The organism is Streptomyces sp. NPDC052043 (assembly GCF_044548235.1).
Taxonomy (GTDB): domain Bacteria; phylum Actinomycetota; class Actinomycetes; order Streptomycetales; family Streptomycetaceae; genus Streptomyces.
Genome location: NZ_JBIUBT010000017.1, coordinates 18,175 through 73,661 on the forward strand (window position 1 = coordinate 18,175; position 55,487 = coordinate 73,661).

Genomic DNA, 55,487 nt, shown 5'->3' on the forward strand with positions numbered 1-55,487 from the left:
GGTGGGGGGGGGGGGGGGGGCGGCCCCGGGGGCGGGGGGCCCCCCCGGGGGCCGGCGGGCGGGGGGGGGGGGGGGGGGCGGGGCGGGGGGGGGCGGGCCCCGCCCCGCCGCAGGATCGCCGCGCTGTGGGTGCTTCAGCGCAGCCAGGTGTGGTCGCGGACGACCGGCAGCCGCGCCCAGAGACGGCCCAGGCCCCAGGTGGCGCCCGCGCCCGCTGCCGCCACGGCGACCAGGGCCACGGCGTAGATCACGTGGTAGTCGGCGAACGGATTCGTCGACATGCTCGGGGATCCGTTCGACAGGTGCTTGGCCGGTGGCCACTCGGCGATCCACATCAGCGCCATCATCGCCGTGCCCGCCACGGCGGCCGGCCGCAGCGCCACACCGGTCATGACGGCGACGCCGATGGCGAGCATGCCCAGCATGAACAGCCAGTCCACCCACGCCTGGCCGGCCCACGAGTGGAACGTCGACTGCATGGGCCCGGCGGCGACCGAGCCGAGGAAGCCCTTCGTCGGCGATCCGCCGTCGATCCATCCCTTGCCGGAAGCGGTCGCGTAACCGAAGCCGAAGACCTTGTCCAGGAACGCCCACAGGAAGACGAAACCGGTCAGGACGCGCAGGGACGCGAGGGCGTACGCCTGTGGGGCGGTGTGCGTGTCGATGCCGGCCGACGCCGCGGAGGCGGTCCGGTTCCGGCGGAAGACCGGTGGATGGAAGCCGGGGCTCCGATGAGGGTGCTCGTCCACGGCCATGGCAGTGATCCCTTCGCGAGTGTCCGGTCCTTGTCCTTGCACTCCTCACTCTCGTCGCGGGCACCGCGCACCGCCGGATGCCGAGAGGCCACCACCGTTGGGCTGAACGTCCCTTTCTACTGGGCCCAGTTGGCAGGTTGCGACGCGTGCGCGGTCGCCCGTCCGGCGTCGGTCAAGAGCGGCCGCCCCGACCACGCCGCTGCGGCACTGCGCACAGGCGTCACTTCTGTTGAATTTTGCACCATCACGGCAAATGATTTAGCGTTCAACTATGCGCGCCGGCGCACATCCCGTCCCCCGTCGGGATGACACCGCCCGATCGAAAGCCAGTCAGCACCATGGGCTTCTTCCGTCGCACCATCGACAGCACCACTGAATTGGAGACCACCTCCGTGACTTCCCCCGTCAAGCTCGCGGTCATCTACTACTCCTCGACCGGCTTCAGTGCCGAGATCGCCAAGGAGATCAGCAGCGCCGCGGAGAAGGCCGGCGCAGAGGTGCGCCTGCTCAAGGCGGCGGAGCTGGCCCCCGAGGCCGCCATCGCCTCCAACGAGGCCTGGGCGGCACACGCCGCGGCCAGCGCCGGCATCCCGGTGGCCACCCCCGCCGACGTCGAGTGGGCCGACGCCGTGATCTTCGGCTCCCCGACCCGCTTCGGCAACATCGCCTCGCAGCTCAAGCAGTTCATCGACACCCTCGGCGGCCTGTGGGCGCAGGGCAAGCTCGCCAACAAGGTCTACAGCGGCTTCGCCACCAGCGCCACCGCTCACGGAGGCCAGGAGTCCACGATCCTCGCGCTCTACAACTCCATCCACCACTTCGGCGGCATCATCGTCTCCCCCGGCTACACCGACCCGGTGAAGTTCGTCGACGGCAACCCGTACGGCACCTCCCATGTCGACGCCCAGGGCAACAACCCCGTCGGTGACGACACCCGCAACGCCGCCCGCCACCAGGCCGAGCGGGTCGTCCAGCTCGCCGCGGCCCTCAAGGCCGGGCTCGCAGCCTGACCCCCACGCCACCACCGCACGGGCCACGGGAACACCCTTCCCGTGGCCCGTGCGTCCGCCGGAGATGCCAAGTCCTGGCCGGGCCTACGGCCCCGGCTGTCGCCCCCTTCGTGGGACCGGACGCCCGTGTGGTCGACACGCTCAATCGACGCATCGTTCCAGGGCTCAACGACTCCCATCTGCAGGTGATCCGCGGCGGTCTCAACTACCTCCTGGAGCTGCGCTGGGACGGTGTGCCGGGAAGTGCGCCCGGGCGTCGTCCGCGAACAGGTCCAGGATGCTACCTCCGTTGGAGGTCACGCCACCATGGTCGAAGGCCTCGAGGTACTCCGGAGCCACCGCGGTCGAGCCCGACGGCGGTCACTGATGATCTGACCCGGTTCGGCCGCTCATCGGTCGGGGACGCTCACCCGCGGCCGCTCGTGTGTACCCCTGTGGACAAGTACTTGACGAACTCATTGCAGAAAGCCCTCAACTTGTTCGGTCCGCGCGCCTCTGGCTACAGTCGGCCGCCATGACTGCAGACCTCACACTGATCCGGGGCAGCTTCGCTGCTGTCCAGCCCCATGGCACCCAGGTGACCGCGTACTTCTACGACCACCTGTTCGCCCACCATCCCGAGGTGCGCCCCCTGTTCGCGGCTCATCTCGACGAGCAGCGCGACCGCCTGTGGGCGGCGCTGGGTGCGCTGGTCGCCAACCTGGAGAACACCGACACGCTCATAGGCATGCTGGAGAACCTGGGGCGCCGCCACGGGGGATACGGCGTGCTGCCCGAGCACTACCCGGCCGTGGGAGCCAGCCTGATCGCCACCTTGCGCCACTACGCGGGCGATGCGTGGACACCGGCCGTCGAGGAGTCCTGGACGGCGATCTACGGGGTGATCAGCAACACCATGCTCGAGGCCGGCGCGGCCGCCTCGAGCTGAACCGCCGCCGGCAGCGGCTCCTCGCAACGAGCCGTCGGCCGGCCCCCATTGCCCGGAAGTCAAACCCTGATGTCAGCCACCGGAGGGCGGACGTGAGCGATGCGCAGGCGCTGAGAGATTCCTTCGCCCTGGTCGGCAAGTCGGGAGACGAAGTACCCCGGTACTTCTACTCCTACCTCTTCATCATCGCGCCGGAGGTCCGGCCGATGTTCCCCGTGGCCATGGGGGCGCAGCGCGATCGCCTCGTCGCCGCCCTCGGCCGGATCGTCGCGGAGGCCGACGATCCCGACCGGCTCGTCCCGTACCTGCGGCAACTGGGCCGGGACCACCGCAAGTTCCAGGTGGTGGCGCAGCACTACGAGGCGGTGGGGCAGGCGCTGCTGGCCACGCTGGCGTACTTCCTGGGCGAGGCGTGGACCCCGCAGTTGCAGCACGGCTGGACCGAGGCCTACGCCCTGGTGGCGCGCACCATGGTGCAGGCCGCCGAGGCCGACGGCGCGGTGAATCCGGCGTGGTGGAACGCCGAATTGGTGCGGCACGAACAGCGCGGCTTCGACCTCGCGGTCCTCACCCTGCGTCTGGACCACCCGATGGCGTACCGGGCCGGACAGTCGGTGATGGTGGAGGTTCCGTCGCTGCCGAGCACCTGGCGTTCGTTCACTCCGGCCAACCCGCCGCGTGCCGACGGGACCGTGGAGTTGCACGTGCGGGCCATCGACGGCGGCCTGGTCAGCCCGGCCCTGGTGTACGGGCTGCGGCAGGGCGACGTGCTGCGCCTCGGCGCCCCGGTCGGCGACCGGCTCACGCTCCAGCCGTCCGGCGGCCGGGACCTGGTGCTGATCGGCGGCGGCACCGGTCTGGCCCCGCTGCGCGGCCTGGTCGAGGAGATCGCCCAGCACGGTCCGCCGCGCCGGGTGAACCTGTTCGTCGGGGCACGCGACCCCCACGGCCTCTACGACATGCCCGCGTTGAGGCACCTGGCGCAGGCCCACCCGTGGCTTCGCGTCACGCCGCTGGTCGGCGCGGACGCCGGCACCGTCGACAACCGCAGCCTCGCCGGCCCGGTGCTGCGCGCCGCCGCGTGGAGTGGATGCTCCTTCTACGTCTGCGGCTCGCCGGCCATGGTCTCGGCGACAGTGCGCGATCTGGCGGACGCGGGCATTCCGCACGACCTGCTGCACTTTGAAGAAGCTCGGTGATCGGAGAAACGTGAACGAGACAGGAGCACCGCACCCGGAGGAGCACCTGGTGACGCCGGAGACGTTGCGGTCGATGACCTTCCCCCGGGCTCCTCTGACCCGTCGCGGCTACAGCGAGGAGGCGGTGCACGACGCCCTGCGCCGCGTCGCGTCGACTCTGATAGCGCTGACGGAGGAGAACGACCGGCTGCGCACGGACATGCAGCGCCACCGGGACTGGATCCGGGCCAACAACATCGGCGACGGCAGCGCGCCCACCGGGGTGCCGACCGTGGACGCCGTCCTTCAGCAGGCCCGCGCCCAGCAGGCGGCCGAGCAGACCGTCTTCGCGGCCCGCGAGCAGGCGCGCACCATGGTGCGGGCCGCCAGATCACAGGCCGAGGCGATCCTCCAGCGGATGTGGGAGCAGGAGACGCAGGCGACCGGCGGGGACCAGGAGGAGACCGAGCGGCTGATCGCCTATCTGCGGCAGATCGCGCAGTCGCTGAGCGTCACCGCGGACCAGTACGCCAACAAGCATCCCCAGTCCCCCTCCCCCGGGGCCCCGGCCGCCACTTCGCACGGCGCCTGACCGGTACAGCGGGGTCGTGGGAACCGCGTCACGCACGGCCCCCGCCGGCTTGTGCGGACCAGGCGCGCGGTGACCGTCCTGGGGCGCTGCTACGCGTGCGGGCCGGGGTGGGCGCGGTGCCGAACTCAGCGGCCCGCGGCCGCCGCACCGGCCCGACGCTCCGTCAGCTGCCGCAGGATCACCCAGCGCGTCATGGCGTATCCGAACAGGCCGGTGTACACGGCCATGAACGCCACGAATCCCGCCAGCGGAAGACCGGACCACCCCAGCGCACCGAGCAGCGACAGCACCCCGACGGCCACGACGGCCACTCCCACCCCTGTCAGCAGGCCGAAGGCCCACCATCGCGCGGGCAGCCGGGACAGCACACGTCCCGCTCCGGGCGGTTCATCGGTCGCGCCGAGCCGCCCGGCGTCGAGGTCGCGCCGCACTCCTTTGGAGACGCACCGCGACACCAGAAACGGCAGCACGATCGAGGTCACGAAGACGTCGATGGCCATGCTGCCGTTCCCGGTGAGCGGCACGAAGCCCGTCGGGCGATGACTCAGCCAGGTGACCAGCGAGTTGACCACGACGTTGATGATCGCGGCGATCGTCCCCTGCGTGCGGATGTACGAGGTCGTCGACATGCGGACGCTCCGTTGCCCGCCGGGGCGCGGTCCCGGCCGCGGCTCGACCACGACTACGGCTTGACCACGATGCGGAGCGGGTTGCCTTCCTTGGTGCGCAGCCGCTCCACGCCCCGCACCACCTCTTCCAGGGGCAGCACGTCGGAGACCGAGCGGGACAGGTCGAGGCGGCCGGAGGCCAACAGGCGCATGAGCTGGGTGAGGTGACGCCGGGTGTAGCCGTCGTGGCCGAGGACGGAGTGGTTGAAGTAGCCGAAGAGGAGCGTGTTCTCGGTGAGACGGATCGGATCGGGCGACATTCCGATCATGACAGCCCGTCCGTACCGGCCGAGACAGGAGACCGCCTGGTCGAGGGCGCTGTTGACGCCGGAGAGTTCGGCCGCCAGGTCGAGCCCCTCACCACCGGTGAGCCGTCCCACCTCGACGCGGACGTCGGCCTTCTCCGGGTTCACCGCGTGGTCGGCTCCGGCCTCCAGGGCCCGCCCGAGGGCGGCGTCCAGGGTGTCGACGGCGACGATCAGGCTCGCTCCGGCCAGACGGGCGATCTGCACGGCGTGCACGCCGAGGCCGCCGACGCCCCACACGCCGACGGTCTCGCCGGGGCGCAGCCCACCGCGCTCGACGAGACCCGAGAACGGGGTGGCCACCGCGTCGGCGCAGATCGCCGCCTGCTCGATCGGCACGCCGTCGGGCACCTCCACCAGCGTCTGGAACGGCGTGACGACGTACTCCGCCCAGGCCCCGTCCCAGTTCTGCCCCATCGTCTGGGGGGCGAGGCAGCCCTGGGCGTCCCCGCAGTGAGCGCAGGCGCCGCAGGCCCTCCCCGGGGCGATGACCACCCGCCGGCCCGACTGCCAGTACGGCACGTCGGAGCCCACCTCGGCAATGGTGCCCGCCGGCTCGTGGCCAGGGGTGACCTCCTCCAGCGGGCAGTCGATGCTGCCGTCGATCATGTGCACGTCCGACAGGCAGATCCCGCAGGCTTCGACGCGGACCAGCACTTCTCCCGGCCCCGGCCGCGGCACCGGCACGTCCTCCACGCCGAGTCGGCGGCCGGCCCGGGAGAAGCGCGCCGCACGCATGGTCGCCGTCGTCATCAGGCTCACCTCCACGACTCCTCGAAGCCCACGGAGCGGACCGACCGCCCGGGCACACACTTCGGGACGAACGCCCGATACATAACCTTTCGCACCCCCTGTAACGGCCACCGAAACGGGTCCCCTGATCGGAGGAGCCGCCGTTGTTACGGAAGCCGTTGGACCATACGCGGGAGTCGACACGGAGAGGCCGTCGGAAGCGCTGTGCGTCGTCAGCCGCCTTCCTCCTGATCGCGGGGCGTTTCGGAGCGGGAACCGGGCTGGCGGTTCCCGCTCTTCCCGGATCGATGGCCCATACAAGGGAGCGTTACGGATATATCCGCGTTTCGTAACACGAATCCCTTTGGTCATCTGCTGTCGTCGTCAAGGGCCACAGTGTGGCGCCTCGGCATCAAGCCGGGAATCGGATCGCACGCCCCGCCCCGCCAGGGCGGGGGTGCACGACCGTGAGGGGATTCATGTCTGTTTCTCGTACGGCGCTCCGTCTGATCGCCACCTGTGTGGCATCGGGCGCCCTCGTCGGCGCGGCCGCCCTGCCGGCTCTGGCGGTCGGGGGTCATGACCGCGACCACGGAAGGGACTTCTCGCACAGCAGGTACGACCACCGCTACGACCACCGCTACGACGGTCGCTACGACGGTCGCTACGACGGTCGTTACGACGGTCGTTACTACGGTAACCATCACCGGCACCACGGCTGGCACCACGGCTGGTACAGCAACCGGCACCACGGCTGGTACAACCCCGGCCACCACTTCCTGGGCCTCCGCTAGGCCGCCCCGGTAGTCGTGCTGTGACGCGGAGGACGATCGCCACCCTCTGACTCCGCCGTCGCAGCCGGTATGGCCGCTGCACCGAAGGGCCGAGGACCGCGCCGCGGTCCTCGGCCCTTCGGCCGTTCGGCCATCAGCCGCCGGCGCACGTCCGGTTCCGTGACCGCCGTCGGCCACGCCACGCCCGCCGTCCTCGCTCACGCGCGGTGCCCCGCTGAAATCGCCTGGTCGCCGCTGGTGATCGGCGTGTGAGGTGGGCCACCTCACCATTGCTGAGAGGGGAAGTTTCGGCTTAACGTCCCCGCAATCCGTTGGAACGGACGGGCGTCATCGGCCGGTTTCCGTTCGGCGGTGGCCTTCGGGCGCGGGCTCGGAACGGAGCCTTCTCCGTGCGGCGCGGCGTGTTCCGCCGCGTGCTTCCGGCGGCGCGCGCCCCTGGCGGCGTGAGGAGTCGTCCCATGATTGTTTCCGGCTGGAATCCTTCCGGGTACCGCGGCTCGGGTGTGACGCCTCCTGACCGGGTCGAGCCGCCGGGTTCCCGAGGAGGCCTGCCCCCGGTCCGCGCGCTGACCGGAGCCGTGTTCGGCGCCGCCGTGGAGGTGGCCGCGATCGTCGCGGCGCTGGCCCTGTACCCGTCCGGCTTGGGCGAGGGCGGGCAACGCCACGGAGCCGGACCCCGTCCGGCGGCGCCGCCGGACGGCACCGTGGCCCTTCCGGGCGTCTCCGCCGACAGCCCGGTCCTGCTGGTCCACGGGCTGTTCAGCAACCGGGCGATCTTCCACGTCATGAGACGCGGCCTGCGGCAGGCGGGTTTTCGCCGGGTCGCCGTGCTGAACTACAACTGGCTGCGCGACGACGTCCGCGGCGCCGCAAGGTCGCTGGCGGACGAGGTGGAGCGGGTCTGCGAGAGCAGCGGGCACGAGCGCGTCCACGTGATCGGCCACAGCCTCGGCGGTGTGGTCGCCCGCTACTACGTGCAGCGCATGGGCGGCGACGCCCGTGTGCACACGCTGGTGACCCTGGGCGCCCCGCACCACGGCACGCTGGCGGCGTCGGTGCCGCTGCCGCTCCAGGCGATCCGGCAGCTCCGCCCGGGCAGCGACGTGCTCGCGGAACTCGCCGGGCCCGCTCCCGGCTGCAAGACCCGCTTCGTGGCGTTCCACAGCGACCTCGACGAGCTGATCGTGCCCACCGCCAACGCCCGGCTGGTCCACCCCGACCTGCGGATACGCAACGTCCCCGTGCGCGCCGTCGGCCATGTCTCGCTGCCCCTGCACGGCAGGGTCGTCGGCGAGGTCTGCCGCGTGCTCCACGACGCGCGCGTCGCCGAGCCCCGGGCCGCGGCCTGAGCCACGACACCCCGGGGAGGCGGCCGAGTCCCCTGCGCGCCGCGACCCCGGGCAGCCGCGCGGCCGAGTCCATCGGGTCCAGTGCCCATTCCGTCGCCTCTCTGGGGTTCCCGCCCGCCCGCACATGGGTGTCGGACCCGATGGCGGCAGCCCCCGGCGACGGGTGAGGGTGGAGGCAAACCCTCTTTCGACGGTCGTACCGGCGTACGGCCCGCCGTTGGCGCCTGCCCGGGTGCGGGTGCGGGCCGCGGCGGACCCGAGTGGGGGGACAGGCCTCGAGTCCGTCGCGTCACGAGAGGAGCCCGGCACCGATGGCGGCAGTGCCACGGTGGCCTGCCCGGCCGCACCGCGCGGGCCCGGGACCACATCGGCCGTACCGCGAGGCCCTGGTGCCCGCCCGCCACCGCGTGCCGAGAGGAGCGCGTCATGCCCGGAACCGATGACAAGGTGCTCGGCGAGATCGCGGCTCGTGTGTACCGGGACGATCCCCGGTTCGCCCGCGCCCTCCGGGCCGGCCGCCCCTGCCCGCCACGCGAGTTCCGGCGCACCCGGGCCTGGTTGCTGTTGGCCCTCGCCCTGGTGGTGCTGGGCACCGGTGTCGCTCTGGCCCACGGGCTGCTCATCGTCACCGGCATGGTCCTGGCCGGTATGGCCGGGGAACTGTGCGACCCCCGGCGCACCGCGCGCAGACGGCGGGTTCCCCCGCCCCGTTCCTGACCTCGGCGCCCCGCTGGGCGGGCGCACCGCGGTGGACGGCCGCGGTGGCGGGCCGACCCCCTCGGGACCGGCCGGCCATTCCACGCACGGCCGGCCGGTCCTCACTCACGATCGGCCGACCGTGTCCTGGTCGGCCATCGTCTCCTGCGGCCCGGAGCTCGGCGTCCAGCCCTCGGCCGGTACGCCACCGGCCGGGGCGGCCTTGCCGAACAGGCCCGTCAGGCGCCGGGCCACCGGTTCCGTGTAGCGGGCGGACAGCGGGCCCAGGATGACGAGGATCAGCACGTAGGCCGTGGCCAGCGGGCCCAGGTCGGGTTCGATCCCGGCGGTGACGGCGAGCCCGGCGATCACGATGGAGAACTCGCCCCGGGCGACCAGCGTGCCACCCGCACGCCAGCGTCCCTTGACGGAGACACCGGCCTTCTTGGCGGCCCAGTACCCGGTGGCGATCTTGGTCAGCGCGGTGACGGCGGCCAGGGCGAGCGCGGGCAGCAGCACCGGCGGAATGCTCTGCGGGTCGGTGTGCAGTCCGAAGAACACGAAGAACACCGCGGCGAACAGGTCACGCAGCGGGGCCAGGAGGTTGTGCGCGCCCTCCGCCACCTCACCGGACAGGGCGATGCCGACCAGGAACGCGCCAACGGCCGCCGAGACCTGCAGTTGCTGGGCGATCCCCGCGACCAGCAGGGTCAGGCCCAGCACGACCAGCAGGAGCTTCTCGGGGTCGTCGCTGGAGACGAAGCGCGATATGTGCCGGCCGAACCGCACCGCCACGAGCAGCACCACAGCGGCGACTCCGAGGGCGATGGCCAGCGTGACGCTGCCCGACGCGAACCCGGCGCCCGCCAGCAGGGCGGTGATGATCGGCAGGTACACGGCCATGGACAGGTCCTCGAGGACCAGGATGCTGAGGATCACCGGAGTTTCCCGGTTGCCCAGCCGTCCCAGATCGCCCAGGACCTTGGCGATCACACCGGACGAGGAGACCCAGGTCACCCCCGCCAGGACGACCGCCGCCACCGGCCCCCAGCCCAGCAGCAGCGCCATCGCGGCGCCGGGCAGGGCGTTGAGCGTCGCGTCGACCAGCCCGGCCGGGTACTGGGTCTTGAGGTTGGAGACCAGGTCGCTGGCGGTGTACTCCAGCCCCAGCATGAGCAGCAGCAGGATGACGCCGATCTCGGCGCCGATGGCGACGAACTCCTCGCTGGTGTCCAGCGGGAGCAGTCCGCCCTGGCCGAAGGCGAGTCCGGCCAGCAGATACAGGGGGATGGGCGAGAACTGGAAGCGCCCGGCGAACCGGCCCAGCAGCCCCAGGCCAAGGATGATCGCGCCGAACTCGATCAGGAAGACCGCAGACGAATGCACGCGATCACTCCCGACCGAGTATCGCCGCGGCGGCATCGGCGCCCTCGCGCGTGCCGATCACGATCAGGGTGTCCCCGCCGGCCAGCCGGAGATCGGGCCCCGGGGACGGGATCGCCTCGGCCCGCCGCAGCACCGCCACGATCGACACACCGGTCTCGGTGCGCATCCGGGTCTCACCCAGCAGCCGCCCGTTCCAGTACGAGGTCGCCGACAGTTCGACGCGCTCCGCCACCAGTCCCAACTCGGTCGTCGACAGCAGGTTGGGGCTGTGGTGCGACGGCATGAGCGCGTCGATGACGGCCGCCGACTCCCCGGCGGTCATCCGCACGGACAGCGCGCAGGCGTCCGGGTCGTCCTCGCGGTAGGCGCTCAGGGTCCGCGATCCGTCCCGGTGCGCGACCACGGACAGCCGGCGCTGCTCTCGCGTGGTGAGGTCGTAGCGGACCCCGATTCCCGGCAACGGCGTACCACTCATGCGCGCAGCGCCCACAGCTGTTCTCCATGTCGTCCGACTTGATGGATTCTTTACGAATCCTTAACGGCACCCTATCGAGCCGGACCGGGCGGAGGGAGTGCGGACAGTGTCGGCTCCGTCTCATTCCGGAGAACCGGGGAGGAATCGCGGCGGGAGCGAGGTCCGGTCATTCGGGCCAGTCGGAGTTCTTGACCACCTCGACGAAGTCGATGCGCCGGAAGCCGGGGACGTAGTGGGCCAGGACGTCGGCCTTGATGTTCCCGAAGGTCGTGTCGGGGCGGTCCTCGATGCCCTCGGTGAACGCGGCGAGGATCCGGTTCTTGAAGTCCGGGCGTGGGTGCGCCGCGACGACCGCCGCGCGCTCCTCGTCGGAGACCGCGTGATAGCCGATTCCCAGGACGTCCAGTTCGACGCCGCGGGTCACCAGGGCGACCTCGGGGGCCATGTGCAGCGGGATCTCCGGGGTGGTGTGCAGGGCGATGCTCGTCCAGACACGGTCGGCCGGCTCGCCGGTGACGCCGTGGGCGTGCAGAAAGCGGCGGGCCTCGTCGGCACCGTCGATCTCGAAGCGCTGGTCGGTACGACGCACCCGCTTCGTGAGCCCGAGGTCGTGGAACATCGCCCCCACGTAGAGCAGTTCGGGGTCGAAGGCGAGCCGCTGCTCCCGGCCGCGCAGCGACCCCCACAGGAAGACCCGCCGGGAGTGGTCGTAGAGCAGCGGCGGGGCGACGTCGCGGACCAGTTCGGTCGCCTCCCGTACCAGGGTGGTGTCAGGGATCTCCACTCCTGCGATCACGTCGTTCATCGTTCGTCCGCCTTCCTCGTCTGTTCGGTGATCTGTCTTCGGCTGTCTTCAGGGTTCACCCGACGACGTAGGCTGAGCCATGTCATCACTGCCAGGAAAACCACGGATTCGGACATGACGCATCGGGTCGGCTTCGTCGTCTTCGAGGGGGTGACCATGCTCGATGTCAGCGGTCCGTCGGAGGTGCTCCATCAGGCGGGTCGGCTCGCTCCCGGCTATGAGCTGGTTCTGGTCTCCCCGCGCGGCGGGACGGTCACCACCTCCGCCGGGCCGGCGCTGAGCGGCACGGTCCGGGCGGCCGACGCGGGCCCGGTCGACACGGTCGTGGTCGCGGGAGGCGATCGGCTGGCCCAGGAGCCGGTCGAGGAGGAGCTGCTGGCCGCGGTCCGCGCCCTCACCGCGGGGGCGCCCCGGGTCGCCTCGGTGTGCACCGGCGCCTTCGTCCTGGCCGAACTGGGCCTGCTGGACGGCCGCCGGGCCACCACGCACTGGCGGCACGCGGCCGTGCTGGCCCGCCGCTACCCCCGTGTGCGCGTCGAGCCGGACGCCATGCACATCCGCGACGGGCGGTACGTCACCTCGGCGGGCATCAGCGCGGGCATCGACCTGACGCTGGCCCTGGTGGAGGACGACCACGGCGCCGACGTGGCGAGGAACGTCGCGCGCGAGCTGGTGGTCTTCATGCAGCGTCCGGGCGGGCAGTCGCAGTTCTCCACGGCCATCGCGACCCCGCCTGCGCGCGGTGACCTGCTCCGTCCGCTGATCGCGTCCGTGCTCGCAGATCCGGCCGCCGACCACAGCCTGCCCGCCATGGCCGCGTCCGCCGCCGTCAGCCCTCGGCACCTGGCCCGGCTGTTCCGCGCCGAACTGGGCACCACGCCCGCACGCTGGGTCGAACGGGTCCGCCTCGACCGCGCCCAGCAGCTGCTGCTCGAGGGGCACAGTGTCACCTCGGCGGCGCGGCGCAGCGGGCTCGGCTCCGACGAGACCCTCCGCCGTGCCTTCGCCCGCCATCTGGGCACCACGCCGACGCACTACCGCAGGCGCTTCGCCACCACCCGCGCCCGCGAAGAGCAGCCGTAGTCCTCGCCGAGCCTCGCCGGGCCTCGTCAGGCCTCCTCAGGCGAGGACGCGGGCGAGGAAGTCGCGGATGTGGTCGGTGATGGTGCCGAGGTGGCTTTCCAGGGCGAAGTGTCCTGATTCGATCAGATGGATCTCGGCGTCGGGCAGGTCCTGGGCGAACGCCGTGGCGCCGTCGGGGCCGAAGATCTCGTCGTTGGCTCCCCAGACCGCCAGCAGCGGGACCCGGGAGTCGCGGAAGTACCGCTGGACCTCAGGGTAGAGGTCCACGTTGGACGGGTAGTCGCGGAAGAGCCTGAGCTGGATCTCGTCGTTGCCGGGCCGGTCCAGCAGGGCTTGGTCGTGGACCCAGTTGTCGGGGCTGACCAGGCTGGGGTCGGCGACCCCGTTGAGGTACTGCCAGCGTGTGATCTCGGGGGTCAGTGCGGCCCGCAGGGGCGCTTCGGTGTCGGGCCCTGGCGCCTTGGCGTAGGCGAAGACGCCGTCCCAGAAGGGCTTGACGAAGCCCTCCTCGTAGGCGTTGCCGTTCTGGGTGATGATCGCGGTGACACGGTCCGGGGCCTGGAGGGCCAGACGCCATCCGATGGGAGCGCCGTAGTCCTGCACGTACATCGCGAACCGGTCGACGCCCAGCTGCCGGAGCAGCCCGGAGGTGATCTCGGTGAGGGCGTCGAAGGTGTACGGGAAGTCCCGCGGGGAGGGCATCGCCGACTGGCCGAACCCGATGTGGTCGGGGGCGATCACGCGGTACCGGTCCGCGAGCGCCGGGATCAGGTGGCGGAACATGTGCGAGCTGGTCGGGAAGCCGTGCAGGAGTACGACCGCAGGTGCCTGGGAATCGCCTGCCTCCCGGTAGAAGACCTCGAGGCCGTCGACGGTGGCCGTGCGGTGGTGGACTGCGTGGATCATGCCTCTGACCCATCTCTCGAGCTTCGGTACAGGTGCGGGGCGCTCTCGGGGCGTGGTGCGCGGCACCCGGCCCGACACGTGTCTGGCCCCACTCCTGAAGGGTGTCACCTCCCGCCCGCACGTGTCGCCCGCAGAGGTGTCGTGGCACGAGGCGAACTAGGATCGGTCCCAGCGCACAGATCACAGCGTCCTGAGGAGCTGCCCCGGCCGGCCACCCCGTAGGAGGTCCGCGATGGCGACGCTGCTGTCCGTCAACGTGGGGATGCCCACGGACGTCCCATGGCAGGGAAGGACCGTCCACACCGGAGCCTGGAAGACGCCCGTCCAGGGCCCCCGCATGGTCCGGCGGCTCAACGTCGACGGAGACGGTCAAGGGGATCTGGCCGGGCACGGCGGCGAGATCCGCGCGGTCCTCGTCTACCAGTCGCAGTCCTACCAGTACTGGCGCAGGCAACTCGGGCGCGGCGACCTGGCCTTCGGGATGTTCGGGGAGAACTTCACCGTCGACGGACTGCCCGACGACGAGGTGTGCATCGGCGACCGGTACCGCATCGGCGAAGCCGAGTTCGAGGTCACCCAACCCCGCGTCACCTGCTACCGCGTCGGTATGCGCCTCGGCGAACCCACCATGGCGTCCCTGCTGGTCGCCCACCACCGCCCCGGCTTCTACCTGCGCGTACTCACCGAGGGGCGCGTCCAGGCCGGCGACGGGATCACCCTCACCCGCAGGGGTCCTGAGGAACTCAGCGTCGCCGACGCCGACGCGCTGCTCTACCTTCCCGACCGCGATCCCGCGAAGCTGCGCAAAGCGCTGAACATCCCCGCCCTCAGCCCCGGATGGCAGCAGTCCTTCCGCGAACTCGCCGCCGCCCGGCAGCCGCGGCAGGAACCCGGCTGGCCGGGTGAACGGGCGAGCGCCCGGCAGTCCGGGCACGAGCCGGGGTGGCCGGGCTTCAGGACCATGCGCGTCGCCCGCATCGTCCCCGAGACCCCCGACGTCTCGTCGGTCTACCTCGACAGCGCCGACGGCACGCCCCTGCCCGAGGCCCGCCCCGGCCAGTACCTCTCCCTCCGGCTCGCCGTCGACGACACCGTCCCCACGGTGCGCAGTTACTCCCTGTCCGCCGTACCCACCGCCCACACCTACCGCATCAGCGTCAAGCGCGAGTCCCACGGGAAGGTCAGCGGCTACATCCACGCCGCGCTCCATCCCGGGGACCTCGTGGACATCGCAAGCCCGCGAGGCACGTTCGTACTCGAAGCGGGCACCCGCCCGGTCGCCCTCGTCTCCGCGGGGATCGGCGCCACGCCCGTGCTCGCCATGCTCCACCGGCTCGCCGCCGCACGAGACCCGCGCCCCGTCTGGTGGATCCACACCGCACACGACCGCGCCCACCATGCCTTCGCGGACGAGGCCCACGCCCTCCTGACACAACTCCCCGACGCCCACGAGCACATCTACTACACCTCCGAAGCCCCGCCCCCGGGCGCGCGCCACATCAGCCGGGGCCGTCCGACCGCCCCGGCGCTCACCGCCCTGGGCATCCCCACCGACGCCGACGCCTACCTCTGCGGACCGACCGCCTTCATGAACGACGTCGGCGCATACCTGCGCGCTCACGGTCTGCGGGCCGAGCGGATCCACACGGAACAGTTCAGTGCCCTTCCCGCCGTCAACCCCGGCGTCACGCCCACCGCCGCCGTCCGGCCGCACCAGCCGCCCGGTCCCAAGGGCGACGGTCCCCTCGTCACCTTCGCCCGCAGCGGCATCAGCACCCCATGGTCACCGGCCCACGCCTCACTGCTCGACCTCGCCGAGGCCTGTGACATCCCCACCCGCTGGTCCTGCCGCACCGGGGTCTGCCACACCTGCGTCACCCACCTCGTGGCGGGCGACATCGCCTACACCACCCCGCCTCTCGAACTCCCCGAAGCCGGAACCGTCCTGGTCTGCTGCAGCGAACCGACCGCCGAAGTCGTCCTCGACCTCTAGGGCCTCTCGTTCGGATCATGCCGGGCTCGCGGGCTGATCCCAACGAAGAACCCTGGCCACACCTGGAGGAACCGTGGCCTATGATGCTCGGGTGATGAACCTCTCCTCGTACGGATTGGGGGAATCGTCCGCGCAAGGTGAGTGCTGATGGCACATCACCCCGCGAACGACATTCCGACCCGCCTGTTGATGTGGCAGCGCGTGCGTGAGTACGCCGTGCCACCGTCCATGATCGAGACCGCGACCGCTCGACGTACGGTCGGTGACTGGGCGGGGGCCTGCGCCGCCGCCCGAGTCGACGTCGATCTCGATCTGCGCGCCGTGCGCGACCGCCACGGCACCGATCTCGTCACCCGTCTCCGCGCGGATCTGCGTCGGCTGGCGCCTGACCTGCTGCGCTGGCACATGCCCCGGATCGCCCCCGGCGGGCGCCTGCGGCCCGGTGTCACCGTCTCCCTGGCCCATTACCGGAGTTCGGGCCCCGCGCCGCTGCGACTGGTGGTGCGGACACCACCGGCCCGGGCAGACGCCGGACAGTGGATGTCCCTGGCCCTGTGGGAAGGGCCCAAAAACGAAGCCTCCGGGCAGCACCTTGCGCACCCGCACCCGCATCCCGACCGGCGTTTCCGGCTCGACCTGCACCGGCATCTCTGGGACTCCGGGCGGAGCGGGGAACTGGCACGGCGGTGCGGTGCGGACGGCACATCCTCCACGGCGCCGCCCGACCTGCCCACCCCCCACGATTCCCCGTGGGCGGCGGCTGGTTGGGCTGCCGAGGCGGAGTTGCTGTTGCGGGCCGAAGGGCGCCCTCGTGGGGCCTTCACCGTGCGGCTCGGTGCGCGGAACCGGGCCGTGCTCGAACTCGTCGCCCCCGACGACAGCCATGCCCCGACGTTCCGACCGCTGCGGGAGGTGCTGCCGCCGCAGGAGGTCGCGGCGCTTCCGATGCTGCCGGAGGCGGCGGCCCGGGTCCTTCCGGATCTCGAGTTGCTGCGCGCCGGGCTGGTCTCGGCCGAAGGGCTGCACCCGCTGGTCGCCGCGGCACTCGCGGCGTCCGGTTCGGCACCCGTGGCCGGCCCCGTCCACGAGCCCGGCGATCCGCACCGGGTGGAATGCCGCGGCGAGGTCCACCGGATCGCGCTGCGGGACGGGGTGCTGACGGCGGTCGATCACGACCCGGCCCAACTGCGCCGTGAGGAGCTACTGGTGGCGCTCGGCGGGCCGGCGCTGCCGTGCCTGCGGGCAATCGACGCGGTGCACCGCAGCCCGGAGGCACTGCCGGCGGTCCGGGAACGGCTCGGCCACGGTGACGTCGCCGGAGCACTGGCCGTGGTCGAGGGACTGCTCGGTCCCGCCGCGGTCCTGCGCGACGGGCCACTCCGGGCGGAACTGGAGTCGGCCGCGGCCCGCCGCGTTGACCACGGGCTCTTCCGCTCGGGGCTCCTCGCCCCGCACCCCGGTGCCGGCGCATGGGGGGACGGGAACGGCTCGGCCGCGGCACACGCGGAGGCAGGCCATCGTCCCCGGCTCGACCATCACTCACCTCCCGCCATGTGCCGCAAGCGGAGCAGCCGGGCCCGGCCCCGCACCGGCCTGACCCGCTGACGGGCCGCACCGGCCCACATGTACCGGCAAAGTCCCCTCCCGCACTGCGCGTTGCTCGCGCACGCCCCACGACACCAAGACATCTCCGGGTTCGGGCCGTCCCGTTCCCTCATTCCGCCCCAGGTGATGCCCATGACGTCCAGCACGATCCCGCCCACAACCGCGCCCGCGCCCGCCCTCGCCGACACCGGCGCTTGCGGAACCGTCGCCCAACTCACCGTCGCCGACGACTTTTTGGCCCTCCTGCGGTCGACGACCACCGAGCCGCGCCCCGACGAGCAGCTCGAAGCGCTCACCCTGGCCGTCGCGGCCGACCTGCCCGTGCTGCTCTGGGGCGAGCCGGGCATTGGCAAGACCGCAGCCCTGACGCAGCTCGCCGCCTCTCTCGACCTGCCGCTGACAACCGTGATCGCCAGCGTCCACGAGCCGTCCGACTTCTCCGGGCTGCCCATCGTGGGCGACGATCCGGCGGTGCTAGGGGTGCCGATGGCGCCGCCGCAGTGGGCCGTCGAACTCGTACGGGCCGGACGGGGGTTGCTCTTCCTCGACGAACTCTCCACCGCCACCCCGGCCGTCCAGGCAGCGCTGCTCCGGGTCGTCCTGGAGCGGAGGGTCGGTACGCTGCAACTCCCGCCCGGCGTACGGATCGTGGCCGCCGCGAATCCGCGCGCGTCGGCCGCGGACGGATGGGAGCTGAGTCCGCCGCTGGCCAACCGGTTCGTGCATCTGCACTGGGTGCACGACCGGGAGGTGGTGGTGCGCGGGCTGGGCGGGGTCTGGCCCCGGGCGGAGCTGCCCCGGCTGGTGCCGGAGCGGCTGCCGGAGGCGGTAACCTTCGCCCGGCGTGCGGTCTGCGGCTTCCTGGAAGCCCGGCCGACGCTGATCCACCGGCTGCCGAGCACCGAGACACGGCGCGGTGGTGCCTGGCCCTCGCCCCGGAGCTGGGAGGCCGCCTTGACCCTGCTCGCCTTCGGCACGGCGGCCTGCGTCTCCCGGGAGGTGCTGGCACTGCTGGTGCGGGGCGCGGTGGGCGACGGACCAGGGCTCGAACTCCTCGCCCATCTAGACCGGATGGAGCTGCCGGACCCGGAGTCGCTGCTGGCCGATCCGCCCTCCGCCGAGCTGCCGGTGCGGGGCGATCTGCGCCAGGCGGCGCTGGAGGCGGTGGTGGCCGCCGTCGGGGCACGGCCGGAGCGGGAGCGGTGGGAGGCGGGCTGGGCGGTGCTGGTGCGGGCGCTGGAGACCGGCGCCCCGGACCTGCTGGTCGCCCCAGCGACGACGCTCGCCGCGCTGCGGCGCGACGACTGGGAGGTACCGGAGGCGGTGGAGCGGCTGGCCGGGGTGGTCGGTGTCGCCCGCCGGGCGGACCGGTCGGTGGAACGGGTCGCGGCGTCGGCCGACGCCCGGCGTGCGCCGGGGGCGGGCCGATGACGGGGGCCGCGAACCGCCCGGGACCGCGCCCACTGCCGCGCCCGGTGACCCGGCCCGCGCCGCCGCGACCCGTACGGACCACCGTGCCGGGGCCGCCGGCCGGCACCGGCGGACGGGCCGGCCGGCCCGGACTCCCGCTGGACATGGAGAAGTTGCTCGCCGCACGGCTGCACGCGGTGAAGGTCCGTCCCTACCTGGCCGACGCGCTCTTCGCGTTGCACGTGGTGGAGGACCGGTCGGTGCCGACGATGGCGGTTGACGCGCACTGGCGCTGCTACGTCTCCCCCGGCTTCGTGGCGCGCACCCCGGTGGAGGAACTGGCGGGCGTCTGGGTGCACGAGGTCTCCCATCTGCTGCGAGACCACCACGGGCGGGGCGAGCGGTATGCGCGGGAGCACGAGGAGCACCGGCCCGGCGAGCGGAACGAGACGGGGGTGTCCCCGGCCGCGGACTGGAGCAGGCTGCGGCGGAACATCGCCGCCGACTTCGAGATCAACGACGACATCTACGGTGACGGGCTGCCCCTGCCGGCCGGGGCGGTGCTGCCGTCGCTGCTGGGGTTGCCCGACGGGCTGCTCATGGAGGAGTACCTGCGGACGGCGTCGATGTCCGGACTCACCGCGGACCTCGCCTGGCTGGACTGCGGCGGTGGCGCCGACGGGCAGGATCGGCCGTGGGAGCTGGGCCCCGACGGGGCACATGGGCTGAGCAGGCAGCAGCGGGACGCCGTCCGCTTCCGGGTCGCGGAGGGGATCAGGGGCCGGCCGGGGAACGCACCGGACGGGTGGCGCCGGTGGGCGCAGGACGCGTTCCAACCGCCGCAGCCGTGGCGGCAGTTGCTGGGGGCGGCGGTCCGCTCGGCGGCGGGTGCGCCAGGGGTGGGCGAGGACCACAGCTACCGGCGTCCGTCCCGGCGCTCGGCCGGTGTCCCCGGGGTGCTGCTGCCGAGCCTGCACCGTGCGCCGCCCCGGGTCTGCGTCGTGATCGACACCTCCCGGTCGGTGAGCGACACCGAGTTGGGCAGCGCGCTGCTGGAGGTGGCGGCGATCTCGCGGGCGGTGGGCGGACGGCGCGACCTGGTGTCGGTGATCTCCTGCGACGCGGCGGCAGGGATCGCCGTCCCCCTCTGCCATGCCGAAAACCTGGAACTGGTCGGCGGCGGAGGGACGGATCTGCGCTCCGGTTTCGCCCGGGCGCTGCGCTCCCGGCCCCGCCCGGACGTGATCGTCGCCCTGACGGATGGCCAGACGCCGTGGCCCTCCGCGCAGCCACCCTGCCGCACCGTCGTCGGGCTCTTCCCACGTCCCGCCCGGGCCGTGGACGAGGAGAGTCCCGCCTACGTCCCGGACGCCCCGCCGCGTTGGGCGCGTGTCGTCACCATCGGCTGAGCGAGCGGGACAAGTCAGGCCGGGGGCACCCGCATAGGTGCCCCCGCCCCGGTCAGCTCCAGGTCATGTTGATCTCGCGTTCGAAATTGACGTAGCCGGCGCGCTGGAACGCGTGCGCCATGGGGGTGTTGCCGAGGTCCGTGGACGCTCGGATACGGGGGACGTCCTGCTCGGCGAGCACGCGAGTGCCCTCGGTGAGGATGTCGTCGATGTAGCCGTTGCCGCGGTGCCCGGGCAGCACCGCGATGTAGGCGATGACGGGGTTGTAGCCGTTGTGGGCGGGGAGGACGAATCCCACCGGCTCTCCGTGGGGCAGGGTCGCGACGCGCCACCAGTCGCGCGGGCTGGTGTAGCGGGCGAGTTCCTCCTCGTAGTGCTTGACGGCCGCTTCGTGGGCGGACATCCGGGTCAGGTCGTCCCGCCCGTGTGCGTCCAGTGTCCCGTCCAGCACCGAGGTCATCAGGGCGAGGAGTTCCCCGGTGTCGTGGACGGGGCGGAACGCGAGGCGTCCACCGGGCTCGGGAACGGGCGATGCGGGACGCCATTCCAGGCGCAGCCGTTCGACGAAGAGCCGCGCACCGGTGCGCTCCAGTACCGTCATGCGCTCCTCGACGACCTGCCTGGTCACCGTGGTCTCACGCCAGTCCGGCGGGATGAAGCGGCTGTACTCGGGGGGACGCGACCCGTTCGGGAGGGTGGAAGCGGTCGCGGCACGCAGAAGCCGCACCCCGATGTCGACACGTTCGGGGCGCGGGATGCCGTCGTCGAGGTCGAGGACGTCCAGGATGAAGGGCGCGTCATCGCCCGGCCGGCTCCACCAGGCCACCCTGGCCAGCAGGCGGTCACCGCACACGGCGACCCACATCCATTCCGGGCGTCGGCGGCCGACGGCGAGGTCGTGCGCCAGTCCCTCGTTGAGGGTGTAGGGCAGTCGGCAGAAGAGGTCGAGTTCTTCGCGTCCGGTGATCGGACGCATGGTCAGGTCGTTCTGATGCACGGTCAAGGCACGCTCCGGTGAAGGCGCCCGTCCGCTCCGGGGGCGGTCAGATACGGTCCGCACCCCGGGAGGGCTCGAGCGCGGTGATCATGCGGATCATGGGCTTGTCCCTCCTTTCGCTGTCGTGGTCCCCCCACCCCTGTGGTGGGGGGGTCGACTGTAGCGCCCGGCCGCGCCTCGCCTCACCCCATTTCCCGGCCTGCACGGGACCCACGCCCTGCTCCCACGGCGTCACACCGTCATTCAGGCAGTACACATCCCATCCGACCCAACATCCTGAGTTGGACACCGTAGAAGTATTGACTCTCGGGGGCACCACCGAGATAGTTCGTATACGTCCCAACCGACTCCGGGACGCCCCGCCACGCGGCACAGACGGCTCCTGCCGGAGGAGACCCCTTCCGGACCGCCCACGCAAGGCCGCGCCAGAGCCCCACGAGCCCGGTCGACCGCACGAGCACCCGCTCCGTCCGGTCCGGGCCCACGCCGGGCCGACCGGAGCCCCCCCCCAGCGCCATGCATCACTCCACGCCGACCCCTCCGAGAGGTCCAGCATGAAGAGACAGCATCGAGTCGTCGCAGCCGGCGTCACCTCGCTTGCCCTGGCCGCCCTCGCCGCCTGCGGCCCGGGCGGCACGCCCGAGGCGAAGAACGTCCGGACCATCAAGGTCGGCACCATCCCCATCGGCCCGCAGGTGCCGCTCCTGATCGCCCAGCAGAAAGGTTTCTTCAAGGAGCAGGGCCTGACCGTGGAGCCGCAGACCTCCACCGCCTTCGACGCCACGCTGGCCGGCGTCCTCAACGGGCAGTACGACATCGGCTTCGGCGCCGCGCCGCCGCTGCTCAGCGCCCTGTCGAAGAAGGCTCCCGTGAAGGTCGTGGCACAGACCGCGGCCATCGACCACGGCCGCGGCCCCGGACAGTCCGGAGCGGACGTGGACGTCGTCGACCCCTCCCTCAAGCGCCCGCGCGACCTGCAGGGCAAGACGCTGGCCGTGACCTCGCTCAACGACCTCGGGGCCGTCGGGCTGCGCGCCGCGGTCAAGAAGGACGGCGGGGACCCCAACACCCTCAAGCTCGTCGAGATGCCCGGAGCGCAGCAGCTCGGCGCCCTCCTGTCGGGGCGCGTGGCATCGGCCGACTTCAACGAGCCGAACGCCGCGGTCGCCCGCGCCAACCCGAAGGTCCGGGTTCTCTTCAACTACACCGACCCGCTTCCCGCCGGTGCGCCCCTCGACGTGTACTTCGCCAAGAACGACTTCATCAAGAACAACCCCGAGACGCTGAAGAAGTTCCGGGCGGCCCTGGACAAGGCCGTGACCTACGCCAACGAGCACCCCGCCGAAGTACGGGAGATGACCCGGAAGCTCTACCAGAACGTCAGCGACGCCGTAGCGGCCAAGACGGTCATGCAGACGTTCAGCACCAGGATCGACAGGCAGGCCCTCGGTTCCCTCGAGGACGTGCTGACCGACTACGCGGGGCTGCAGAAGAGGGTCGGCCCCGACGACTTCTACTCCTACGCCCCCGGATCCTGACATGGCACCGATACGCCGTACCGTGCTCGGCGGACTCGGCGCCGCCGGAGCACTGGCCGTGTGGGAACTGACGTCGAGAAGCGGTCTGGTGCCCGAGGCCTCCCTGCCGCCGGCGTCGGCCACCCTCAGGCGGCTCGCGGTCGAACTCTCGCACGCGCAGACCTGGACGCAGACCGGATGCACGCTCGCCCAGGCCGGCGTCGCCCTGCTGCTGTGCGTGGTGATCGCCGTCCCGCTGGGCATGCTGATCGGGCGTGTTCCCGTCGTCGAGGCCTACACCCGGTCGACGGTCAACTTCCTCCGCTCGGTCCCCGGCCTTGCCCTGATCCCCCTGTTCGTCCTCTTCCTCGGTGCCCGACCGTCGATGGTGGTCCTTCTGACCGCCTTCATCGCCGGCTGGCCGCTGCTCATCGCCACCATCGAGGGCGCGCGCTCCGTCGAGCCGGTCTCGCTCGACATGGCCCGCAGCTTCCGCCTCGGCCGGACCCGGACCCTGCTCCGGGTGGTGGTCCCCGCCGCCAGTCCGTTCATCGTCACCGGCCTCCAGCTCACCACGGTCGTCACCCTGCTGGTGGTGGTCGGCAGCGAACTCATCGTCAGCGCCCCGGGGCTGGGACAGCAGATGGCCGTGGCCAACGCGGGTGGCGACGGTCTGTCCATCTTCGCGCTCAGCGTCTGGACCGGCGTGCTCGGTGTCGCCGTCAACGTCGCCCTCCGCTGCGTCGAGAACAAGGTGATGGGCTGGCACCACGCCGCGACAAGCAACCGGAGGAACTCGTGAGCGCCGCCGTTCCGCGGCGTCTGGCCCGAAGCCTGGCGCTGCCCGCCCTGCTGGCGCTCACCTGGGTCGTGACCGCCGACGCCGCCCACAACATCTACGTCTCCACTCCCCAGGAGATCTGGGACCGCGCCGTCCTGTGGTGGCCCGACGGGTGGCATCAGGACCTGCTGCCGAGCGTGCGCAACATCCTGCTCGGCTTCGCCCTGTCCGCCGTGATCGGCGTCGGCCTCGGCCTGGCCATGGGATCGTCGCGGACCGTGCGGGACCTGGTCACGCCGACGCTGGACTTCCTCCGTGCCGTGCCGAACGCCGCTCTGGTCCCGTGTCTGCTGATCGTCATCGGGTTCTCGGCGAGCACCCGGGTGCTCGTGGTGTTCCTCAGCGCGGTCTGGCCCATCCTCCTGGGCACGATGGACGGCGTGCTGTCGACCGATCCCCGGTTGCGGGACGTCGCACGCGCCTACCGGCTCCCTCCGCCGACCCGGTTCCTGCGACTGACCCTGCCGGCCGCGGGACCGCACATCCTCGCCGGTATGAAGACGGCACTCTCGGTCTCGATCGTCGTGGTCGTCATCAGCGAGATGTTCGGCGCCACCGAGGGCCTGGGCCACTTCATCATCGACTCCCAACGGCACTTCGACATCGCCGGCGTGTGGCTGGGAACCCTCGTCTTCGGACTCCTCGGATACTCGCTCAACTCGCTCTACACCGTGGCGCAGCGGCGCCTGCTGCGGTGGCATCCCTCCACGCGGATCGACGCATGAGACACGCCCGGGAACACCTCGACGAACACGCCCACGAAGGGGAAGAGCCTGCCATGTCCGTTGCGACCACCACCGACTCCGGGCGCCCACCGCGCCCCCGCGGCGACGGGACTCCGGTACTGGAGGCCGTCGGGCTGAAGAAGGCCTACGGCCACGGTGCCAAGGCCAGGACCGTGCTGGGCGGGATCGATTTCCGCGTCGCCCCGAGGGAGTTCGTCTGCATCGTCGGCCACTCGGGGACCGGCAAGACCACACTGCTGCAGTGCCTGTCGGGGCTGATGCGGCCCACGGCCGGGGAGGTGCGCTTCGCCGGCGCACCCGTCACCGAGCCGCCGCCGGGCATGGCGATGGTCTTCCAGGACTACAGCCGCTCGCTGCTGCCGTGGATGTCCGTGCGCTCCAACGTGGTGCTGCCCCTGAAGGGCAAGGGCGTGGCGAAGAAGGAGCAACAGGCGATCGCGGCCGAAGTGCTCGGCGCGGTGGGGCTCGGCGCGCACGCCGACAAGCTGCCGCACGAACTGTCGGGCGGCATGCAGCAGCGGGTGGCCATCGCCCGTGCGCTCGCCTACCGCCCGGAAGTGATGATCATGGATGAGCCGTTCGCGAGCGTGGACGCCCAGACCCGGGCCGACCTCGAGGACCTTGTCCTCGGGCTGCGGCGGGACTACTCCTCCAGCGTCGTCCTGGTCACCCACGACGTGGACGAGGCCGTCTACCTGGGAGACCGCGTCGTGGTGCTCGGCGGCGCCCCCGCCCTGGTCCGCCGGGTCGAGGACACGGGCCTCGGCGAGTCCCGTGACCAGATCGAGACCAAGGCGCTGCCCCGGTTCGCGGAGGTACGCGCGAACGTCATGCGGGAGATTCGGGAACAGTCGGCGAGCGTCGCACGAGCGACGACCGGAAACAGCCACGAGAAGGACCTGCCATGACGACACCTGAACTCGAAGGAACCCCCGAGGCGCTCGGTGAGGCCGATCCGACCTGGGGCTTCCTCGCCAGGATCCGCAGGCTCGTCCAGGTCTACGGTGCCGCGTGGTCCGCGGAGGTCTCCAGCGAGGTCACGGCCGTCCAGTTCGGCGCCTTGGCGGGGCTGCACCGCGACCCGGGTCAGGACCAGAAGACGCTGGCCGCAAGGCTGTCGATGGACAAGGCCACCGCGGCCGACGTGGTCAAGCGCATGACGCAGCGTGGCCTGGTCCAAGTCCTGCGCGACCCCCACGACTCCCGCCGCAAGGTGCTCATCCTGACCGACGAGGGTCGCGAGGTGGTGCACCGGATCGCTCCCCGCGTGGACCGGCTGCGCCGTGACGTGTTCGGGACGCTCGCCCCCGCGGAGCAGAAGGCGTTCGTGGAGACGATCGACCGCCTGGTCCTCCAGATCGAGACCCGGATGGAGGCTCGTCCGTGACCCCCGCCCAAGCCGTGCACCCGGCCGCGCCGGAGCTGCCGCCGACGCCCGGAACACCGCCGGCGGTCGACCAGGTCACCCGCCGCCGCACCGGACTCGGACTGCGCGCCCACGACCCGGCCCTGGCCTACCGGGGCTACACCCTCATCACCCCGAGCTTCGGCGGGCGGACGACCTACCTGATCGACATGGACGGCCGCGAGGTCCACCGCTGGGAACTGCCCTGGCCCCCGGGCCTCGGCTCCCGGCTGACCGAACGCGGAACCCTCCTGTACTCGGGGCGCGTCGTCGATCCCCGAGTGCCCTTCCTGGGGACCCTGCCCTTCAAGGGGGGCGTGGTCGCCGAGGTCGCCTGGGACGGCACGGTGCTGTGGTCCGTCGAGCACCCCACCCATCACCACGACGCGATCCTGCTGCGCAACGGCAACGTCCTGCTCCTCGGCCTGGAAGAGGTCCCCGCCGCGCTCCGGCATCGTGTGCGCGGCGGTGTCGAGGCCCAGGAGACGATGTACGCGGACACCCTCGTCGAGATGACCACCACGGGCGAGACCGTGTGGGAGTGGTCCGCGTCCGCGCACCTGGACCCCGACACCGATGTCATCGGCCCCGGCCCCATGGACCGCAGCGAGTGGACGCACGCCAACGGCGTGCTGGAACTCCCCGACGGCGACCTGCTGCTGAGTGCACGTCAGATCTCCACCCTGCTGGTGGTCGACCGCGCCGACGGCGCCGTCCGCCGACGCATCGGCAGCGGTTTCCTCGCCGGTCAGCACGCCCCGTCGCTCAGCGGCGAGAACCGCGTACTCGTCTTCGACAACGGCTTCCAGCGACAGCACCCGGGGCCGCCCTTCTCCCGAGTCGTCGAGTTCGACCTGCGCACCGGCGACGTCCTGTGGACCTACACCGATCCGGTCCCGTTCGACTTCTTCAGCGCGTTGCAGTCGGGCGCCCAGCGGCTGCCCGGCGGCACGACCCTGGTCTGCGAAGGGCTGTCCGGCCGTGTCTTCGAGGTGACGCCCGAGGGCGCCACGGTCTGGGAGTACGTCAACCCGTACTTCGTCACCAGCCCGCTCGGCGGCGACGTCCCGGCCGCCAACCGCATGTTCCGCGCCCTGCGCTACTCCCCCGAACTCATCGACCCCCTGCTGGGGGCACCGACCACGTCCAAGGAACCCTCGTGAAACTCGTCCTGCTCGGCACCGCCGGCGGCCCCCGGCCGTCCGTCCACCGCGCGGCCCCCGCCCAGGCCGTCGTCCACCGCGATCAGGTGCACGTCGTCGACTGCGGCAACGGCACCGCCCGCCAGCTGGCCGCCGCCGGGCTGCCCCTGGACCGGCTGGCGGGCATCTACATCACCCACCACCACGCGGACCACATGCTCGACGTGGGCGCCCTGCCCCTGCTCGCCTGGACCGACGGCATGACGGAGCCGATCGGCATCCACGGACCGACCGGCATCACCGCGTCCGTGGGGCACTTCGTGGAGATGGTGCGGATCGAGCTGGAGGCCCGTACCCGCACGACCGGCCGGGCGTCCTTCCCCTCACTGCTGCGCTGCCACGACCTCGGCGGCCCCGGTCCGGTGCACGAGTCCGACGGGCTGCGGGTGACGGCGACGCTGGTGGACCACCCGCCGTTCGACGTCGCCCTCGCCTACCGCTTCGACGGTGACGGCCGGTCGATCGTGGTGTCCGGCGACACCCGCTACTCGCCCCGGCTCGCCGAACTCGCGGCGGGCGCCGACGTCCTCGTCCACGAGGCGATCTACGAGGAGGCGCTGTTCGAGCAGCTCCGCGGCGCCCGGGCCGCCACACTCCGCGAACACCTGGTGGGCTGCCACACGACCGCACAGGACGCGGGCCGGCTGGCCAAGGAGGCGGGCGTGCGCACCCTGGTGCTGTCCCACCTGGTCCCCCACCACCCCACGGTCACCGAGGAGATGTGGCGCGACGCCGCGGCCTCCCAGTTCGACGGCGAGATCGTCGTCGGCCGGGACCTGCTCGAGATCTGACCGTGCCACGACCACGCACGCACAGCACGGAGAAGCCCCTGATGACAGACACGACCAGCCACAGCGACGAGCCGGTGACCGGCAGGGCGTCCGCCAACGGCATCGAGCTGTACTACGAACTGCGCGGTGCCGGAACACCGTTGCTGATGATTCCCGGAGCCGGCGGTGACGGCGGTACGTACGCGGCCGTGGCCGGCCTCCTGGCCGAGCACTTCACCGTGATCACGTACGACCGTCGCGGCAATTCACGCAGCGGACGTCCGCCGGCGTGGAGCGCCACCTCTCCCGACGAACAGGCCGACGACGCGGCGGCCCTGCTGCGCGCCCTCCGCCTGGCTCCGGCGCACGTCTTCGGCTCCAGCAGCGGCGCCACCATCACCCTGAACCTGGCCCTGCGCCACCCGGAGGTCGTGCGCAGCGCGGTCGCTCATGAGCCGCCGAAGATCGGGGTCATGCCCGAGCGGGACGAGTTGCTCGCCCTGCTGCGCGAGCGCGCCGAAGCGGCGCGGCAGCGAGGCGGCTACCGCGCGTCGATGGCCGACTTCAGCGGCTGGCTGACCGGCACGACCCGTGAGCGCGAGCACGATCTGGCGGAGCGGACCCTCGGCAACGGCGAGGTCTGGGTGACCCGGGAGCTGGGCGTCGTCGACCGGTGGGACCCTCCCGCCGGCCTCACCGCGGACCGGCGGGTGCCCGTCACCGTCGCGGTGGGGTCCGAGGGAGGCACGGACCTCCACCAGGAGCTGCTGGGGCGCTACCGCGCCGCACTGGAGGAGCTGGCCGCAGGCATCGGCGCCGCCTTCACCGCGATGCCCGGCGGCCACGTACCGTACGCGACGCACATCCCCGCGTTCCTCCCCCGGCTGACGCGCCTCCTGACGGAGGCCGAATCCGGGACCGCGAACAGGACCTGACCCACGCGTCACGGACCGGCCTGGCCGACGGCGGAAGACCACGCCGCGGCGGTCCCCCGCTCGTAGCCGGCCGGTCCGTGCACTGCCGCGGTCTTGCCGAACCCCCGACTTTCGGGGTCCTGATTGAAACCGTTCAATCACCTCGCGTCCACTTCACGCGTCGACCTCGTTCGGAGTGAACAGGGGAACATGAGGCCCTGCGAAAGTACCCGCATACTGATTGACCTTCCCCCCGCTCGCCCATACGTTACCCACACTCACCGGTACTGAATCGATTCATCCATCTCTGGGCGAGGAGTCGTAGTGATCAGTAGGAGGAGTGTTCTGGCGGGAGCGGCCGCCACAGTCGCGGCGGCGACCCTGGACGCGGTACCAGCGGCGGCCGTACCGGGATCCGGACCTGTCCCGGCGCAGGCGAACGCAGGGCACGACGGCCTGCGCGTCACGGCGCCGACCGTGGAGTACGTCCAGCAGCCCCTCGGTCTCGACGTGCAACGCCCCCGGTTGAGCTGGCCGTTGGCTTCCGACAAGCCGGATATGCGCCAGAGCGCCTATCAGGTCCGCGTCTCCACCACCGCGAAGGGCCTGTCCCGTCCGGACGTCTGGGACAGCGGGAAGGTCGCGTCCGGCGAGTCCGTGCTCGTGCCCTACGCGGGTCCCGGACTCGAACCCCGGACACGCTACTTCTGGTCCGTCCGCGTGTGGGACGCCGACGGCCGGGCCTCCGGCTGGAGCGAGCCCTCGTGGTGGGAGACCGGCCTCATGGACGCCGGGCAGTGGACGGCCGACTGGATCTCGGCTCCGGCGAGCCTCACGGACGTGCCGTCCCTCGAGGGCAGTTCCTGGATCTGGTTCCCGGAGGGCGATCCGGCGAGCAGCGTTCCGGCGGTCACTCGTTGGTTCCGCGGCATCGCGGAGCTGCCCGAGGGGATCACCGCGGCGACGCTCGTCATCAGCGCGGACGACGCGTACGCCGTCTCCATGAACGGAGTCGAGGTGGCCCGCACCGACCCGGAGACCGACATCGACGGCTGGCGCCGCCCGGCCGTGATCGACGTACTGGACCGGGTGCGCGCCGGCGACAACGTCATCGCCGTCTCCGCCACCAACGCGTCCCCGGGCCCGGCGGGGCTCATCGCCGTTCTCACGGTCCGTACCGCTTCCGGCGAGCAGAGGACGGTCACCGACGCCTCCTGGAAGGCCGCGGACAAGGAACCTCCGGCCGACTGGCGCGGGCTCGGCTTCGACGACGCCGGCTGGCCGGCGGCGATGGTGGCGGCCCCGTGGGGCGGCGGGCCCTGGGGAAGGGTCGTCCCGGTGTCGCACGCCGTCACCCAGGTGCGCCACGAGTTCCGGCTCGGGCGCCGGAAGGTGTCCCGCGCGCGGCTGTACGCCACGGCGCTCGGTCTCTACGAGGCCCACCTCAACGGCAGCCGCGTGGGCCGCGACCAGCTCGCTCCCGGCTGGACCGACTACCGCACCCGCGTCCCGTACCAGACGTACGACGTCACCACGCTCCTGCGGCCCGGCGCCAACGCCATCGGGGTGTATCTCGCACCCGGCTGGTACGCGGGCGACGTCGGCATGTTCGGTCCCCACCAGTACGGCGAACAGCCGTCGCTGCTGGCGCAGTTGGAGGTGGAGTACACGGACGGGACGAGCGAGCGCATCACCTCGGGCGCCGACTGGCGGGCCGCCTCCGGGGCGATCGTCACCGCCGACCTCCAGGGTGGCGAGACGTACGACGCGCGCAAGGAGACCCCCGGCTGGACCTCAGCCGGCTTCGACGACGGGAGCTGGCTCGGCGTGCGCGAGGCCGGCGACGTCGGCCCCGGCCTGATCGTCGCGCAGGAGGCCGGTCCGGTACGCGTGACCGAGGAGCTGGCGCCGAAGAAGGTGACCCAGCTCACGCCGGGTGTCTTCGTGTTCGACCTGGGCCAGAACATGGTCGGCTCGGTACGCCTGCGGGTGTCGGGCACCGCGGGAACGACCGTCCGGCTCAGACACGCCGAGGTGCTCAACCCCGACGGCACCGTCTACACGGCGAACCTGCGGAGCGCGTCGGCGACCGACACGTACACCCTCAAGGGCCACGGGGTGGAGAGCTACGAGCCCCGTTTCACCGTCCACGGCTTCCGCTACGTCGAGGTGACCGGATTCCCCGGCACTCCCTCGGCGAAGGCCGTCACCGGACGTGTCATGTATACGTCAGCACCGTCCACGCTCGACTTCGAGACCGACGTGCCGATGCTCAACCAACTGCACCGCAACATCACATGGGGGCAGCGCGGCAACTTCCTCTCCGTCCCGACGGACACGCCCGCGCGCGACGAGCGACTGGGATGGACGGGAGACATCAACGTCTTCGCGCCCACGGCCGCCTACACGATGGAGTCGGCCCGTTTCCTCTCCAAGTGGCTCGTCGACCTCCGGGACTCCCAGACCGCGGAGGGTGCGTTCACGGACGTGGCGCCGGCGGTCGGCGGGCTCGGCAGCGGCACCGCCGGCTGGGGCGACGCGGGCGTCACCGTCCCCTGGTCCCTCTACCAGGCATACGGCGACCGCAAGGTCCTGACGGACGCCTGGCCGTCCGTCCAGGCGTGGCTGGCGTACCTGGAGAAGAACAGCGACCGTCTGCTGCGCCCGGCTCAGGGATACGGCGACTGGCTGAACGTCGCCGACGAGACCCCCAAGGACGTCATCGCCACCGCGTACTTCGCACACAGCGCCGACCTCGCGGCCCGGATGGCCACGGAGCTCGGCAAGGACCCCGCCTCCTGCCTCGATCTCTTCGAACGAGTACGAGAGGCGTTCCGGAACGCCTATGTCACCTCCGACGGCAGGGTCAAGGGCGATACACAGACGGCTTATGTCCTCGCACTGTCGATGGACCTGATGCCGGACGGACTGCGGAAGGCCGCGGCCGACCGGCTCGTCGCCCTGATCCAGGCCAGGGACTGGCACCTCTCCACAGGTTTCCTCGGCACTCCCCGGCTGCTGCCCGTCCTGACCGACACGGGGCACACCGACGTCGCCCATCGCCTGTTGCAGCAGCGCTCCTTCCCCAGTTGGGGCTACCAGATCGACAAGGGCTCCACGACGATGTGGGAACGCTGGGACTCCATCCGGCCCGACGGCGGTTTCCAGGACCCGGGCATGAATTCCTTCAACCACTACGCCTACGGCTCGGTGGGAGAGTGGATGTACGCGAACATCGCCGGCATCTCGGCGGGCCGGCCCGGCTACCGCGAGATCGTCGTCCGCCCCCGTCCGGGCGGAGGCGTCACCTCCTCCCGCGCCACGTTCACCTCGGTCTACGGGCCCGTCTCCGCACAGTGGCGGCAGCAGGCCGGCCGCTTCACCCTGATGTGCACGGTGCCGCCCAACACGGCCGCCGAGGTGTGGATCCCGGCATCCGTTCCGGAGGCGGTCACCCACACTCACGGGACCTTCCTGCACCAGAAGGACGGCTGCGCGGTCTACCGGGTCGGCTCCGGCACCCACCACTTCACCGTCTGACCGTCCCGCGGACCCACGGGCGAAGACGCGTGCCTGCCTCGCGATGCCGGCAGGTCGTCCGATGAGACGGTCGGTGCCGCCTCATCGGACGACGCACGGGGCACCCGGACGTCACTGCGGGGCGTCGGTGTAGCCGCGGGCCCGGACGAGGTCCTGGGTGAGACGGGTGAAGGCGCGGGCGGCGGCGCTCTGGTAGCTGCTGCCGCGCCGCAGCAGGGTGACGGTGCGTGGGGGCAGCGCCGGTTCGAGGGGCACGGGGTGCAGGTGCGGGTGGTCGTGGGTGATGGCGTCGGGCAGCACGGTGGCGATCGGGGTGCGCCGCACGATCTCGACCAGAGCCTGCACAGAGTTGGCCTCCACCGTGACGCGAGGCTGCACCCGGTGGGCCGCGAAGTGGGCGTCGATATGGCTGCGGGTGGCGAAATCTCCGTTCAGCAAGCCGAGTTGACGGTCAGTCAGTTCCTCCACCGGTAGCGGGCGGGACAGGCCGGCCTCGGGGCCCGGGGGGCCGGTGACGAGGCTCAGGGTCTCCGTGAACAGGGTCTGCGCCAGGATGCCGGGCAGGTGGGAACCGGCGAAGGCGATACCGAGGTCGAGGTCGTCGGCTAGCAGGGCCGACTCGATGCGGTCCTGGGTCAGCTCCCTGACGTCCAAGGTGATGCCGGGGTGCCGGGCGTGCAGTTCGGCGACCAGGGGGCCCACCAGATAGGAGGTGAACGTCGGCGTCGCGGCCAGGCGCAGATGGCCGCGGGTCAGGTCCTGGACGTCCTGGACGGCGCGCCGGCCGGCCTCCAGATCCCGCAGGGCACGGCGGGCGTGGCGCGCGTACGTCTCACCGGCGTCGGTGAGTCGCACGCTGCGGCCGCTGCGGTCCAGCAGCGGCACCCCCACGGTCCGCTCCAGTTGCCGGACCTGCTGGGAGAGCGTGGGCTGGGAGATGCGCAGGTCTTCGGCGGCGCGGGTGAAGCTGCCGTGCTCGGCCACGGCGAGCAGATAGCGCAGATGACGCAGTTCCAGAGCCATGGGAACGATTATAGATGCAACCAATGGGAGACATGGGTACTGCGTCTTGGACTCTATAGGTCCAGGTCATGCATGGTGGATTCACCGAGCCGGGCAGGCCGGAACCCACCGAAGGGAGTGACTCATGCGCGACCTCGCCCAGGGCGTCACGCGTTTCCAGCGGGACATCCACCCCGCCAAGGCGGACCTGTTCGCCCACCTCGCCGAGAGCCACACGCCGCACACGCTGTTCATCGGCTGCTCCGACGCCCGCGTCGTTCCCGAACTGATCACGGCCAGTGAACCGGGCGAGCTGTTCGTCGTCCGCACCGCGGGCAATCTCGTCCCGTCCCACGCGCCGGGCCCCGACGCGGTCGCGGCGGCCATCGAGTACGCCGTGGCCGTCCTCGGCGTGTCCGACATCGTGGTGTGCGGGCACTCCGGCTGCGGCGCCATGACGGCCCTGGCCGAGGCCCACGACCTGCGCGGGGTGCCGGCGGTCGCCCAGTGGCTGCGGCACGCGGACGCCTCCCGCGCCCGTACCACCGCCCGCGGGGACGTCGCCGCCCTGGTGCGCCAGAACGTGCTCGCCCAGCTGGCGAACCTGGTCACCCACCCCTCGGTCGCCCGCGGCCTGACCGAAGGCACCCTCACCCTGCACGGCTGGGTCTACGACATCGCCACCGGAGGCGTCGAGGACGTCGACGCCGACGCGCAGGCGACCGCGGCCTGACCACCGGGCCCCGGCCCGACAGCCCAGGGCCCACAGCCCACAGCCCACAGCCCACGGCCCCCATCGTCCCGGCCCTGCCACGTCGCAGTGGTCCGGGTGTCACCCCCACCCCCCACCCCTGAAAGGCACCTCTCATGCCGCACGCCCAGTTCGACCCCACCGCCCGACAGGCCCTCGCCGTCACCGCCGTCGAGGCCAAGACCCGCAAGGACCTCACCTGGCAGCAGATCGCGGACGCGGCCGGCCTGTCGGTGGCGTTCACCACCGCCGCCGTGCTCGGCCAGCACGCCCTGCCCGAGCCGGCCGCGCAGGCCGTCGGCGCGCTGCTGGACCTGGACGCCGACGCGGTGGCGCTGCTCCAGACGATCCCGACCCGGGGGTCGATCCCCGGTGGCATCCCGACCGACCCGACCATCTACCGCTTCTACGAGATGCTCCAGGTGTACGGCACCACGCTCAAGGCCCTGGTGCACGAGCAGTTCGGTGACGGCATCATCTCCGCGATCAACTTCAAGCTGGACGTGAAGAAGGTCGCCGACCCCGAGGGCGGCGAGCGCGCGGTGATCACCCTGGACGGCAAGTACCTGCCCACCAAGCCCTTCTGATCCGCCCGGATCGGACCGGCTCCGGGGCGGTACGGCCCGCCCGGCCGCCCCGGCTCCCCCCTCCCACGGAAAGGACACCCGTGATGGACTTCGCACAGCGCACCATCGACATCGCCCGCCGCAACGTCGCCGAGGGCGGCCGCCCGTTCGCGACCGTCATCGTCAAGGACGGCGAGATCCTCGCCGAGAGCCCGAACAAGGTCGCCCAGACCAGCGACCCCACGGCACACGCCGAGATCCTCGCCATCCGCGAGGCGTGCACCAAGCTGGGCACCGAGCACCTCGTCGGCGCCACGATCTACGTACTGGCCCACCCGTGCCCGATGTGCCTGGGGTCGCTGTACTACTGCTCGCCGGACGAGGTGGTCTTCCTCACCACCCGGGACGCCTACGAGCCGCACTACGTGGACGACCGCAAGTACTTCGAACTGGACAACTTCTACGAGGAGTTCGCCAAGAACTGGGACGAGCGCCGGATGCCGATGCGCTACGAGCCGCGTGACGCCGCGGTGGACGTCTACCGGCTCTGGCAGGAGCACAACGGCGGCGAACGCCGTGTTCCCGGTGCCCCCACCGCCGTCTGAGGGAGCAGCCATGACCCTCATCGAACCGAACGCCGCCGAGCTGCGTCATCTGGAGCGCGCGGTCGAGCTGGCGGCCGAGGCGGTGCGGGCCGGGGACGAGCCGTTCGGCTCGGTCCTGGTCGGTGCCGACGGGCAGGTCCTGGCGGAGGACCGCAACCGGGTGAACACTCTGGACGACCGCACCCGTCACCCGGAGTTCGAGCTGGTCCGCTGGGCCACCGCCCATCTGACCGAGCGGCAGCGGGCGGAGGCCACCGTGTTCACCTCAGGGGAGCACTGCCCCATGTGCGCGGCCGCCCACGGCTGGGCCGGCCTCGGCCGGATCGTCTACGCCCACTCGGCGGCCCAGCTGACCGACTGGCTGGCCGAACTGGGTGTGCCGCCCTCCCCGGTGCGCTGCCTGGCGATCCAGGACGTGGTGCCCGGACTGGCGGTGCAGGGCCCGGTTCCGTCCCTGACCGGCCGGTTGCGCGAGCTGCACCGCGCCTTCCACGCCGGCCGGCCGGGCACGGCCGCTCCCTGACAGACCGGCGGCCACGGCCAAAGTTTCATTGCTGGGTCTTCACGGCTGGGCGCGCACCGCGGTCACCGTGCCCGCACCGCGACAACCGCGGTGCGGGCACGGTGACCGGTGTGCCCGCTCATCGCCGCCCGGCCCTGCCCCGTTCCGTGTCCGCCCGCGTCTCCGCCTCGCGCAGCAAGGCCGCGATCCCGCGGAAGCCGCGGCGCTCGGCGTGGGCGCGGGCCGTCGTCCCGTCGGCGTCCGGCAGCAGCGGGTCGGCGCCCGCCCCGAGCAGCACCTCGACCACCTCCTGATGCGTGCGCCCGCCGTCGCCGAGGATCACCGCCTCCAGCAGCGCCGTCCAGCCGAGACGGTTGACGTGATCGACGTCGATGCCGGTCTCGGCCAGCACGGCCCGTACGTAGGCCGCATGACCGCGCTCACTCGCCGGGATCACCGACACACCGCCGAACCGGTTGGTCAGCTTCAGGTCGGGCCCACCGGGCAGCAGCGCGCGCATCATCGCCACGCTTCCGGTGACCCCGGTCACCAGCCAGGCGCTGTCCAGGCGGTCGTCCTGCGCGTTCACGTCCGCGCCCGCGTCGACCAGCACCCGCGCCGCCTCCACCTCGTCGGAGAGGGCTGCTCGCAACAGGGGCGTGCGGCCCTGCTCGTCGCGCGCCTCCCGGTCGGCGCCGGTTGCCAGCGCCTCCCGGACGGCGTCGGCGTCGCCCCGGTGTGCGGCGTCCAGCAGGACGCGATCGGCCGGGGAAAGCGACTTCTTGACCACGACGGAACTCCTCCACGGGATGGCGGCGGACAACAGGGCCGCAACGACGGCGGCACGGACGGCAAGCAAAGCAGAGGAGCGCAGAGGTGGGGTGCTACGGGGTGGGGTCAGCGCCCGTCGCTGATCGCCGCGACACCGGCCTGGGCGAACTTCTCGTCCAGGTCGCCGGAGGGGGCGCCCGCGACGCCGATGCCCGCGATCGGGGCGTTGCCGTACGCGACCGGGGCACCGCCCGCCAGGAACAGAGTGCCCGGGATGTCCTTCAGGGTCGGTGCCGAGTCCAGGCGCTTGACCAGCTCGGAGGTGGGCGCGTTCCAGGAGACGGCGGTGTACGCCTTCTTGATCGCCGAGTCGTAGGACTGGGGGCCGGCGCCGTCGCCGCGCAGCGTGACGATCGTGTTGCCGTTGCGGTCGACCACCGCGACGGTCACCCGCTGCCCCTCCTTCTGGGCGGCCCGCAGCGCCGCCCGCGCGGCGTCGGTGGCGGCCTCGGCCGTCAGATGGGTGCTGGTGGTCGTGGCCTTGCTCTTCACCGCGGCCACGGCCGCGACCGGAGCGGCGGCCGGGGTGTCGGCCGAGGCGGCCACCGCTCCGGCCACACCGGCACCGACCGCTGCCACGGCCGCCACGGAGGTGATGGCCTTGGCGCGGGCGGAGAACCTCTTGGCCTTGTGCTGCATCACGGATACCTCTCCCGTCGTGTCGTGTTCCTCGGCGCCCGGACCACCGGATCGGCGTACCTGAACGGGTGCCGGAGGAGTCGGCGCTTCCTGCGCCGTGCCTCCACTCTCGGCCCGCTCATCCCGCCCACCCGTCGACGTACCGGCTGCTTCCGGCGCGTGGAACGGTCGACGGCAGGGTCATCCGATCGGTTGACCCTCTGCCGTGCCGCCCCGGCGACAATGGCACTGTTCGCCGAGCTCGGGACCTTTCCGCCGAGGCCAGGCCGAAGCCTGCCCAACGCCGAGCCACCACCACGTCCGTACGTCCCAGCCGGGGAGGAACCGTCCATGCCGTCCAGCTCCAGGAACCGGCCTTCCCCGGCCGGCCCGAGCACCCCCGGCGGCGAGGCCCGCACACTGGCGTTCGTCATCCATCTGGCGTTCTTCCTGCTGCTCGGCTCCGCCCTGTTCCGGTATGTCCAGCGGCACAGCGCCCAGCCTCAGGTGCCCGCCGTCCTGGCCCTGGCCGGTGCGCTAGCGCTGCTGTACGTCGTCGGCCACCGCACGGCGGCCGCCTCGGCCGGCGTGACCGCTCCGGACACGGTGGCCGTCCCCGAGACGGTTGCCCCGTCAGCCCCGGGCCCGGCCTCCCTGGGTCCCGGGCGGCCTGCCGGCACCGGGCTGCTGTGGCTGGGCGCGCTCGTCGGCGTGTGGGCCGTGCTGGTCGCTCTGGCGCCCAGCTTCGCCTGGTGCGCGGTGCCGCTGTTCTACACCGCGCTGCGCACCCTGCCGGCGCCTGCCGCGTACACGCTGGTGACGTTCTTCACCGCCTTCGTGGTCGTCGCGCAGCTGCGGTTGGCCGACCGGCTCGACGTGGACCTGGTCATCGGTCCGCCGGCCGTCGCCGCCCTGGCGACCGCGGTCTTCACCCACATGGACCGGCAGGCGACCCGGCAGGCCGCCCTGATCCGCGACCTGGTGCGCACCCGCCGTGCCCTCGCCGCCACCGAACGCCGCGAGGGCACGCTCGCCGAGCGCCAGCGGCTGGCCATGGAGATCCACGACACCCTCGCCCAGAGCCTGTCCAGCCAGCGGATGCTTCTCCAGGCCGCCGACCGGCTGTGGGAGACCGAACCCGTGCGGGCGCGCGCCCATCTGCGCACCGCCGGGTCCATCGCCGAGAGCAGCCTGGCCGAGGCCCGCCGGTTCGTGCACGACCTGGCGCCCGTCGACCTCGCCGGGGGCGGTGGCCTGGAGTCGGCCCTGCGGGCCCTCGCCTCCCGCGAGAGCACGGCCGGCCTCACCGTGACCTGTCTCGTCGACGGCACATCGGGACCGTACGGGCTGCCGGACCGGGTGCAGTCCGCGCTGCTGCGCATCGCCCAGGGCGCCCTCGCCAACGTCCGGGAGCACTCCGGCGCCACCCGGGCCGCCCTCACCCTGACCCACCTGGAGGACCAGGTGCGGTTGGACATCGCCGACAACGGCCGGGGCTTCGACACCGCCGCGCTGCCGGAGCGCGCCATCGGGGTCCGCGGACACGGCCTGCCCGCGATCCGCGCCAGGGTCGGCCAGCTGGGTGGCACCCTCACCATCGAGTCCGCGCCCGGTGACGGCACCGTCGTCTCCGCGGCCGTCCCGCACCGTCCCACCACCGCGGAGGTCCCCCCGCCATGACCCGACCCGAACCCACCGAACCCACCGAGCCCGCCGAAGGCAGCGGGCCTGCGCCCGTACGGCTCGTCCTGTGCGACGACCACGCGGTGGTCCGCGCCGGCCTGCGCGCCCTGCTCGGCAGCGCCCCCGGGATCGACGTGGTGGGCGAGGCGGACAGCGGCGCGGAGGCCGTCGCGCTCGCCGCGAAGCTCGCCCCCGACGTGGTCCTCATGGACCTGCAACTCGGCGACGGGATGGACGGCGTCGAGGCCACCCGCCGCATCAGCGCCGAATCCGGCGGCTCGGTCCATGTGCTGGTCCTGACCACGTACGACACCGACGCCGACATCACCCGTGCCATCGGGGCGGGCGCCACCGGCTACCTGCTCAAGGCCGAGCGCCCCGACGAGCTGTTCACCGCCATCCACAGCGCGGCCGCCGGCCGCACCGCCCTGTCCGCCCCCGTCGCCCACCGGGTCATGAACCGTATGCGCAGCCCGCGCCCCGGCCTCACCGACCGTGAACGCGACATCCTCGGCCAGCTGTCCCGCGGCCTGACCAACCGGGACATCGCCAAGGCCCTCTTCCTGAGCGAGGCCACCGTCAAGACGCACCTGGGGCGCATCTACGACAAGCTCGGCGTCGACACCCGCGCGGGCGCCGTGGCCGTCGCCAAGGAACAGCGTCTGCTGCCCTGAGCACGGCGTCGCCGACTCGCGGGCCCTCCCCGGTCCTCCTGCCGCTCACCGACTGTGTTCGGCGTACTCCCGGAAGTGCTCCAGATCGCCGCGGACGAGCCTTTCGATCGCGTTCGCCTGGGCGAAGCCCCGGGGTCCGCCGAAGGCCTCCCGGACGGTGTCGGGGTCGTACTCGAGTCGTGCCTGGACCCGGGTGTTCGCCTGGTCGATGGAGTGCAGGGTGAGGGAGCACCTCAGGTGCGGGGCTTCCGTGGTGTGCCATTCCATCACGCGGTCCCCGGCGCGGTCGGAGACCTCGGCTTCCATCTGCCGGGCCGCTCCGCTCGTCTCGATGTCCAGCTGGGCGCGGCCCCCGGCCTCCGCACGGGCCTCCCGCACGCCGTCCATGAAGCGGGGATAGTTCTCCACCCGGTGGAGACTCTCCCAGGCGCTGTCGATGGGGACTCCGACGTCGATGTGTTCTTCGAGGGTGCTCATGGCGACCTCCCCGGTTCGGCTCACGACGCACGTCCTTCTGCCTCCAGTGTGCGCCCCGCCGGCCGCCGCTTCGCCCCGGAACTGCGCGGCCGCTCCGCCACGGTGGAGCCCACCGCCGCGGTGTGGCCCGATCTGCCCCCGGCCTTCGTCCACCGGGCCTCTCGACCGGTGACGGCCCCTTCAGTACGGTGCACCAAGGGGGGTGTGATGACGTCGGAACCGGATCGCGCGCTGCCGTCCTTCGCCGCCCTTCCGGTGGTGTCCGTCAAGGTGGATGTCGGCCACCCGCAAGTTCAGAAGGCTGGAGGCCGTGCGAGGGTCGTCCGGCGGGCGCACTACGACGTCGGTTTTGTCGTCGGTGGGGCCGTCGCCGAGGGTCAGGATGATCCAGCCGTTGGCGATCTTGACGCTGCAGGGATTCTCTTCCAGCACCACCGCTTCCCCCCCCCAGCACGTCGGCGTAGAACGCCCGGGAACGCGGCACATCGGAGACGGTGAAGAAGTGTCCTGAGCACCAGGCCCTCGACCGGCGCCGGAAGATCGGCCGGGTTCATCCACCGCTCCCGCACGCCGAGCAGCGATGATTTCGGCGCGGGCCGCCAGTCGTCATGGGGAGAGGAAGGAGATGTGCCATGCCGACACAGGAACCCGCGAAGCAACCCACGAGCGAGCTCGACGCCCGCTACAGCTCCGCAATCAATCCCCGTCCGAATGCCGCGAAGGTCACCGCGACCGAGTGGGCCGAGGCCCAGCGGCTGCTGAAGTCCTCCGAGATCTTCTGGGTGTCCACTGTGCGGCCCGACGGCCGGCTGCATGTCACTCCCGTGATCGCCGCCTGGCACAACGGGGTGCTGTACTTCTCCACCGGACCGGGCGAACAGAAGGCGAGGAACCTCGCTCATGATGCGCACTGCGCACTGACCACCGGGGGAAACTCACTCACCGAAGGGCTCGACCTCGTGGTCGAGGGCACGGCGGAGCAGGTTGCCGATCCGGCGCGGCTCGAAGAGGTGATCGCTGCGTACGAGGCGAAGTACGGGCCGCACATCACCTCGCCCGAGGGCACCTTCCACGGGATCGGGGATGCGTTCCGGAAGGGGGACGCGGCGGTGTTCGCGGTGGTCCCGGCCACGGCGTACGGCTTCGGCCGGGACGGCGGGGTGTACACCCATACGCGGTGGAGTTTCTGAGCAAGGAGGGCGAAGGTGATCACCACCAGCGAGTACGCGGGCCTGTCCGCCCTGGACATCGCCCATCACGTGCGGCACGGCGACATGACGGCCGTCGACGTCGTCGGTGCCGCCCTGGCCCGTATCACCGAAGTCGACCACGCCGTACGCGCGTTCACCGAGGTCTGGGCCGAGCAGGCGCTCACTCACGCGGCCGACGTCGACGCGCGGCTCGCCCGCGGCGCCGTACTGCCTCTCGCGGGTGTGCCGATCGGCGTGAAGGCGAGCGAAGGCCCCGGCTCCTACCAGGGGTGTGACCCAGATACGCTCCAAACCCGCCATGGGATGATCTTGGTCTAGTTCTCGGGGGTAACCCACTCGCCAGATCTACTGTTCCCCGGCCTGCCGCAAAGATGCCGAGCGCCGCCGTGACCAGGCAAGAGACGAAGACCGCGCACGTCGTCTCGGTGAGACCACTTCACTGCCGCCGTGGCCTGAGCTGCCTCCACCGTCCCAACCTCTCAGCCGGCCCCTCTCCCGTCAACAAGTGGCCGCGGAACGTGACCCGCTGGAACCGACCGCGACCCGCAACTGTCCCCACTGCAACCAGCCGGTCACCATCGTCGCGCTTCTCGCGACCCCCGAAGCCGCCCGCCCTTCCGTCCCCACCCCCAGCCCCGACATCGTTCCCCTGCGAAGGACTCAGTGACCCTCCTCCACTGACCGTCACTGATCACCGAGCCCGCCGACCTGACGGTCGGCGGGCTCACGCCGTCAGCCCATCGAACGCACGCTGTCGTGGCTGGGCGGCTACCACCGCCTGCACCGCCGCTACGAGCGCAAGGCCGAGCACTTCCTCGCCTTCGTCGGCCTGGCCAGCGCTCTGATCTGCTACCGGCGACTGCTGTGATCAACCATTCTGAGCAGCAACGCCGGCAAACAGAACAGCCGCCGCACCCAGAACGAGCAGGTGAACGGACCCAGCGATCCACAACCGCAGGCCCATCAACCCACCTCCCGCCACGACCGCTGCGCAACCGCAGATCCACGCCCCGCGCCGCCCGGCTTGGGCAGTGCGAATGCCGGAGGATCCGAAGTCATCACCCGAGAACATCACATGCATCCCGAGCCAGACGATAAGCATGACCGACACCGGTAGAAGCACGATCGTGAGCCCAAGATCCAACCACACCGAAGGACGCTGCATGTCCGCCAGCATGCCGCCTCATCCGCAGATACACCTGAGTATGGGTACTCATCCTGCACGCCAACTGAGACGACCACTTTTAGCCACCGATGATCAAGGCCCGCTCTTCGCCCCCCCCAGCCTCCCCACATACATCAAGCACCAACCAAGTGAACCGTTCCGGGTTCGATAGGGACTCGATCGTTTGAGAGGATCGAGTCATGGCACGTCCTATCTATTGATGTGGGCCTGAACTGGTCACTCGTAAGATCGGCGAGGCCCAGGGGGCCGGGGTATGGCTGTCATGGCTGAGCCGCTGGATGGCTTGAAGGACATGGCCGCCCCGGGCCCCGCGACGACTCGACCGCCAATTGGGAGACGCGACTCGATCGCTGCATAGGACAACGTCGGCGAGGTCGTCTGCTGGGTTGACGCAACGACGAGCTGGCGGAGGTGACTGTGCCCGAGATCTGGGCCGGAGTGGACATCGGCAAGACGCACCACCATGCGTTGGTGATCAACGGGGACGGCGAACGGCTGCTGTCCCGCCGCGTACTGAACGACGAGTCCGAGCTGCTGGGGCTGATCGGTGATGTCCTGGCGATATCCACCGACGTGCTGTGGGCGGTCGACCTCAACCACGGCGGCGCCGCCCTGCTGATCGGGTTGCTGCTGTCGCATGGCCAGCCCATGACCTACCTCACCGGTCTTGCCGTGCACCGGGCCTCGGCGTCTTACCGGGGTGAGGGAAAGACGGACGAGCGCGATGCCTTCGTCATCGCGGACCAGGCTCGTGTCCGCCGCGATCTGGGGGTGCTGCGGCCCGGGGACGAGTTGGCTGTCGATCTGCGCACGCTGACCACCCGGCGCCTGGACGTCGTCTTCGACCGCACTCGGCAGATCAACCGCCTCAGGGCTCAACTCCTTGAGATTTTTCCGGCGTTGGAGCGTTCGGTAGACCGATGTCGTCCAGGTCGAGCCCACACGCCTCGCTCACCCGCAGGCCGACCTGGGACATCAACTTCGAGGCGGTGTAGTTCCGGGCGGTCGGGGCGAACTTCCGGCAGGTAGCCAGCTCGCCGCCCCAGCCAGTGAATAACGTCCCGATCTCCGGCTCACTGGTGGAGTGTCTGGCTAGCGGTTTCTCAGGAGCCGTTGCATCGCTCGCCGGGCTCGGGCCGGTGCCTGCTTGTCATGGTGGAGCTGCAGGGAGTGGTTGAGCGCCAGCACGATTCCTACCAGTTCGTACACCAGCTGATCGGGGTCCGTGTCCGCGGGCAGATCACCTGCCGTGATCGCGCGCCGGATGTGGATGCCCAGGTCGCGGCGCCACAGGGCGTCCATGCCGGCGATGGCGTCGCGTACCGGTCCGCTGCGCCCGTCGAACTCCGCCGCTGCGGCGGTGAAGAAGCAGCCGCCGGGCAGCACCTCTCGTTCCAGGTAGGACACCCACGCCTCACACAGTGTGTGTAGATGCGTCAGCCCTGGTGGCACTCCCCGGGCGTGCTGCGGCACCTCGCGGGCGAACAGTTCCGCTGCGGCGTCGACGACCGCGAGTTGCAGGCCTTCCTTGGTGCCGAAGTGGCCGAGCACGCCGGCCTTGCTCATTCCCAGCTCGGTTGCCAGTCGGCCGATGGTCAGCCCTTCCAGCCCGTCCACGGAAGCGAGCATCAGACCCCGGTCGACGATGCGCTGGCGGGTGAGGCTGGCTTCGAGGACGGAGTTTCGAGGACTCATGGCACACATGGTAACCCTTTAGCTTCCGACCGATCGGTTGCTATATTCCGGCGGGCACCTGCCTGACCTGCCGTGCAGCCTGACCGAGGGAGAACGCCATGCCGGGAACTCGTATTGCCGCCCTGGGCCACCATCAGCCGACCCGCGTGCTGACCAACGCCGATCTGGAGCAACTCGTGGACACCAGTGACGCCTGGATCCGCCAGCGCACCGGGATCGCCACCCGCAGGATCGCGGGCGAGGATGAGTCCGTCACCGACATGGCCACAGCCGCGGCCGCGAAGGCTGTGGCCACGGCCGGCCTGGCCCCGGCCGAGATCGGTCTGGTCACCGTGGCGACCTGCTCCGCCATCGACCGCTGCCCCTCCATCGCGGCCCAGGTCGCCGCCCGCCTCGGTATCCCCTCCGCCGTTTGCTTCGACCTGAACAACGGCTGCGCCGGCTTCACCACCGCCCTGGCCAGCGCCGACCACTCGGTCAAGGCGGGAGCAGCCCAGCACGCGCTCGTCATCGGCGCCGAGAAGATGTCCGACATCACCGACTGGAGCGACCGCAGCACCTGCGTCCTACTCGGCGACGGTGCCGGCGCCGCCCTGATCAGCACGACGGAGAACGACCACGCAGGCATCGGTCCGGTCGTCTGGGGCTCCGACCCGGCGCGGGGGAACGCTGTGAGGCTCCAGGATGCCTGGCAGCCGCGGTTCGCGCAGGAGGGCCAGACGGTCTTCCGCTGGGCAACCAGCGAGATGCCCGTCATCGCGAAAGACGCCTGCCACCGGGCCGGCATCGCGACCACCGACCTGGCCGCCGTGGTCACCCACCAGGCCAACCTGCGGATCGTCGAGGCACTGATTCGACGCCTCGACCTGCGGGACGACGTCGTGATCGCCCGGGACGTCGTCGACTCGGGCAACACCAGCGCCGCCTCCGTCCCGCTCGCGCTGTCCAAGCTGGCCGAACGCGGCGAGGTGCCCTCCGGCGCCCTGGTGCTGCTGTTCTCCTTCGGCGGCGGCTTGTCCTGGGCCGGCCAAGTCGTCACCTGCCCCTGAAAGGCCGACCGATGCTCTACTCCCTCGCCCGGCTCGTACTCGCCCCGATGCTGCGTCTGATCTACCAGCCCGTCGTCCGCGGCCGCGGCAACGTCCCCCGCCGCGGCCCGGTCATCCTCGCCAGCAATCACCTGTCCTTCATCGACAGCATCGTCATCGCCCTGTTGGCCCCGCGCCCGGTCCACTTCCTCGCCAAGGACGAATACTTCACCGGCACCGGACTCAAGGGCGCCCTGACGCGCTGCTTCTTCACCGCCTTCGGCTGCATCCCCGTCGACCGCCGAGCCCACCGCAGCGCGCAAGCATCCCTGGACGCGGCCGAGCAGATCCTGGTCAGCGGACGCGCCTTCGGCATCTACCCCGAAGGCACCCGCTCACCCGACGGCCGCCTCTACCGCGGGCGCACCGGCGTCGCCTGGCTCGCCCTGACCACCGGTACCCCCGTGATCCCGGTAGCTCTCACGGGCACCGAACGACTTCAACCACTCGGCCGACGCCTGCCCCGCTACCACCGCATCACCGTGGAATTCGGCACCCCACTGCACTGCGCCAAACCCCACGCCACAGTCCGTCCAGCCCAGGCTCGCCGCGTCACCACCGACAAGATCGTCCAGGCCATCGGAGACATGTCCGGCCAGGAATACGCCCAGGTCTACGGAAGGACGCCGGAAACGTCGGCCCACTGATCCACTCCGAGTCTGCCTAATACTCCAGCTGTAGATCGCGATCTTCATGTCTGGCATGCGGCTTGTCGCCGGTAATGGCTGGTGAGGGATCGTTGCTGGTGGAGCCGCCGCCAGTGCGACCAGCCGAGCCGGTAGGCCATGTCGTGGCGAGGCTGGACGGCGAATGTGATGAACAGGCGCTGGATCTCGTTGCAGGACAGCGGGACCAAGGCGTCCGGGGCGGGGCTGCGGGCGTGTTCGTCGGCGCGGACTACCGCGAGGAAGGCGTGGGCGAGCATCGCCAGGGTGACCCAGCGGGTCCAAGAGCGGTAGCGGCGGACCTGGTGCTCGTCGAGTCCCGCCAGCCCTTTCTCGGCCTGGAAGGTCTCTTCCACACGTCACCTCGAGCCAGCGGTCTTGACCAGCACAGTCAGCGGGACTGGCTCGGTGGAGTGGCAGGGGTAATAGGCGAGTTCGCCGGTGGTGCGGCTGCGGCGGATCAGGAGCTGGTGGCTGCCCGGCGTCGGATCGACGAGGTCGACGACGGCCCAGTCGTAGAACCGTTGTCCCTTCGCACCGCGTCCGGCCGAAAGCTTCTGCCAGGCCCGCTTCGGCACCTTCTTCACCAGGGCATCGGCACGGAACCTCCCTGCACCCGTAGCCATCTCGGCCGAGCAGGCCACGGCAAGGACATAGCCGATGCCGCGCTCCTCCAGCGCCGAGCGTAGTCTAGGGTTGCCGCCATAGACCTCGTCTCCCGTGACCCAGCCGACGCGGTGTCCGGCATCCCGGAACCGTTCGATCATCCTGAGGGCCAGGTCAGGCTTGGTCGCGAAGACGGTGTCCTCGCCGAGCCCCGCCGCCCGGCAGCGATCCGGATCGTCCGTCCAGGAACGCGGAATGTACAACTCCCGGTCAACCGCCGCGTGTCCCCGGGCGCCGGCGTAGACGAGGTAGACCGTGACCTGGGAGTCCTCGATCCGTCCGGCTGTGCCGGTGTACTGGCGCTGGACCCCGACGGTGTGGATGCCCTTCTTCACGTCGCCGGTCTCGTCGACGACGAGCACCGCGGCTTCGTCGTGGAGGTGCTCGACGACGTATTCGCGCACGTCGTCGCGGACGGCCTCGGCATCCCAGGCGGCCCGGCACAACAGATGCTGCATACCGTGCGGGCTGGTCTCCCCGGCCCACTCCGCGATCGTCCAGCAGTTCTTGCGGGGCAAGTCCGACAGTGGGCCCAGCACCAGCCGCCCGGCTCGCAGGCGGGGTTCGTATCGGGCGAACCGGCCCGCGATGCGGCCCATGGCCGCCGCGAACGCCTCCTGCCACCGGGTGGGATCTATCCTGTGACCTGCGGCCATCATCTCATCGTCAGTCCACACAGCTCACGATGATCAACCGTGGCCGCCACTCGTCCACCCACCGGGCCCGGCCAGCACCATCACGCCCTACGAGCGTTCGGTGAGCAACTCCGCCAGGCGGTCGGCGAATTCAGTGAGCCAGTCCAGCCGTGGTCCGCTGCGGGCGACACGAAAACCGTGGCGGCGGCCCCAGAACGCAGCCTGGACAGCATGGAACTGGGCCCAACGCTGGACGCGTTCACGGTCGAGTTCCGCGGTCTCGGCGAAGATGTCCAAGACGCGGTAGACAGCCTTGCGCAGGTCATCGGCTTCGAGGAGCGTCATCGCGCGTGACTTCAGCAGTGTGCCGCCGTCGTAGGCGGGATCTCCCGCATACCCCTTGGGGTCGACAGCCAGCCACGGCTCTCGGTCGGCACGCAGGATGTTCCGGGCATGGAGGTCGCCATGGATGAGAGTGTCCAGCTGGGCCCGACCCAGCTCTCGAACGGTCGCCACGGCGGCATCCAGCACCTGACGCGGCAGTGCATGCGTCAACTCCTCGGCGTCCTTGCACAGCTGCTCTTCCCAGGCATCGGCCTGCTCACGCAGCCGGAGCAGGCCGGGGGGTGCGGGGATGGCCAGGCGCCGATTCAGCCGCCCGGCGACCGTCACCACCTCGTCGCCGTCCTCGACCTCCGCCAGGGTCGACGGCTGAACCCGCTCCAGCAGCATCGCGAACCGCTCGTCATCGCGCTCATGCAGCAGCACGGCGCCGCACCCGCCCACGCAACGAACGCATCCGGCTCATGGACGTTGCCGGGATGCGGAAACGACACCTTCAGCACGGCGCTCTCCTCAGCCCGCCGCCGTACCGGAACGATGACTCCGACACCCCCGTGCAGGACCTCGCCATCCGGCACGCACCCCCAGCGCCCCAGCAAGTCCTCCACGATCCCGGGCAGCTCGGCGAGCCACGCCGCTCCAGCCTCCCCCTCGCGGTCGACGGTGCTCTGTGCGAACTCCTCTGGTATCGCGATCACCCCGGCACCCTACGTGCCAGCCCGCCGCAGCCGCCAAGCCCAAGCCAGTCACTGCCGCCGCCCGACGGGCCGCGCACTACGAAGATCGCGATCTACAGCTGGAGTATTAACAAGAGTCAGAAACGCACCGGGGAGCCGTCCATGGAGACCACGCCCATCGCCGTGGAGACCGCCGTCTCCACCGTCGTCCCGACGAGCCGGACGGGAGGACTGTCGGCCGAGGCCCGCGCCGCGGTCGAGGAGGGCATCCCCGCCGAGACCCGCCGCGGCTACGCCGGCGACTGGGCGCGCTTCACCACCTGGTGCGCGGACACCGGCCCGCCACGCCCTGCCCGCGACCGGCGACACCCTCACCGAGTACATGACCCACCTGAAGGGCGAGGACAAGAGCCCCGGAACCATGGACCGGGCCCTGGCCTCCATCGCCGTCGCGCACAGCGCCGCCGATCTGCCCAAGCCCTCCACCGTCGGCGCCCGCCGCGTGCTCAAAGGCCACGAGACCGAGCGCAAGAAAAGCAAGGACCCACGCCGCCGACCCCGCCGGGCGGCCGCCGCCACCCCGCCCGTGCTCCGGAAGATGATCGCCGCCACCGACACCGCCACCGCGATCGGCCGCCGGGACGTCGCTGTCCTGCTGCTGGGCTTCGCCCTCGCCGCCCGCCGTTCCGAACTGCGGCTGCTGGACTGGACCGACCTCGAGGAAGTCGAGGAGGGCCTGGCCGTCGAGATCTGGCGGCCGAAGGTCAACCACGAAGGCCCGCTCGGCGTGCCCTACGGCTCCAACCCGGCCACCTGCCCCGTCCGCGCAGTCCGAGCCTGGCGCCAATGCCTGATCGAGCACGGCCGCCCCCCTGCCGGCCCTGTTCGTGCGCATCGACCGGCGCGGCCGCATCGCTCACCCGATGCACCGCAACGGCCAACAGATCGGAGACCCCGCCGGCCGGATCACCGGCGAAGGCATCGGCGACGCGGTGACCCGGCCGCCGCCCGCGCCGGCCTGACCGCCCCCACCGGTGCTGTGAGAGTTCGTCCGACTGGTGGTGCCAGTGCGCACCGACGCGAATCATTGCAGACCGTGCCGGGTCGCCGGAGTGCTCGGGGCATCACTCCGGCACCGTGTCCTCGCAACTCTCCGATACTCCCACCACGCCGAAGACCACCGGGAAATGAGTGATCTGCTGGTTCGGTCCCGGCTTGGAGTTGCAGATCTTCCACTCAGCCGGGTCGTCCACCGGACGGCCCTGCCCGCTTGCGTCCTCGAAGATCATGTCCATTTCGGAGCCCATCTGCTCCTGCGCACGCCCGGCGTTGCCACCGACAACGTCGGGCATGACGGCCGCGACTGGCTCCGGGTTTACCGAACGGTATGTCTCGGCAGAACCCGAGCCAGTACGCGTACCCGCAGAGACAGCCGGCACGGACGATGCACCGCAGGCGGTGACCGAGGCCAGAAGCGTGACCGCGAAGGCGGATCTCAGAAACCTGGTCATGGTCGTGTCCCCCCACAGTGATGGCAGTTCGAAACAGTATCCCCGTACGTCATGTCGCGGAGCCTGTCATCTGGTGTCCTGGCGAACATGAGTACTCGTACTCAGCACAGAGCCCCACGGTCGGCCAGCCTCCCTCGAAAGCCACTTCTTCCGCCTGTGCCTGCTCGGCTTCCCCCGTGAGATGTGGCGGTGGCGGACGGAACGCGAGGACCGCTTCGCCCGCGCCGCCAACCGGCTCTCGCCACGCTTTCCCCGCCACCGAGCGGGCCTCGCCCCCACGACATCGCCGCTGCAGGGGTCCGCTGGCCGCAGAGCACGGCGGACAGAAAGCCCCGCTTCTCGCTGGACTCTGCGCCCGACGGCGGGGGTGACACCGTCATCTGACACCACGGCGAGACGCCCAGCGGACAGCCAGCGGTAGCGCGGCAGGTCGCCCCGCCGGTCCCAGGGGTACAGGGACCGGCGGGCCGAATGCGGGCGCCCCCGCTGTGGTAAACGCCGCCCCTACGCACGAACGCCGGCACGACAGAAGACCGCGTCAACGAACTACTCCGGGTGCCGAGCGTGCTTCTTCACATCCGCCTCGGCTTCGTTGCGGGCCTGGCCCTGCTCCGTCGCGTACTCGGTGACCGCGGCCTGGAGGTCACGGGCGAGGTCGCGCCAGGCGCGCCAAGCGGTCTCGTACGTCGCGGTCTGCGTCTCGGTCCACTCGTGCTGCGTCGGCGGGCCGTACTGGTCGCGGAGCTGTTGGACCTGGGCGTTCGCGGTGTCGGCCGCCCGCTGCATGCCCACGAGTTCTTCAAAGGCGTGTGCCACGTGTACCGATCGTAGAGCGGGCATGACGACGCCCGCCCCTTCACTGGGTGGGCGTTTCCTTGAGTGCGCGTCGGCTGAGCGGCTCGTAGGCTGATGCTGCTCGGGGCCTGCTGTGGAGGTCTGCCATGCCCCGAACCATCTGGAGCGGTGCGATCAGCTTCGGCCTGGTCACGGTGCCGATCCGCGTGGTCAGCGCCACGGAGGACCACAGCGTCCGCTTCCACCAGTACCACCTGGAGGACCTGGGCCGGGTGCGGGTGAGGAAGGTCTGCGAGATCGACGGCCGCGAGGTCCAGCAGTCGGAGATCGGCAAGGGCTACCAGTGGTCGAAGACCCAGGTCATCCCTGTCACGGACGAGGAACTGCGGGCCCTTCCGCTGCCGACAGCTCGCGCCATCGAGATCGATGCGTTCGTGCCGTTGGAGTCCGTCGACCCGATCCGAATCGGAGAGGGCTACTACCTGGCGCCGGACGGCGCCGTGGCCGCGAAGCCGTACAAGCTGCTGGTGCAGGCGCTGGGCCGCTCGTCGAAGGTGGCCGTGGCGAAGTACGCGTGGTCGGGTCGGGAGCGGCTGGGGTTGCTGCGGGTGCGAGATGACGTGCTGGTGCTGCATTCCATGCTCTGGCCGGACGAGATCCGCTCCCCGGAGGAGCTGTACCCGCCGCCCGTGGACATCGACGAGGGTGAGATCGACGGCGCCCTGGCGCTCATGGACACGATGGTGCGCGACGACCTCGAAGGCGAAGAGTTCCGCGACACGTACACCGAGGCGCTCCAGGAGATCATCGAGGCCAAACGCGAGCACCGGGAGCCGCCCGCGGCGACGGAGCCGGAGACCCAGCCCGGGCAGGTGCTAGACCTGATGGCCGCACTGAACGCGTCCGTGCAGAAAGCGAAGGCCTCTCGCGGGGAGGCCGACGTGCACGAGATGCCCGCGCCGAAGAAGAAGGCTGCGAAGAAGCAGCCGTCCAAGAAGACGACGGAGAAGAAGACCGCGGCGAAGAAGCCGGCCCGCAAGCCGCGCAGCGCCTAAAGTGCCGAGCCGGCCTGATCCCGCCGGGCAGGCCCTGGGCGTTGACCAGGCCGCGAACAGCGCGCGGCCGGTGCGAATGGCCGCGGATCATGGTCGTTCGGTCAGGGATCTTCGTAGCGCCAGGTGAAGCCGGACAGCAGAGACCCGTCCCGGGGGCTCTCGCTGGTCGTCGTCGGCGCGGGCGCCGGGTCTGTGGTGCCGCGCCTTGGGCGGCGTACCCGATTCCTGATCAGCCACTTCGCCGTTGCCAGCAGCCAGCCCGCCAAGAGCATCACGACGCCGACGGTCAGGACAAGGCCTACCGTCGCGAACAGTCCGAACTCCGCCAAAACCCAAGGGATCTGTTCCTCGCTGCAGCCGCATGACTCCATGCCCGCAGGACGCTCGGGAAACACTGTCGGACGCGTCCGCGTGGCCCAACCGCCGCGTGGTGGTGATGGTTTCGGAATCCGGCAGGGTGGTCGCGGACGGAGCTCGCCACCCCACACCTCGGCTGCGTCCCGCGGACCCAGTACGCGACGCACTACGGCCACGCCGTGGAGGACATTCAGGCGTACCTCGCGAGCGAGCCAGTACGCGTCTCGGCTGACCGTTGTCGGTCGCCGCGATCGGGGCCGACGGTCGGTGGCCGTGGGCGGACAGGCCGATGCCGGAGGCGCGGTCGGCTCAGGCGCCTGCGGCCGAGACGACGGCGTCTGTGACGAAGCCGAGCAGGAGGCCGAGTAGCGGCAGCCCGGCAAGATCCGTCGGACAGGCCCTAGCTCCGGCTGTAGATCGTGATCTTGCTGGTTGGGGCAGGTATGGAGACGGGAACGGCCACCACCTCAATGGGTCCGCGCCGGGGGTAGGCAGCCCGTCTCCGGGAAGTGGCCGTTGACGTTCGCCCAGACGCGCTCCGCGGTGACGGAACCGGTGACGCAGGCGGTCCTGCCGATCCAGATCCCGTACATGCTGCCCTGAGGAGGGCTTTCGTCTCCTGAGCTGGGCCACTCCGTCACCACCTCCAGGCGGGCGGGAGCTGCCAGTGGCGCAAGGGCCTCCCGTACCTGGGCGGGCCGGGTCCGGTGCTGACGCCGCAGGTCCTCAAGGGCCTGCGTGATGTCCTTGACCTTCTCCCGGGCTCGTTTCTCGTCAGCCGGGTCCGGGAGGTCCGGGCGTCGCGCCCGGCTGTTGTCGCCGTAGAAGGGCGGCGTGTCCGGGCCGGCCGTGCCGCTGCTCGGGGTTTCGTGCTCGGAGGCGTGGAACGACCTGGTGCCGTTGAGATTAGAGAAGAGATCGTCCGCGTCCTTCCCGCAGCTCGTCAGGGCGAGGACGCAGAGCACCGCGGCTGCGGCCGTGCTGGTACGACGGGTCATGATCCGAGTGTCCCTTCGAGGGCGTGGCGGGGGCGTGAGTACGCGTACTCAACCGTGGCGCGAGTGCGGGGCCCCTGGAATTGCTTCACAGCGGGGCCCCAAGCCACTACTACCGCCCGGCCACAGCCCAAGCGTGATCACGATCTACAGCTGGAGTACTAATACTCCAGCAGGACTTTGCTGTCTGACCTGGGGTTTCGCTGGGCGGCTGGAGTGTAGCGGGCCGCGGAGTGGTCAGGGGTGGCCTTCGGCAGGCGGCCCCTCGATCGTGCGACAGCGCCGCAGGTAGTGACAGCGACGGGCGACTGCTTGGCGTTGTCGGCGCCAGCTCGACCAGCTCAGCGCGTGGTGTCGTCCTCGGCAGCCACGAAGGTGCGGCGGTCGGGGACGACAAGCTGCCAGGAGTCGCCGAATCTCCGCCACTGTGAACTCGATTGCCCCGGATGTCCCACCGGTGCCGCCCCCTTTTCCCGAACCTGGTGCGCCGTGGCGGCCAGGAAGGCATGCGCGAGCATGGCCAGAGTGATGTGCCGGTACCAGCCCGTGTAGCGACGGACCTCGTACTGGTCCAGGCCGCACTCGTTCTTCGCGGCCTGGAAACACTCCTCGATCGCCCAGCGCGTCCCGGCGATCCGCACCAGCTCCCGAACGGTGGTCTCCAAAGGGGCGTAAGCGAGGTAGTAGGCGATCTCATCGGGCTTGCTGATGCTGCGTCGGGCCAGCGCCCACCGCATCCGGTGGGGGATCTCGCCCTGGTAGTCGAACTCAGCGACCGCCGGCAGCCGCACTGCTGCCCAGTGGTAGACACGCGGTCCCTTCGCGCCGTCTCCGCACGAGATCTTCTCCCATGCTTCGGCCGGGGCCTGCGCGAACAGCCCGTCGATGCGGGGGCAGCCCACGGTGAATTGGGACTTGGGAACGGCCAGCACGTAGCCGACGCCCGACTGTTCCAGCAGCCGGCGGAAGCGGCCCTCCTGGCCGTAGGCGGCGTCCGCGGTAACCCAGGCGTTGGGCAGTGGCGAGGCGAGGGACCGCAGCACGATGCGCCGGGCCAACTCGCCCTTAGTGGCGAATACCCGCTCGTCAGGGACTTTGGCCGCGCGGCAGCGTTCGCGGTCCTCGGTCCAGGTCCTGGGCAGGTAGAGCTCGCGGTCGACCAGGGCCCGGCCCAGGGTCGTGGCGTAGGCGGCGAAGACGCCGATCTGGCAGTTCTCGGTGCGGCCGGCGGTGCCGGAGTACTGGCGTTGGACCCCGGCGGAGGTGACGCCCTTCTTGATGAACCCGGTGTCGTCGATGATGAGTACGCCATCGGTCCCGCCGAGGTTTTCGGCGACGTATTCCTGCAGGTCGTCGCGGATATCGTCGGGGTTCCACTTCGCTCCGGCGAGCAGGTGCTGTAGGCCGTCAGGGGTTGCGTGGCCTGCCTGCTCGGCCAGTTGCCAGCTGTTCTTGCGGGCCACCGGTGCGAGCAGACCACGTACGTAGTCGCGCATGCGGCGGCGTAGTTCCACCCGGCCGAAGCGATGGCCGATGGTCACGAAGAGGTCGTCCAGTTCCAGGTCCCACTGCTCGGCAACACGCGCGGTGATCACGTGGGGAGGTTGCCCCGCACGCTGTCACTACCTGCGGCGCTGTCGCACGATCGAGGGGCCGCCTGCCGAAGGCCACCCCTGACCACTCCGCGGCCCGCTACACTCCAGCCGCCCAGCGAAACCCCAGGTCAGACAGCAAAGTCCTGCTGGAGTACTAATACCACCAAACCGAAGGCGGGAAATAGATGGACCTCAACCTGACCGGCCGTCGAGCCGTCGTGACTGGTTGCGTCAAAGGGCATCGGGCGGCACGATCGGTGTACTCCACGGGGGTGGGGTCAGGCAGCAGCGGTGTAGCCGGCCGCGGTGGGTTCCTCGCCGCGCAGCGGTGTGAAGTCGATGTCCAGGCGCGGGTCGTAGGCGGCCGGCTCGTCGCCGAGTTCGTGGGTGGAGTATTCGCCGAAGCGGCGGATGTGCTCGGTCAGGTACGGCGAGACCTGCGCCAGGTCCTCCGGATCGATCTCCATCCCCTCGGCCTGCAGCTGGCGCACGATCTCGGCGATGTCGAGCGCGTTGTGGAAGATCACCGCGTTCGCGAGTAGCGCGTTGAATTTCGCGGTCTTCTCCTGCTCGACGGGGTCGTTGTCGGCGATCACGCCGCCGTTGCCGAAGCCGACCCACTGGGAGAACCGGTTGAAGGATTCGACCTTGTTCGTTGCCGCGGTCACCCGTCGGCGCAGCGGCGCGTCGGTGAGGTAGCGCAGCAGCTGGATGGTGCGGATGACGCGGCCGACCTCGCGGAAGGCGGTGTAGGTGGCGTTCTTGTTGGAGCCCGCCCGCAGCCGGCGCAGCAGCAGCGTGGAGGAGATCGCACCATCCCGTACGGAGACGGCCACCTTCATCAGGTGCCGGAACTGCGACTCGATCAGGTCCCAGTCGATGACGTGTCTGCCCGGCTCGCCGAACAGGGCGTCGATGTGCACGTACTCGGTACTACGAGTGGGCCGGTAGAAGGTCAGGTCCTTCCAGTTGCGGATCCTGGGGACCAGGTCGAAGCCGAGGAGGTGGGCGAGGGCGAAGACCGGGAACGACTGGCCTTGCGTGTCCGCATGGACGGTGGTCGGCTTCAGCTCCGAGGCGTTCTTCAGCAGGCCCTCGATGATGTAGACGGCCTCCCACACCCCGCACGGGATGAAGTGCGTGAAGAGTGCGATGTAAGTGTCGGAGATGTGGTGATATGCGATTCCGCCGGGCTTGCCGTAGCGGATGGAGGTCTCGGCGAGAAGGTTGTTGAGGTAGGTGTCCATGTGGGTGCCGTCGGCGGCGACGGTGGATCCGTCGCCCCACGCCTGGG

Annotated in this window: 53 protein-coding genes and 7 pseudogenes (1 of these 60 running past the window's edge); 37 read left to right on the forward strand and 23 right to left on the reverse strand. The window is 71.0% G+C overall.

The features are described 5' to 3' along the window. Positions 1–134 precede the first annotated feature (134 nt). Positions 135–755 carry a hypothetical protein gene (locus ACIHCX_RS32645; protein WP_400035969.1) on the reverse strand — a complete coding sequence of 207 codons (621 nt, stop codon included), beginning with the start codon at positions 753–755 and terminating at the stop codon, positions 135–137. Positions 756–1,147: 392 nt separating this feature from the next. Here ACIHCX_RS32645 and wrbA point away from each other — a divergent pair, with 392 nt between their 5' ends. The 5 genes and pseudogenes from wrbA to ACIHCX_RS32670 all read left to right on the forward strand — a co-directional run bounded on the left by wrbA (position 1,148) and on the right by ACIHCX_RS32670 (position 4,463). Next, a complete protein-coding gene (gene wrbA, locus ACIHCX_RS32650; RefSeq protein ID WP_400036259.1) occupies positions 1,148–1,765 on the forward strand; it encodes an NAD(P)H:quinone oxidoreductase in 618 nt (205 codons plus the stop codon). Positions 1,766–1,863: 98 nt separating this feature from the next. Beyond that, positions 1,864–2,001: pseudogene (locus tag ACIHCX_RS32655) on the forward strand (amidohydrolase); the annotation flags it as partial. Between the two features lie 278 nt (positions 2,002–2,279). After that, positions 2,280–2,693 carry a globin family protein gene (locus ACIHCX_RS32660; protein ID WP_400035971.1) on the forward strand — a complete coding sequence of 138 codons (414 nt, stop codon included), beginning with the start codon at positions 2,280–2,282 and terminating at the stop codon, positions 2,691–2,693. 92 nt (positions 2,694–2,785) lie between these two features. Beyond that, positions 2,786–3,892 (forward strand): globin domain-containing protein, encoded by a 1,107-nt coding sequence (locus ACIHCX_RS32665; protein WP_400035973.1) that lies wholly within the window; start codon positions 2,786–2,788, stop codon positions 3,890–3,892. 10 nt (positions 3,893–3,902) lie between these two features. Next, a complete protein-coding gene (locus ACIHCX_RS32670) occupies positions 3,903–4,463 on the forward strand; it encodes a DivIVA domain-containing protein (protein ID WP_400035975.1) in 561 nt (186 codons plus the stop codon). 125 nt (positions 4,464–4,588) lie between these two features. Here ACIHCX_RS32670 and ACIHCX_RS32675 read toward each other — a convergent pair whose 3' ends face one another. Both ACIHCX_RS32675 and ACIHCX_RS32680 read right to left on the reverse strand, forming a co-directional pair. Continuing rightward, on the reverse strand, positions 4,589–5,092 hold the full coding sequence (locus ACIHCX_RS32675) for a hypothetical protein (protein ID WP_400035977.1): 504 nt from the start codon (positions 5,090–5,092) through the stop codon (positions 4,589–4,591). A 53-nt stretch (positions 5,093–5,145) separates the two neighbouring features. Then, on the reverse strand, positions 5,146–6,189 hold the full coding sequence (locus tag ACIHCX_RS32680; protein WP_400035979.1) for a zinc-binding dehydrogenase: 1,044 nt from the start codon (positions 6,187–6,189) through the stop codon (positions 5,146–5,148). 458 nt (positions 6,190–6,647) lie between these two features. Between ACIHCX_RS32680 and ACIHCX_RS32685 the strand changes: the two genes are divergently transcribed. The 3 genes from ACIHCX_RS32685 (at position 6,648) to ACIHCX_RS32695 (ending at position 9,028) form a co-directional block, all read left to right on the forward strand. Beyond that, complete coding sequence (locus ACIHCX_RS32685; protein ID WP_400035981.1) at positions 6,648–6,962, forward strand: hypothetical protein; 315 nt, start codon at positions 6,648–6,650, stop codon at positions 6,960–6,962. 458 nt (positions 6,963–7,420) lie between these two features. Beyond that, positions 7,421–8,311: an esterase/lipase family protein gene (locus ACIHCX_RS32690; RefSeq protein ID WP_400035983.1), complete on the forward strand. Its 891-nt coding sequence runs from the start codon at positions 7,421–7,423 to the stop codon at positions 8,309–8,311. A gap of 426 nt (positions 8,312–8,737) precedes the next feature. After that, positions 8,738–9,028 carry a DUF3040 domain-containing protein gene (locus tag ACIHCX_RS32695; protein WP_400035985.1) on the forward strand — a complete coding sequence of 97 codons (291 nt, stop codon included), beginning with the start codon at positions 8,738–8,740 and terminating at the stop codon, positions 9,026–9,028. A 105-nt stretch (positions 9,029–9,133) separates the two neighbouring features. On the opposite strand, the gene ACIHCX_RS32700 is transcribed toward ACIHCX_RS32695, so the two are convergent. From ACIHCX_RS32700 to ACIHCX_RS32710, 3 genes are all read right to left on the reverse strand, one after another. After that, the gene (locus tag ACIHCX_RS32700) at positions 9,134–10,393 is read right to left on the reverse strand and encodes a cation:proton antiporter (protein WP_400035988.1); all 1,260 of its coding nucleotides are present in this window, start codon (positions 10,391–10,393) and stop codon (positions 9,134–9,136) included. Between the two features lie 4 nt (positions 10,394–10,397). Further along, entirely contained in the window at positions 10,398–10,868 is a 471-nt protein-coding gene (locus ACIHCX_RS32705) for a cation:proton antiporter regulatory subunit (protein ID WP_400035990.1), read from the reverse strand. Positions 10,869–11,034: 166 nt separating this feature from the next. Next, entirely contained in the window at positions 11,035–11,673 is a 639-nt protein-coding gene (locus ACIHCX_RS32710) for an HD domain-containing protein (RefSeq protein ID WP_400035992.1), read from the reverse strand. 114 nt (positions 11,674–11,787) lie between these two features. Between ACIHCX_RS32710 and ACIHCX_RS32715 the strand changes: the two genes are divergently transcribed. Then, on the forward strand, positions 11,788–12,756 hold the full coding sequence (locus ACIHCX_RS32715; RefSeq protein WP_400035994.1) for a GlxA family transcriptional regulator: 969 nt from the start codon (positions 11,788–11,790) through the stop codon (positions 12,754–12,756). 36 nt (positions 12,757–12,792) lie between these two features. Here the strand turns inward: ACIHCX_RS32715 and ACIHCX_RS32720 are convergent, their stop codons facing one another. Next, positions 12,793–13,662 carry an alpha/beta fold hydrolase gene (locus tag ACIHCX_RS32720; protein WP_400035996.1) on the reverse strand — a complete coding sequence of 290 codons (870 nt, stop codon included), beginning with the start codon at positions 13,660–13,662 and terminating at the stop codon, positions 12,793–12,795. A gap of 232 nt (positions 13,663–13,894) precedes the next feature. On the opposite strand from ACIHCX_RS32720, the gene ACIHCX_RS32725 reads away from it, so the two are divergent. The 4 genes from ACIHCX_RS32725 (at position 13,895) to ACIHCX_RS32740 (ending at position 20,079) form a co-directional block, all read left to right on the forward strand. After that, positions 13,895–15,655, forward strand: coding sequence for an MOSC domain-containing protein (locus ACIHCX_RS32725; protein ID WP_400035998.1), 1,761 nt, complete (start codon positions 13,895–13,897; stop codon positions 15,653–15,655). A 147-nt stretch (positions 15,656–15,802) separates the two neighbouring features. Continuing rightward, a complete protein-coding gene (locus ACIHCX_RS32730; RefSeq protein WP_400036000.1) occupies positions 15,803–17,260 on the forward strand; it encodes a hypothetical protein in 1,458 nt (485 codons plus the stop codon). Between the two features lie 132 nt (positions 17,261–17,392). Continuing rightward, positions 17,393–18,691, forward strand: a complete 1,299-nt coding sequence (locus tag ACIHCX_RS32735) for an AAA family ATPase (RefSeq protein WP_400036002.1) — start codon at positions 17,393–17,395, stop codon at positions 18,689–18,691. Between the two features lie 143 nt (positions 18,692–18,834). Next, positions 18,835–20,079, forward strand: coding sequence for a VWA-like domain-containing protein (locus tag ACIHCX_RS32740; protein ID WP_400036261.1), 1,245 nt, complete (start codon positions 18,835–18,837; stop codon positions 20,077–20,079). 52 nt (positions 20,080–20,131) lie between these two features. Here the strand turns inward: ACIHCX_RS32740 and ACIHCX_RS32745 are convergent, their stop codons facing one another. Beyond that, on the reverse strand, positions 20,132–21,055 hold the full coding sequence (locus ACIHCX_RS32745) for a GNAT family N-acetyltransferase (RefSeq protein ID WP_400036263.1): 924 nt from the start codon (positions 21,053–21,055) through the stop codon (positions 20,132–20,134). Between the two features lie 575 nt (positions 21,056–21,630). Between ACIHCX_RS32745 and ACIHCX_RS32750 the strand changes: the two genes are divergently transcribed. The 9 genes from ACIHCX_RS32750 to ACIHCX_RS32790 all read left to right on the forward strand — a co-directional run bounded on the left by ACIHCX_RS32750 (position 21,631) and on the right by ACIHCX_RS32790 (position 32,011). Then, positions 21,631–22,614 (forward strand): ABC transporter substrate-binding protein, encoded by a 984-nt coding sequence (locus tag ACIHCX_RS32750; RefSeq protein ID WP_400036004.1) that lies wholly within the window; start codon positions 21,631–21,633, stop codon positions 22,612–22,614. 1 nt (position 22,615) lies between these two features. Continuing rightward, positions 22,616–23,395: an ABC transporter permease gene (locus tag ACIHCX_RS32755; protein WP_400036006.1), complete on the forward strand. Its 780-nt coding sequence runs from the start codon at positions 22,616–22,618 to the stop codon at positions 23,393–23,395. After that, a complete protein-coding gene (locus ACIHCX_RS32760; protein WP_400036008.1) occupies positions 23,392–24,159 on the forward strand; it encodes an ABC transporter permease in 768 nt (255 codons plus the stop codon). Before ACIHCX_RS32755 ends, ACIHCX_RS32760 begins: the two co-directional genes overlap by 4 nt. A gap of 53 nt (positions 24,160–24,212) precedes the next feature. Further along, positions 24,213–25,088 (forward strand): ABC transporter ATP-binding protein, encoded by an 876-nt coding sequence (locus tag ACIHCX_RS32765; protein WP_400036010.1) that lies wholly within the window; start codon positions 24,213–24,215, stop codon positions 25,086–25,088. Further along, positions 25,085–25,567 (forward strand): MarR family winged helix-turn-helix transcriptional regulator, encoded by a 483-nt coding sequence (locus ACIHCX_RS32770; protein WP_400036012.1) that lies wholly within the window; start codon positions 25,085–25,087, stop codon positions 25,565–25,567. The genes ACIHCX_RS32765 and ACIHCX_RS32770 overlap by 4 nt, the downstream gene beginning before the upstream one ends. Next, a complete protein-coding gene (locus ACIHCX_RS32775) occupies positions 25,564–26,748 on the forward strand; it encodes an aryl-sulfate sulfotransferase (protein WP_400036014.1) in 1,185 nt (394 codons plus the stop codon). The genes ACIHCX_RS32770 and ACIHCX_RS32775 overlap by 4 nt, the downstream gene beginning before the upstream one ends. Continuing rightward, a complete protein-coding gene (locus ACIHCX_RS32780; protein ID WP_400036016.1) occupies positions 26,745–27,578 on the forward strand; it encodes an MBL fold metallo-hydrolase in 834 nt (277 codons plus the stop codon). Before ACIHCX_RS32775 ends, ACIHCX_RS32780 begins: the two co-directional genes overlap by 4 nt. Positions 27,579–27,619: 41 nt before the next feature. Beyond that, positions 27,620–28,492: an alpha/beta fold hydrolase gene (locus ACIHCX_RS32785; RefSeq protein ID WP_400036018.1), complete on the forward strand. Its 873-nt coding sequence runs from the start codon at positions 27,620–27,622 to the stop codon at positions 28,490–28,492. 303 nt (positions 28,493–28,795) lie between these two features. Then, positions 28,796–32,011 (forward strand): alpha-L-rhamnosidase, encoded by a 3,216-nt coding sequence (locus tag ACIHCX_RS32790; RefSeq protein WP_400036020.1) that lies wholly within the window; start codon positions 28,796–28,798, stop codon positions 32,009–32,011. Positions 32,012–32,122: 111 nt separating this feature from the next. Here ACIHCX_RS32790 and cynR read toward each other — a convergent pair whose 3' ends face one another. After that, positions 32,123–33,034: a transcriptional regulator CynR gene (gene cynR, locus ACIHCX_RS32795; protein ID WP_400036022.1), complete on the reverse strand. Its 912-nt coding sequence runs from the start codon at positions 33,032–33,034 to the stop codon at positions 32,123–32,125. 124 nt (positions 33,035–33,158) lie between these two features. Here cynR and ACIHCX_RS32800 point away from each other — a divergent pair, with 124 nt between their 5' ends. The 4 genes from ACIHCX_RS32800 (at position 33,159) to ACIHCX_RS32815 (ending at position 35,458) form a co-directional block, all read left to right on the forward strand. Then, positions 33,159–33,746, forward strand: a complete 588-nt coding sequence (locus tag ACIHCX_RS32800; protein ID WP_400036024.1) for a carbonic anhydrase — start codon at positions 33,159–33,161, stop codon at positions 33,744–33,746. 134 nt (positions 33,747–33,880) lie between these two features. Next, on the forward strand, positions 33,881–34,351 hold the full coding sequence (gene cynS / locus ACIHCX_RS32805) for a cyanase (RefSeq protein ID WP_400036026.1): 471 nt from the start codon (positions 33,881–33,883) through the stop codon (positions 34,349–34,351). Positions 34,352–34,434: 83 nt separating this feature from the next. After that, on the forward strand, positions 34,435–34,935 hold the full coding sequence (locus tag ACIHCX_RS32810) for a nucleoside deaminase (protein ID WP_400036028.1): 501 nt from the start codon (positions 34,435–34,437) through the stop codon (positions 34,933–34,935). A gap of 10 nt (positions 34,936–34,945) precedes the next feature. Next, positions 34,946–35,458, forward strand: a complete 513-nt coding sequence (locus tag ACIHCX_RS32815; RefSeq protein ID WP_400036030.1) for a nucleoside deaminase — start codon at positions 34,946–34,948, stop codon at positions 35,456–35,458. A gap of 118 nt (positions 35,459–35,576) precedes the next feature. Here the strand turns inward: ACIHCX_RS32815 and ACIHCX_RS32820 are convergent, their stop codons facing one another. Together ACIHCX_RS32820 and ACIHCX_RS32825 are read right to left on the reverse strand one after the other, a co-directional pair. Further along, on the reverse strand, positions 35,577–36,227 hold the full coding sequence (locus tag ACIHCX_RS32820; protein ID WP_400036032.1) for an ankyrin repeat domain-containing protein: 651 nt from the start codon (positions 36,225–36,227) through the stop codon (positions 35,577–35,579). A gap of 107 nt (positions 36,228–36,334) precedes the next feature. Further along, a complete protein-coding gene (locus ACIHCX_RS32825) occupies positions 36,335–36,907 on the reverse strand; it encodes a heme-binding protein (RefSeq protein WP_400036265.1) in 573 nt (190 codons plus the stop codon). Positions 36,908–37,237: 330 nt separating this feature from the next. On the opposite strand from ACIHCX_RS32825, the gene ACIHCX_RS32830 reads away from it, so the two are divergent. Both ACIHCX_RS32830 and ACIHCX_RS32835 read left to right on the forward strand, forming a co-directional pair. Further along, complete coding sequence (locus ACIHCX_RS32830) at positions 37,238–38,566, forward strand: sensor histidine kinase (protein WP_400036035.1); 1,329 nt, start codon at positions 37,238–37,240, stop codon at positions 38,564–38,566. Then, complete coding sequence (locus ACIHCX_RS32835; RefSeq protein ID WP_400036037.1) at positions 38,563–39,243, forward strand: response regulator; 681 nt, start codon at positions 38,563–38,565, stop codon at positions 39,241–39,243. Before ACIHCX_RS32830 ends, ACIHCX_RS32835 begins: the two co-directional genes overlap by 4 nt. Before the next feature lie 45 nt (positions 39,244–39,288). On the opposite strand, the gene ACIHCX_RS32840 is transcribed toward ACIHCX_RS32835, so the two are convergent. Next, positions 39,289–39,720, reverse strand: a complete 432-nt coding sequence (locus ACIHCX_RS32840) for an SRPBCC family protein (protein WP_400036039.1) — start codon at positions 39,718–39,720, stop codon at positions 39,289–39,291. Between the two features lie 273 nt (positions 39,721–39,993). Continuing rightward, positions 39,994–40,274, reverse strand: a pseudogene (locus tag ACIHCX_RS32845) (VOC family protein); the annotation flags it as partial. Between the two features lie 78 nt (positions 40,275–40,352). Here ACIHCX_RS32845 and ACIHCX_RS32850 point away from each other — a divergent pair. The 3 genes and pseudogenes from ACIHCX_RS32850 to ACIHCX_RS32860 form a co-directional block, all read left to right on the forward strand. Next, entirely contained in the window at positions 40,353–40,910 is a 558-nt protein-coding gene (locus tag ACIHCX_RS32850; RefSeq protein ID WP_400036041.1) for a pyridoxamine 5'-phosphate oxidase family protein, read from the forward strand. 15 nt (positions 40,911–40,925) lie between these two features. Next, complete coding sequence (locus ACIHCX_RS32855) at positions 40,926–41,249, forward strand: amidase family protein (protein ID WP_400036043.1); 324 nt, start codon at positions 40,926–40,928, stop codon at positions 41,247–41,249. Positions 41,250–41,643: 394 nt separating this feature from the next. Continuing rightward, positions 41,644–41,799: pseudogene (locus ACIHCX_RS32860) on the forward strand (IS5/IS1182 family transposase); the annotation flags it as partial. Here ACIHCX_RS32860 and ACIHCX_RS32865 read toward each other — a convergent pair. Beyond that, a complete protein-coding gene (locus ACIHCX_RS32865) occupies positions 41,800–42,108 on the reverse strand; it encodes a hypothetical protein (protein ID WP_400036045.1) in 309 nt (102 codons plus the stop codon). It abuts the pseudogene before it with no gap. Positions 42,109–42,534: 426 nt separating this feature from the next. On the opposite strand from ACIHCX_RS32865, the pseudogene ACIHCX_RS32870 reads away from it, so the two are divergent. Next, positions 42,535–43,050 (forward strand): annotated as a pseudogene (locus tag ACIHCX_RS32870) (IS110 family transposase); the annotation flags it as partial. 159 nt (positions 43,051–43,209) lie between these two features. Here ACIHCX_RS32870 and ACIHCX_RS32875 read toward each other — a convergent pair. Beyond that, on the reverse strand, positions 43,210–43,812 hold the full coding sequence (locus ACIHCX_RS32875; protein WP_400036047.1) for a TetR/AcrR family transcriptional regulator: 603 nt from the start codon (positions 43,810–43,812) through the stop codon (positions 43,210–43,212). 98 nt (positions 43,813–43,910) lie between these two features. Here ACIHCX_RS32875 and ACIHCX_RS32880 point away from each other — a divergent pair, with 98 nt between their 5' ends. Then, entirely contained in the window at positions 43,911–44,861 is a 951-nt protein-coding gene (locus ACIHCX_RS32880; RefSeq protein ID WP_400036049.1) for a beta-ketoacyl-ACP synthase III, read from the forward strand. 11 nt (positions 44,862–44,872) lie between these two features. Next, positions 44,873–45,547 carry a lysophospholipid acyltransferase family protein gene (locus ACIHCX_RS32885; protein WP_400036051.1) on the forward strand — a complete coding sequence of 225 codons (675 nt, stop codon included), beginning with the start codon at positions 44,873–44,875 and terminating at the stop codon, positions 45,545–45,547. A gap of 44 nt (positions 45,548–45,591) precedes the next feature. On the opposite strand, the pseudogene ACIHCX_RS32890 reads toward ACIHCX_RS32885, so the two are convergent. From ACIHCX_RS32890 to ACIHCX_RS32900, 3 genes and pseudogenes are all read right to left on the reverse strand, one after another. Beyond that, positions 45,592–46,830 (reverse strand): annotated as a pseudogene (locus tag ACIHCX_RS32890) (IS701 family transposase). Positions 46,831–46,974: 144 nt separating this feature from the next. After that, a pseudogene (locus ACIHCX_RS32895) lies at positions 46,975–47,906 on the reverse strand (aminoglycoside phosphotransferase family protein). Positions 47,907–48,022: 116 nt separating this feature from the next. Further along, positions 48,023–48,154, reverse strand: a complete 132-nt coding sequence (locus tag ACIHCX_RS32900; RefSeq protein ID WP_400036053.1) for a hypothetical protein — start codon at positions 48,152–48,154, stop codon at positions 48,023–48,025. A 618-nt stretch (positions 48,155–48,772) separates the two neighbouring features. Between ACIHCX_RS32900 and ACIHCX_RS32905 the strand changes: the two genes are divergently transcribed. Next, a complete protein-coding gene (locus ACIHCX_RS32905) occupies positions 48,773–48,907 on the forward strand; it encodes a hypothetical protein (RefSeq protein ID WP_400036055.1) in 135 nt (44 codons plus the stop codon). Positions 48,908–49,009: 102 nt separating this feature from the next. On the opposite strand, the gene ACIHCX_RS32910 is transcribed toward ACIHCX_RS32905, so the two are convergent. After that, entirely contained in the window at positions 49,010–49,396 is a 387-nt protein-coding gene (locus ACIHCX_RS32910; protein WP_400036057.1) for a hypothetical protein, read from the reverse strand. A 546-nt stretch (positions 49,397–49,942) separates the two neighbouring features. Continuing rightward, positions 49,943–50,212, reverse strand: coding sequence for a hypothetical protein (locus tag ACIHCX_RS32915; RefSeq protein WP_400036059.1), 270 nt, complete (start codon positions 50,210–50,212; stop codon positions 49,943–49,945). Between the two features lie 125 nt (positions 50,213–50,337). Here ACIHCX_RS32915 and ACIHCX_RS32920 point away from each other — a divergent pair, with 125 nt between their 5' ends. After that, entirely contained in the window at positions 50,338–51,246 is a 909-nt protein-coding gene (locus ACIHCX_RS32920) for a Ku protein (RefSeq protein ID WP_400036061.1), read from the forward strand. A gap of 473 nt (positions 51,247–51,719) precedes the next feature. Continuing rightward, positions 51,720–51,824 (forward strand): annotated as a pseudogene (locus ACIHCX_RS32925) (D-2-hydroxyacid dehydrogenase family protein); the annotation flags it as partial. Between the two features lie 246 nt (positions 51,825–52,070). On the opposite strand, the gene ACIHCX_RS32930 reads toward ACIHCX_RS32925, so the two are convergent. The 3 genes from ACIHCX_RS32930 to ACIHCX_RS32940 all read right to left on the reverse strand — a co-directional run. Further along, a complete protein-coding gene (locus ACIHCX_RS32930) occupies positions 52,071–52,601 on the reverse strand; it encodes a hypothetical protein (RefSeq protein WP_400036063.1) in 531 nt (176 codons plus the stop codon). A 338-nt stretch (positions 52,602–52,939) separates the two neighbouring features. Further along, on the reverse strand, positions 52,940–54,190 hold the full coding sequence (locus ACIHCX_RS32935) for an IS701 family transposase (RefSeq protein ID WP_400036267.1): 1,251 nt from the start codon (positions 54,188–54,190) through the stop codon (positions 52,940–52,942). Between the two features lie 281 nt (positions 54,191–54,471). Further along, positions 54,472–55,487: the 3' portion of a Tn3 family transposase gene (locus tag ACIHCX_RS32940; RefSeq protein WP_400036065.1), read on the reverse strand. The gene runs 2,194 nt beyond the window's last position; only the last 1,016 of its 3,210 coding nucleotides appear in the window; its start codon lies beyond the right edge, outside the window; its stop codon occupies positions 54,472–54,474.

Excerpts from the sequence above, each read along its gene's own strand:
- ACIHCX_RS32715 (WP_400035994.1), top strand. The coding sequence starts at position 11,788 with ATGACGCATCGGGTCGGCTTCGTCGTCTTCGAGGGGGTGACCATGCTC.
- ACIHCX_RS32725 (WP_400035998.1), top strand. The coding sequence starts at position 13,895 with ATGGCGACGCTGCTGTCCGTCAACGTGGGGATGCCCACGGACGTCCCA.
- ACIHCX_RS32745 (WP_400036263.1), bottom strand. The coding sequence starts at position 21,055 with ATGCGTCCGATCACCGGACGCGAAGAACTCGACCTCTTCTGCCGACTG.
- ACIHCX_RS32865 (WP_400036045.1), bottom strand. The coding sequence starts at position 42,108 with ATGCTGGCGGACATGCAGCGTCCTTCGGTGTGGTTGGATCTTGGGCTC.
- ACIHCX_RS32755 (WP_400036006.1), top strand. The coding sequence starts at position 22,616 with ATGGCACCGATACGCCGTACCGTGCTCGGCGGACTCGGCGCCGCCGGA.
- ACIHCX_RS32645 (WP_400035969.1), bottom strand. The coding sequence starts at position 755 with ATGGCCGTGGACGAGCACCCTCATCGGAGCCCCGGCTTCCATCCACCG.
- ACIHCX_RS32705 (WP_400035990.1), bottom strand. The coding sequence starts at position 10,868 with ATGAGTGGTACGCCGTTGCCGGGAATCGGGGTCCGCTACGACCTCACC.
- ACIHCX_RS32885 (WP_400036051.1), top strand. The coding sequence starts at position 44,873 with ATGCTCTACTCCCTCGCCCGGCTCGTACTCGCCCCGATGCTGCGTCTG.
- ACIHCX_RS32900 (WP_400036053.1), bottom strand. The coding sequence starts at position 48,154 with ATGCCCTCCTCGACCGCGGCGCGGGCCTCGGCCGACAGTCCTCCCGTC.
- ACIHCX_RS32695 (WP_400035985.1), top strand. The coding sequence starts at position 8,738 with ATGCCCGGAACCGATGACAAGGTGCTCGGCGAGATCGCGGCTCGTGTG.
- ACIHCX_RS32875 (WP_400036047.1), bottom strand. The coding sequence starts at position 43,812 with ATGAGTCCTCGAAACTCCGTCCTCGAAGCCAGCCTCACCCGCCAGCGC.
- ACIHCX_RS32740 (WP_400036261.1), top strand. The coding sequence starts at position 18,835 with ATGGAGAAGTTGCTCGCCGCACGGCTGCACGCGGTGAAGGTCCGTCCC.
- ACIHCX_RS32675 (WP_400035977.1), bottom strand. The coding sequence starts at position 5,092 with ATGTCGACGACCTCGTACATCCGCACGCAGGGGACGATCGCCGCGATC.
- ACIHCX_RS32660 (WP_400035971.1), top strand. The coding sequence starts at position 2,280 with ATGACTGCAGACCTCACACTGATCCGGGGCAGCTTCGCTGCTGTCCAG.
- ACIHCX_RS32735 (WP_400036002.1), top strand. The coding sequence starts at position 17,393 with ATGACGTCCAGCACGATCCCGCCCACAACCGCGCCCGCGCCCGCCCTC.
- ACIHCX_RS32770 (WP_400036012.1), top strand. The coding sequence starts at position 25,085 with ATGACGACACCTGAACTCGAAGGAACCCCCGAGGCGCTCGGTGAGGCC.
- cynR (WP_400036022.1), bottom strand. The coding sequence starts at position 33,034 with ATGGCTCTGGAACTGCGTCATCTGCGCTATCTGCTCGCCGTGGCCGAG.
- ACIHCX_RS32930 (WP_400036063.1), bottom strand. The coding sequence starts at position 52,601 with ATGACCCGTCGTACCAGCACGGCCGCAGCCGCGGTGCTCTGCGTCCTC.
- ACIHCX_RS32685 (WP_400035981.1), top strand. The coding sequence starts at position 6,648 with ATGTCTGTTTCTCGTACGGCGCTCCGTCTGATCGCCACCTGTGTGGCA.
- ACIHCX_RS32880 (WP_400036049.1), top strand. The coding sequence starts at position 43,911 with ATGCCGGGAACTCGTATTGCCGCCCTGGGCCACCATCAGCCGACCCGC.
- cynS (WP_400036026.1), top strand. The coding sequence starts at position 33,881 with ATGCCGCACGCCCAGTTCGACCCCACCGCCCGACAGGCCCTCGCCGTC.
- ACIHCX_RS32765 (WP_400036010.1), top strand. The coding sequence starts at position 24,213 with ATGTCCGTTGCGACCACCACCGACTCCGGGCGCCCACCGCGCCCCCGC.
- ACIHCX_RS32750 (WP_400036004.1), top strand. The coding sequence starts at position 21,631 with ATGAAGAGACAGCATCGAGTCGTCGCAGCCGGCGTCACCTCGCTTGCC.
- ACIHCX_RS32825 (WP_400036265.1), bottom strand. The coding sequence starts at position 36,907 with ATGCAGCACAAGGCCAAGAGGTTCTCCGCCCGCGCCAAGGCCATCACC.
- ACIHCX_RS32910 (WP_400036057.1), bottom strand. The coding sequence starts at position 49,396 with ATGACCAGGTTTCTGAGATCCGCCTTCGCGGTCACGCTTCTGGCCTCG.
- ACIHCX_RS32850 (WP_400036041.1), top strand. The coding sequence starts at position 40,353 with ATGCCGACACAGGAACCCGCGAAGCAACCCACGAGCGAGCTCGACGCC.
- ACIHCX_RS32815 (WP_400036030.1), top strand. The coding sequence starts at position 34,946 with ATGACCCTCATCGAACCGAACGCCGCCGAGCTGCGTCATCTGGAGCGC.
- ACIHCX_RS32785 (WP_400036018.1), top strand. The coding sequence starts at position 27,620 with ATGACAGACACGACCAGCCACAGCGACGAGCCGGTGACCGGCAGGGCG.
- ACIHCX_RS32920 (WP_400036061.1), top strand. The coding sequence starts at position 50,338 with ATGCCCCGAACCATCTGGAGCGGTGCGATCAGCTTCGGCCTGGTCACG.
- ACIHCX_RS32830 (WP_400036035.1), top strand. The coding sequence starts at position 37,238 with ATGCCGTCCAGCTCCAGGAACCGGCCTTCCCCGGCCGGCCCGAGCACC.
- ACIHCX_RS32710 (WP_400035992.1), bottom strand. The coding sequence starts at position 11,673 with ATGAACGACGTGATCGCAGGAGTGGAGATCCCTGACACCACCCTGGTA.
- ACIHCX_RS32800 (WP_400036024.1), top strand. The coding sequence starts at position 33,159 with ATGCGCGACCTCGCCCAGGGCGTCACGCGTTTCCAGCGGGACATCCAC.
- ACIHCX_RS32730 (WP_400036000.1), top strand. The coding sequence starts at position 15,803 with ATGGCACATCACCCCGCGAACGACATTCCGACCCGCCTGTTGATGTGG.
- ACIHCX_RS32840 (WP_400036039.1), bottom strand. The coding sequence starts at position 39,720 with ATGAGCACCCTCGAAGAACACATCGACGTCGGAGTCCCCATCGACAGC.
- ACIHCX_RS32720 (WP_400035996.1), bottom strand. The coding sequence starts at position 13,662 with ATGATCCACGCAGTCCACCACCGCACGGCCACCGTCGACGGCCTCGAG.
- ACIHCX_RS32690 (WP_400035983.1), top strand. The coding sequence starts at position 7,421 with ATGATTGTTTCCGGCTGGAATCCTTCCGGGTACCGCGGCTCGGGTGTG.
- ACIHCX_RS32810 (WP_400036028.1), top strand. The coding sequence starts at position 34,435 with ATGGACTTCGCACAGCGCACCATCGACATCGCCCGCCGCAACGTCGCC.
- ACIHCX_RS32680 (WP_400035979.1), bottom strand. The coding sequence starts at position 6,189 with ATGACGACGGCGACCATGCGTGCGGCGCGCTTCTCCCGGGCCGGCCGC.
- ACIHCX_RS32835 (WP_400036037.1), top strand. The coding sequence starts at position 38,563 with ATGACCCGACCCGAACCCACCGAACCCACCGAGCCCGCCGAAGGCAGC.